We start from the raw sequence: 57671 nt of genomic DNA, 5'->3' as shown, positions 1-57671 counted from the left end.
GTTAGCAGGAACGATAAAAGAATCTCACCAATAATATTACCGTCAATATCGATAACAATATCCTCTAACGTACGATCTGCTAATGCAATATGAGAAAAATTATGAACAATTAATTTTTCTATCAAGCTAATCAGATAGGTGAGAATCGGAATAACGATAGATAAGCCAAAACTTGCAATCACATTTCCAAGGAAATAATCTTTGCGTGTTATACCATGTTCTACATAATAGGGTAAAAAATTTATGGCAATAATACCGATGACGAACATATAAATATTACCTGCTACATAGCTGGCGCTGTAGAATGTATCTAGGTGTTCGCTTAAGAAAATTTTACTAATATTAATGATGAGGTGAATACCGAGTGCCCAAAACGTCCAAGTGAGCTGTACCCAAAATAGATCCAAGGAAACTTTTGGGGAAAGACTAGATCTATGCATGTTCATCATCCTCCTTTGTAAGCTGGATAAATAGATCTTGGAGCGATACGGGACCAATTGTAAGCCCTAATTCTGAAGCAGATAATCGATCGGCTTCATTCATTTCACCGTAAATTGTTACAGATCTTGTGTCTCCTAATTGCTCCTCATTAAGTATTTCTTTGTCTGCAGCAAATCTGTCTACTGCATCCTTGCTTCCGACTACAGTTACACCACGAGAAACGATAGCATCGTAGGGTTCTTGAAGAATTATTCTTCCTTCATGAATAATAATTACCTCATCAAATAAATAATCCATTTCAGACACAAGATGGGTAGACAGAATGATAATTCGTGGGTGCAATTCCTGATCCTTTAATAATTCTTTATAAAATAAATCACGAGCTGGTGCATCCATTCCAAGGTATACTTCATCAAATATTGTGATTGGTGATCGACTAGCTAATCCAACAACGACATTAAATGCGGATTGTTTACCTTTCGATAGTTTGGCCACTGATTTTTTACCTTCTAATTTGAATTTCTTTATTAGTTCCATTGCGTATTCTAAATCAAAATGTGGACGGTAACGACCAATATATTTGACGATACTTGATGGAGAATCTGTTTCACCATTAAAATCCTTATTGTACATAAATGTTACCTCTTGCATAATATGAGCATTTTCAAATGGTACCACATCATTAATTCGTAAATTACCAGAAGTAGCTTCCCGAAATGAGCCAATAATAGATAGGAGTGATGTTTTACCTGCACCATTTCTCCCAAGCAATCCATAGATTTTTGGTTCATTTATTTCAAAATTCAAGTCATGCAGTACTGTGTCATGTCCATAAGCAAGATGAAGATTGGCAGCTTTAATATGCACTATTTTCCACTTCCTTTCACTTTTTTAATATAGGTAAGGATTTCTTCCGTCGTGATTTCTAATTTATTGGCTTCCTGAACAAGTGTAACGATATAATCCTCCATAAAAGATTTGCGTCTTTTTTCAAGCAACTTTTCTCTTGCTCCTTCAGCAACAAACATACCGATACCTCTTTTCTTAAATAGTATTTCCTCATCAACAAGCTGGTTTATTCCTTTAGAAACTGTCGCATGATTGATTTTATAGTAATTAACAAGCTGATTTGTAGAAGGTGCCTGATCATTCGCTTTCAATTGATTATTAATAATCTGATCTTCAATTTGTTCTCGGACTTGTATATAAATTGGTTTATCTTCATCAAAATTACGTTTCATTGGCTGCCTCCTTTGGTTATTCTCTGTTATGGTTGTATACTCATGTGTATAACCATAACAGGAGGAATATATACTGTCAATAAATTTTTGAAAAAAAGGGCGAAGGGGTATAATGATATAAGAGTCTTACTTTTTCATGGAGAAAGGAAAAGCAGGAATATACACTGGAGGTGATTGGAATGGTGAAGAAAATTTCGTTAATGGATGCTTTCATAATTGAAACACTGCGAAAAAATGGTGTATCTAATCAGGAAATTATTCAGCATGTAGAAAGAAAAGATGTGGCGCGCTTTCGTACTTATCATGCAAGCTTTGATTTTAATGAATTGATTCAGCTTGAAGAAAGATTAGGGACAGCAGAATTCCAAAAGGTTTTAAGTGAAGGCTATTCGATTAAATTCGTCACATACAATGGTCTGAAAAACTTACTATTTCTGAAATTTGACAAAATCGAAGATCGTGATTATGAGCTAGGGGATGATGGATTTAGTCAGTTGAGGCTGGATGAGGATCAGGGGGAGCAGCTTGAAAAAATGCTTTCAGGAAATTGGAAGATTGAATTTATGGGAAAAGAAAAAAATTGTGTATTCATGGATGTTTATCTTACAAATAGTCTAATTGGAAATGTGTAAAGTAAAAGAAGGGACGGACATCCTGCCGTCCCATTATTTGATCATGAAACAATTTCTTTCTGTGCAGCAGTAATCAGCTTTGCTTGAATTAATCGTTGTCTTACCACGATACCAATCAGGCTTGCTAGATATGCTTTGATGAAACCGACTATTAGAAATGGATACACTCCGGCTGCTAATGCTGCATTCCAGCCTAAATCTAAAACAATTTTTAATTGGATTGTACCAAATAGTAGTGTAACAAACATTCCTGCAATATTAGCGATCAAAGCTATACGAACCGTAAAACCGGTTTTTTCTAAAATTACCCCGGTGATATAGGCGGCTGAAATGAACCCGAAAATGTAACCACCTGACGGACCTGCTAATACTTGTGGTCCACCGCTAAAGCCTGCAAAAACAGGAAGTCCGACAGCTCCAATGGCTGCATAGCATATCATTGCTAAAGAGCCCTGGCGACTGCCTAAAACGGTAGCAGCAATTCCAACAGCTAAGGTTTGTCCACTTATCGGAATAAGTGGGAGCGGGATTTCGAGTTGCGCTAAAATTGCTGTTATCGCTGCAAAGATTGAACAATTAAGTAGAACCCTAAGTCTCTTGCTTTTTTCATTCATCATGCAAATCTCCTTACTAAAGTTATTATAATTGCTGAAAAATTTTCTTATTATTTTGGATTATAAAATGAAGGAAACTACATTGTCAACCTTTTATTATTTTGGGTGACGAATGAAAATAATTCTTTAAAAGGATTCTATTAGAACATGACAAAGGATAAAACAATTATAATTATTCTTTCCCTTGCGAACAGAAGAGAAAGTATGCGTTAATTAAGGTGTCGGACCGATAGACTCTTGTGAAAGGAGGCTGATTATATTGATCACAAATACAGAGGTGATTTCCGCATAGCGGAAATACCTGCCAGGGGCCGTATCTACGGCCCCATTTATTTGGAGTGTTCATTCAGAAAATTAGCATCTTTCCATAATTGGGAAGATCGTTTATACTTTTCAATAAGCAGTAAGGCATTAGAATTTAAAAATCAAGGAAAGGAGTAGGTATGAGATGAGCAATTTAATGTTTGATTCTAGAATAGATGTAGACGTAGACGTTAACAAGGAGGACGTAAATCGTGCAGTACAAAAATGCAAAAGAGGTCCTTCCCCCTAGTTTGCTAAAAGAGATGCAGAAATATATTCAAGGCGATTTGATTTATATCCCAAAAGCAAAAAGTGAGCGGGCAGGCTGGGGAGAAGTGAGCGGGTCGAGAGCGTTAATCGCTGAACGGAATGAGGAGATTTTTCAATTATACATTAATGGAAAATCATTGGAAGAATTAGAGCGGAAGTTTCATTTATCAATTGACAGTATACGAAAGATTATTTATAAAATGCGTAACAATCATGTATAACTGCATATCATTATATATTGTTAGAAAAGCGTGAAGTTTCGAAAGGGACTTCACGCTTTTTCGGGTGGAAAAAACAATGAGAACAAAAAAGTTGTACAAAACAATTATAATGATTCTTTCACTTGTTCATATAGGTCTTTCCGTGAGTTAATAAGTATACAGCAATTGATTTTTAAGAAAGGAGGTAACAGAGATGTTCACTAAGTTAAATGAGGTGGCTTGCGTTTAAGCGAGTCCCATACACCTGCGAAAGCTTCCTTTGTGAGAAGTGTGCTCAGACTTAAGTTGCAGAGGTTCTAAAGCGTTGGTGGTAAATAATTGTTACCGAATTTCAGGCCCTGAGCCGACGACCAGAAGTCTTCCCAGTTGTATGATTAATAAAAAACAACATTAAAGGGAGGAAGCAATCGTGCAGACGGACATTGCTATTTATAAAAGTATTGTATATGATCGAATGGAAAAAATAAAAAATGAAACATATGGAAAAAGAGTCCTTAATAAAAGCTATCAAATAGATTGGAAAATAAGTGTTGCTATGCTTTTAAACGCATTTGGATAAATGGGAAGACTGGTTAACAGTGAATGGAAAAGAAATTCGATATTGGAGAAATGTAACATTCAATTGTAATGCTGGAATGCCACAGCGATATAGATGAGCATGCCGTGGCATTCTTTAATTTACATAGAGAGAGAGCATAAGATAAAATTAAGTCTGTTTTTTAAATCAATAATCATAATATACCATATTTTTTAATTTTGTTATAAAGGGTCATACGGGAGATACCCAATTTCTTGGCGGTCAGCGCTTTGTTTCCATTCGTCTTCTTTAGCATTTTTGCAATGCGATCCTTCTCCATCGCCGCTTTTTCTTGTGGCAATAAATGACTTGTCTCCGGAACAATCCGGTTTTGTTGTAATGCAGGATTTGGAAAGTAATCTAATACATCCTGCTTCACAATAAATGGTTTTTCGGAAAGAATTACAATCCGTTCGATAAAATTTCTAAGTTCGCGAACATTTCCTGGCCAGTTATATTCGAGTAAAATGTGTATAGCATCCTGTTTCATTTCTGGCGTTGGCACTTGATGCTGGATAGCGAATTGTTTCAAAAATAATCGGACTAACCCTGGGATGTCATCAATACGTTCTCGGAGAGGGGGCATTGTAAGCTGAATGACGTTTAACCGATAAAATAAATCCGAACGAAATTCCTTATCTTCCATAAGCTGTATTAAATTTTGATTTGTGGCTGCAACAAATCGTACATCAACTTTTCTGCCGGTAGAATCGCCAATTCGATAAATCCGGTTCTCCTGCAGTACTCGCAGGAGCTTTACTTGCATGTCTAATGGGAGTTCACCAACCTCATCAAGAAACAATGTACCACCATCAGCCATTTCAATTTTCCCTGCTTTTCCATTCTTCTCAGCCCCAGTAAATGAACCGCCTTCATATCCTAGTAGCTCACTTTCAAATAATGCACTGGGAATAGCTCCACAATTTACCGGAACAAATGGTCCATTCTTTCGATTGCTTGCTTCATGAATGGCTCGAGCACATATCTCTTTTCCTGTTCCACTTTCGCCAAGTATAAGAGTTGTGGCAGTTGTTTTCGCTGCTTTTCTAGCAATTTGGATCGTCTGTTGAAGAGAGAGACTCTTTCCCTTTAATTTTGAAAATGGTGTTTCCTCGTGATTCATGTTCACACGCTGTCTAAGCTCATTTAGTTCTGCAGCAGTTGTTTCTAAATTGTTATTTAACTTAACGATTTGCGTGACATCTCTTTCAATGGAAGCAGCACCGACAAGTTCTTGATTTTCATTGTAGACAGGAGCGGCATTTATGACAACATGCTTATCTTCACGTGGTTGATGATACGTATTTTTTACAGGTTCTCTTGATGCAAGAACCTGTAATACAATCAGATCATCACTGTGAAAATAGTTGGTAATAGGTTGATGGAGGATAGCAGATTGATCGATATTATACGTTTGGACAGCGGCTGCATTCCAAAAAAGAACCTGCTGATTAGTATCCACAATTGTTATTGCGTCGTCTTCTAATGAAAGGATTGTATCAAGATAAAACTTTTCATGAAACATCGTATCACCTCATACAATTTCTACTGTAAAGAATATTGTATATATTGTTTACATTTGTGTAAACAGAGTGTACAAAGGTGCATGGCCGTTTTTATACATGTTTCAACAAAAATAAAAAAACAAACCCTTTCATTGTAAGCGATTGCTATGAAGGGTCAGTAATAAATAAAAAAATTGGCATGAATTTTGCTAGTTATAGGTGAGGCAAGAAATATTATTACAATTCTAGCTAACTACTATTTATTTTGAGGGAGGTTTATTTAATGGTTTTGCCATTTAAACATGAGCCATTTACAGATTTTAAAGATGATAAAAACCGTCAGGAATTTGAAGGGGTATTAGAGCAGGTCAAGGGTGAGTTAGGAAAAGAATACCCACTCATAATTGATGGAGAGAAAGTTTTTACAGAAGATAAGCTTGTGTCAATTAACCCTGGTAACAAAGAACAACTTATCGGGAAAGTTTCAAAGGCAACAAAGGACCACGTTGAACAAGCGATGGAAAGTGCACAGCGGGCGTTTAAGTCCTGGAAAACATGGACAGTACAGGAACGGGCTGATTTATTATTCAGAGCAGCAGCAATTGTACGCAGACGGAAGCATGAATTTTCCGCATGGCTGGTTCTGGATGCTGGAAAGCCGTGGGATCAGGCGGATGGAGATACTGCAGAAGGAATAGATTTCTTGGAGTATTATGGTCGTCAAATGATTGAGCTTGGAAAAGGAAAGCCTTTAGCTGATCGACCAAATGAACATAATGCATATTTTTATCAACCTATGGGGCCTGGAGTTGTTATCCCGCCATGGAACTTTGCTTTTGCAATTGTATGTGGAACGGTAGCAGCGCCGATTGTGGCAGGAAATACAGTGTTGCTAAAACCATCGGAAAACACACCGGTCATTGCTTATAAACTAGTAGAAGTGTTAGAGGAAGCCGGATTGCCTAAAGGAGTCCTGAATTTTGTGCCAGGTGACCCAGCTGAAATAGGAGACTATCTTGTAGACCATAAAGATACCCATTTTATTAATTTTACTGGGTCACGTGCAACTGGAACACGAATTTATGAACGTGCAGCGAAAGTACAGGAGGGACAGCAATTTCTCAAGCGTGTTATTGCGGAAATGGGTGGAAAAGACACAATTGTTGTGGATAAAGATGCAGATTTGAAATTGGCTGCTGATGCGATTGTTAACTCTGCATTTGGATTTTCCGGACAGAAATGCTCTGCTTGCTCAAGAGCTGTCATTCACCAGGATGTATATGATGAAGTACTTGAAAAATCGATAGAGTTGACGAAAAAGCTGACTGTTGGAAACCCATCTGAAGAAAATGTCTATATGGGTGCCGTTGTGAACCAAAAGCAGTTTAATAAAATTAAAGATTACATTGAAATTGGAAAGACGGAGGGTGAACTTGCATACGGTGGAGAAACTGATGATTCCAAAGGTTTCTTTATTTACCCAACAATTTTCAAAGATGTGGACCCGAAAGCTAGAATCATGCAGGAGGAAATTTTCGGACCGGTTGTGGCTTTTGCCAAAGCGGCTGATTTTGATGAGTTGCTGGAAATTGCGAATAACACAGAATATGGCTTAACTGGTGCAGTTATTTCAAATAATCGTGAGCATTTGAACCGAGCACGTTATGAGTTTCATGTTGGAAATCTTTATTTCAATCGTGGCTGCACTGCGGCCATTGTTGGATATCAGCCGTTTGGAGGATTCAAGATGTCGGGTACGGATTCTAAAGCAGGAGGGCCGGATTATCTGCAGCACTTCTTAGAAGCTAAAATTGTATCGGAAGCATTTTAATGGACGGGTGTGCGGCAGGCTGAAGCAGCTTGTCGCAAATTTTTACGCAAGGAAGGCAAGGCTGGAAATAATATGATTTATTATAAAAAGGAGCTACAGTGATGGGCAATCTAACAAGAGAGTTTTTTATTGGTTTATCAAATAATAAGGTATTAAATGCAAACGCCAAAAAATGGGGTTTTCGCCTTGGAGCGGAAAAATTTGTTGCAGGAATTGATATTGTTGGTGTAGTGGAGACAGTAAGGCAATTAAATACCCGCGGAATCTCCTGCACGTTAGATAATTTGGGAGAATTTATCTTGGACCGAAGTGAGGCTTTAGTTGCTAAGGATGAAATTATTCAAATGCTCGAGACAATTCATGAGGAAAGTCTGGATTGTCATGTATCCTTGAAGCTGACCCAGCTTGGTCTTGATATTGACAAAGAATTTTGTATTGAGACTATGAGTGAGATTTTGGAAAAAGCTGCAGCCTATAATATTTTCATCAATATTGACATGGAAAAATATATACATTATGAAAAAACGCTTGAAATTCTAGATGTATTACGGAAGAAATACCCTCTTGTTGGCACTGTAATTCAGACCTATTTATACCGAGCAGAAGAAGACCTGAAGCAGTTGGAGCACGTGCGTATTCGAATGGTAAAGGGTGCGTACAAAGAAAGTGAAGCAGTAGCTTTTCAAACAAAAGAGGATATTGACGAAAATTTTATAAAGCTTGCAAAACAACGCTTGCTTGGAAGTGCGTTTACGTCGATTGCTACACATGATCATCGCATCATCAATGAAATGAAAGCGTTTGTAAATGAGAATAATATAAGTAAAGATAAATTTGAGTTCCAAATGCTTTATGGATTTCGAACAGAAATGCATGATGAGCTGGTGAAAGAGGGTTATAAGTTTTGTACGTATATTCCTTTTGGGACAGACTGGTTCGGCTATTTTATGCGTCGTTTAGCAGAACGACCGCAAAATCTGAATCTCGTCATGAGAGATGTATTCTATACGAAGGAAAATAAATTAAAAAAATCTCCAATTATTACTGGTGCAGCTGCCTTCTCACTATTTGTTTTATGGAGAAAAAAACGAAGTAAAAAACTAGTATAATATCTTTGGCGTTTACTGAATAGCAGTGGATGATTCGACTACTTGCATACGTACAGCAGTGTGCAGTGAGAATGATGAAGGAATATTACTTTATATGTAATTATATAAAATAGTTGGTTTAAAACGCATTTTTGTGCGATAATTCTAAAAAACGCAATAAAACTAGTGAAGTTGCGTGAAAATGCAACACACAGGAAAAAATATTCAAAGGGGGATTACATGACGGATTATACGTATCAGTTGCTTGCGATTATTCTTTATTTAGTTGCAATGATAGCAATTGGAGTATATGCATACAAGAGAACAACAAATCTAGATGACTACATGCTTGGGGGAAGGAATCTGAATGCGGCGGTATCAGCTCTGAGTGCTGGCGCTTCAGACATGTCACAATGGCTATTGATGGGACTGCCGGGTGCTATTTACCTTTCAGGGCTTGTAGAAGGTTGGATAGCAATTGGATTACTGCTCGGTGCTTGGTTAAACTGGATTTTCGTAGCACCACGTCTTCGTGTCTACACACAAGTATCCAACAATTCGATTACCATCCCGAGCTTTTTTGATAATCGATTGAAAGACAACTCAAAAGTATTGCGAATCGTATCTGGTATTATTATTTTAGTTTACTTTACATTTTACGTTTCATCTGGAATGGTAGCAGGTGGGGTCTTCTTTGAAAGCTCCTTTGGTTATGACTATCATACAGGCTTACTAGTTGTTGCTGGTGTAACAATTGTCTATACATTTATTGGTGGTTTCCTTGCGGTGAGCTTTACGGATGTGGTACAAGGAACGATGATGTTTCTGGCACTTATTCTTGTTCCGATTTTTGGTGTTATGCTAACAGGTGGGATTGGTGATACGATAAGTACGATTCAAGAATTTAACCCAACATTGCTTAGTTTCTTTGCTACGGCAACAGCTACTGGAATTATATCTTCCCTTGCATGGGGATTAGGTTATTTCGGACAGCCGCATATTATCGTAAGATTTATGGCAATTCAATCGGTAAAGGAAACGAAAAAAGCAAGACGAATTGGTATTGGATGGATGTTTCTTTCTTTAGTTGGTGCAGCAGCTACCGCTCTAGTGGGTGTTGCATATTTTCAGCAAAATCCTGATATTACATTAACAAACCATGAAGCAGTTTTTATCCAATTAGGTCAAATTATTTTCCATCCGTTTATTGCGGGAATCATGCTTGCAGCCGTATTGGCCGCGATTATGAGTACGGTATCCTCGCAATTAATCGTAACATCCTCAGCATTGGTTGAAGATATTTATAAGGCTGTATTTAAAATAGATGCTAGTGATAAGCAGCTCGTTAATCTTGGACGATTAGCTGTATTACTTGTTTCTGGTATTGCAATGATCTTTGCTTGGCAGCAAAATGATACGATTCTTGGTCTTGTATCCTTCGCCTGGGCAGGATTTGGTGCTTCCTTTGGGCCAATAATTCTTCTGTCGCTGTATTGGAGAAAAATTACAGGGATCGGTGCGATGTGGGGGATGATTGTTGGTGCGGTTACCGTATTTGTGTGGGGGACTTCTAAACTTTCCAAATACCTATATGAAATTGTCCCAGGCTTCTTATTATGTTTAATAGTTGCTGTAGTTATCAGTCTGCTAACCTATAAGCGGAATGAGGCGGTTGAACGTGAATTTGATGAAACACTTGAAATTATTAAAAGGGAAAGATAGGAATACTAAAGAACGAGTCTTGCTAGCTAGCAAGGATCGTTTCATTCATTTTCAGCTAATAAAAAACACATATATGTGATTTCTATTTAAATGTTTCATAGATTTAAAAGAAGGTAATAGTATGGAATAGAAGACAATTAAAATGTAGGAGGAATGCAAGATGTCAGAAACAAAGGCAATGATAGATGTTATTAATCCTGCGAACGGCGAAAAGATTGAATCCATACCACGTGCTAGAAAGGATGAAGCAATTGCTGCAGTAGACCGTGCTTATCAAGCATTCCAAGAATGGTCAGAGAAAACGGCGGATGAGCGCAGTGAGCTATTAATGAAATGGCATCATCTGATTCAGGAAGAACTGGATGATATTGCGAAAACCATGACACTGGAGCAAGGTAAACCGCTTGAAGAAGCAAAAGGTGAAGTTACGTATGCCAATAATTTTATTTCCTGGTATGCAGAAGAAGGAAAGCGTGTTTATGGAGAGACAATTCCAGCTTCAGCACGTAATAAACGGATTATGGTACATAAGCAGCCTGTAGGAGTAATAGCTGCTATTACGCCATGGAATTTCCCCGCCGCAATGATTACCAGAAAAGTAGCACCCGCTTTAGCTGCAGGCTGTACAGCTGTTGTGAAGCCTGCAAGTGCGACCCCATTAACAGCAATAAAACTTGGGGAGCTAGCGTCAAAAGCTGGCATACCAGAGGGCGTTCTGGAAATTCTTCCTGGGGATTCGGGGGAAATCAGTGATGCTTGGATGGAGGACTCGCGTGTACGCAAGGTTTCGTTTACTGGATCTACCGAGGTTGGAAAGGTTCTGATGCGTAAATCAGCTGACACCGTCAAGAAGATATCCCTTGAATTAGGAGGCCATGCACCGCTGATTGTGATGGATGATGCAGATCTCGATAAAGCAACGGAAGGGGCAGTACGGTCGAAATTCCGAAATGCAGGCCAAACCTGTGTATGCAGCAATCGGATTTATGTGCATAAGGATGTTGTGGATACATTTACGGATAAATTTAAACAAAAAGTAAGTGAATTAAAGGTTGGTAATGGGCTGGAAAAAGGCGTAGATATTGGCCCGTTAATTGATAAAAATGCATATGAAAAAGTTAATGAACACTTAAAAGATGCGCTTGATCAAGGTGCTGAACTTATTCATGGTGGAGAATCCTATCAAGAATCGGATGGATACTTTGTTGAACCAACTGTACTTAAAGGGGTAACCGAAGAGATGCTGTGCATGAATGAGGAAACATTCGGTCCGTTAGCCCCGATTTCCACGTTTACGACGGAAAGAGAAGTAATTGAGCTGGCCAACAACACACCATACGGTCTTGCCGCCTACCTGTTCACGGAAAGTATATCGAAAGCAGTTCGTATAGGAGAAAAGCTCGAATATGGAATAGTTGGAATTAACGATGGCATGCCTTCTACTGTGCAAGCTCCGTTTGGCGGATTTAAAGAAAGTGGACTTGGCCGTGAAGGTGGTCATCACGGCATAGAAGAATATTTAGAAGTAAAGTATTTCTCGATTGGTATTTAAATTTCAATGATTGGACCTGCAGGAGAATATTTCTTCTAGCGGGTCTTTTCTACTTTCAGGCATTTTTAAAACGTCTATTTTTTAAATTAAAGCTGAATACGCTTTATTTAATAGACAGAAAAATAGCTACCTTTCCGTATTAAATTGTGATAAAGTTTCCAATTAACGTATTGTTTTGTTTTTGTAAGAAAATATACGTACATTGCATAATTAGGGGATACATACGAGGATCAGAAAAGATGAAGACATTAGGAAAAATCAGTAATTTTGCAACAAGTACATTCGCGCTTTGGGTTATTTTTTTCGCAATATTTAGTTACCTATACCCTTCCGGCTTTGCTTGGATTGCCCCTATATCTCATTCCTCCTTGGAATTATCATGTTCGGTATGGGTTTAACATTATCCATAAATGATTTCAAAGGTATTATTAAACAGCCTAAAAGTGTACTTATTGGTGTAGCAGCACAATACACGATCATGCCATTATTAGCATTTGGTTTATCGCATCTCTTTCAGCTGCCCCCAGAGGTAGCAGTTGGTGTAATTCTGGTTGGCTGTTGTCCGGGGGGGACTGCATCCAATTTAATGACCTTCATGGCTAAAGGCAATACCGCATTATCGGTAACGATAACATCTGTATCCACATTACTTGCGCCGATTATGACACCGGCACTTACATTATTACTTGCAAGTCAGTGGCTTCCGGTATCGTTTGGCGATATGTTTATGTCCATTGTGAAGGTCGTATTATTACCGATTGTACTTGGTGTAGTTGTGCGTATATTATTCAGTAGGCAAGTAGATAAAAGTGTGACAGCTCTGCCATTAGTTTCAGTTATTGGTATTGTTGCGGTTGCAGCTGCGGTTGTTGCGGTAAACAAAGAGTCAATCGCTACTACAGGACTGTTAATTTTTGCTATTGTTGTCCTGCATAATTGTTTAGGTCTTCTTATAGGCTACTTCATTGCTAAGTTGTTTAGGTTAAATTTTGCAGATCAAAAAGCAACCTCAATTGAAGTCGGTATGCAAAATTCCGGCCTCGGTGCTGCATTGGCCTTAGCGCATTTTGCGCCAATTGCAGCTGTTCCAAGTGCCATTTTCAGTGTTTGGCATAATATTTCAGGTCCAATTCTAGCAACGTGGTGGGGAAAGCGAAGTATCGAACAAACGAATAATACGAAAGAAACAAAGGAAGCTGGCTGAATAACGCTAGTCAAAAACAGAGCCTGTGTTACAGATTGTGACACAGGCTTTTTCTTTGCACATGCACATATTAAGTATAAAAGCAATTTCATCTGCATAAGTACAAGTAAAACGTTGCCAATAAAGTATAGTAATTTTACCGAAAAGCATTAGTGACAGTTGCGAATATAAAGGGTATACTACTGCTTAGAGAGGTGCAAAGAATGGAATTTAATATTGGGCCCCGTATGGTAAAAACCGGTCTTGCGGTGGCTTTGACATTATTGATTACCGGTTTGACTGGATTAGAATTGGAACTTGTAGCTGCAATTGCAGCAGTATTGGCGATGCAGCCGTCCATTATGCGTTCGTTTAAATATATTAAAGAAGTAGTTATTTCAAACAGCGTTGGAGTGACGTTTGCTTTAGCTGGATTGTTGCTGCTTGGTAATCATCCGATATCTGTTGCAGCAGTAGTCATCATTTCGATTGCGATTAACATACGGCTTGGTTTGAATAAAACGGTTAGTTTAACAGTGCTTAGCATTGTAACGATTTTGCTGGTCAGTGATAATGGGATTAATTTCATTTATATTGCTGAACGTTTATCACTTGTTGCAATTGGTGTATTATCCGCATTTATCGTTAATGTGCTTGTATATCCGCCGGACCACCAGAAAATCTTATTTTCAATGATAAAAAATGCAAGTGAGAAAACGAATTTCCTTCTTCGTGTTATCCCGAATCAAACTATGAGCGTTCCGCAAATGAAGGATGAAGATAAAGAATTGGAAAAGATGATTCAGCGTACAAGGGATTATTATGAAATTATTTCAGATGAAAGAAATAGCTTATTTATAAGGCAGCGTCCAGACTTTTTAAGGACAATTATCTTGTATAAGCATATGATTAAAGTTTTACGGAAAAAGCATACATTGATCCAGCACTTAGAGAATAATTTTAAAAACATCGAAAATATCTCAAGTGGGAAATTTCATTTGATTAAAAAACTGGTTATTGAAATTAACACTTATAGCGAAAATGTTTTATTAATGTATGAAGATAAAATTATTTTGGATAAAGATCTGCAGAAAGAAACGAAAGTAGCAATGCAGGTTACGATTAATAATATCATTGATGCTCTCCAAGGATCCGACTTCGAAAAATGGACATATGTTTTTCCGATTGCAAATAGTATTATTGAATTATTTTACGAGCTTGATAAATTAGAGCGACTCGTTAGAATTAATGAGCATAGGAGAAATAAGGATTAAGCCTTATTGGTAAATGAAAAAATAAAAATGGAATTATAAAAGATGGTGACCAAAAATAAATAGGTCATCGTCTTTTTTTGTATAATAAAGCTTTTATAAAAATTTTCTCCATTGTCACTCGAAATGAAAAAAATACATTATTCAACTTCAGTTTTCGGAATGATTACCGATACTATAATGGGTACAATATTTTTATTGAAGGCGAGAGGGCATTGAATGAGAAAGATATTAAGAATGGACAGTTTAAAAAAGAAGCTATTAACCATATTTCTGTTATTAACGATTGTACCGGTATGGATTACCATAACGGCTATCTGGATAACAACGAACAGTGGGTTTAATAACTTGATAGAAGACCAGCAGCAGACGATGGAGCATATTATTCAATCGGAATTTGATAACGTTGCAGAAGAGCTACAAAATATAACAGAAATTTATTCACAAGACTTGGCATTCGTGCAAGCTTATAATCAGCGGGATCGTGAGACGTTACTAAATCTTGTGAATGGAATCTATTCACGACTATTTTCAGAGCATGGAATTGACAAAATTGAGTATGGTGATACAGATGGAATTGTTTTTCTCCGTGGCCATGATACAACCCAGTATGGGGACGACAAAAGTAATATGGAAGCAATTCAATATGCATTAGATGGTCAGTCGATATCTGGATTTGAATTCGGAAGATCCGGTCTTTCTGTAAGAGCCTTTGCACCAATTTATTACGAACAAGAGGTTATTGGAACGCTGCAGATGGGTGTAGATGATCATTTTTTAGAAGCATTACAAGAAAAATTGAAGGGCGTTACCATCAATTTGTACAATACGGAAGGTACAATTGTGGTATCCTCTGAAGAAGAAAATATTGAAAAAACGATGAACGATGCTTCTATTTTAGCTAATGTCATGAATGGCGAAAAGGTTTCACACCATGATGAGGAGACTTTGGATACCTATTTACCAATGCTAAGTCCAATAGGAAATGAAATAATTGGTGTCATTGGCATCGGACAAGACATATCTGCAATTGGTGCAACAAACAGTCAGCTTTTCTGGATTAGTGTAATTATGGTTATCGGCTTTATTATTATCGCTTTATTTGTATCAATACGCTTCAGCAAAACGATTGCGAATCCGATACGCACGATATCAGAGCTTATGCTAGAGCTATCGAAGGGGAATTTACGAATAGCGATTAAAGATAATCAGCAAAAAGATGAAGTTGGACAATTAACTCGTGCAATGCAAATCATGCGTAACAATTTGCATGATACTTTATCCAAGGTGGCAGAAGCATCTGAAAGTGTTTCAGCTAAAAGTGAAGAAATGACACAATCATCAATTGAGGTAAGAACTGGATCAGAGCAAATTGCAATGACGATGCAGGAGATGGCTGGAGGCACTGAAAAACAGGCAAATAGCGCAAGTGAAATTGCAGGTGCAATGGCCAGCTTTGCTTCCAGTATTCAAGAAACGAATCAACAAGGAGAACAAATTCGAGCTGTTTCCCTCGATATAATAAATATGACAGAGGAAGGCAAACAATTGATGGCATCTTCCGACTCTCAAATGATGAAAATTGATGCAATCGTGCAAGAAGCCACGACAAAAATGGCAATATTAGATAAGGCATCACAAGAAATCACTAAGCTTGTTGAAGTGGTTCAGGATATTGCCAATCAGACAAATTTACTTGCACTCAATGCTGCAATTGAAGCAGCAAGAGCAGGAGAGTCAGGAAAAGGGTTTGCGGTTGTAGCTGATGAAGTAAGAAAGCTGGCGGTACAAGTGTCAGAATCCGTATCCGATATAACAGGGTTTGCAGCAAACATTCAAAGCGAATCAAGCAATGTTGCAAAAGCGTTAACAATGGGATATAAAGAGGTTGAAGCTGGAACGGCACAAATTAAATCAACAGGGGAGACCTTCCATAAAATTAGTGCTTTTGTAACAGATATGGCTGGAAATATTCAGGCAACAGCAGAAAGCTTATCTTTAATAGTGGCAAGCAGTCAGGAAATGAATGCTTCAATCGAAGAAATTGCGTCCGTTTCAGAAGAAGCAGCTGCAGGAGTTGAAGAAGCTGCAGCAACCTCGGAGCAGTCAAGCAGCTCGATGGATGAAATTGCAGCAGGTTCATCACAGCTTGCTAAGCTAGCTGAGGAATTAAATGAACTTGTACAGAAATTTAAATTATAGTTTCGTGACTGAAGTGATTGATTTTCAATTCACAACTGCACAATAGACATGAATAATAATATAAAAGAGACTGAGACATAATTAAAGTGTTTTTGTATAAAAATACTTTTGTCTCAGTCTCTTGCTTTATTATAATAAAAAAGATATTAATCTTTTCAGTTCTGATCAATCCCTTATATAGAAGTGGATTGATTTTTCATTTTCCAATTTATCTTCTAACGTATATTATCTTCCCAAAATAAGCGTAATGAGACAACCACGCATCTCCATACACTATCCGTGAAGGAACTTCTGGGAATCACTCGTATCAATTAACACGCACAAGGAAAGACTAATGAAATACCATAAAGAAAGGAACTTACGCTATGAATCATTATTTAACACATACGGAATTAGAGAACTTACACTATTTGATAGGTGAACATAAAAAAATTGCCCATCAATTAGAAGTGCTTGCACAAAAATCAGAAGATCCGGAAACAAGATCAAAACTGATAATAGATGCACAATCGGCGAAGCTTGCACACGAACAATTGTTATTAACTCTTCGCTAAAGAATTCAGATATAGAGGACTGGAATCTTTTAATACTGCAGGAATTTAGATATGAGAATATGAAAGAAAACCTGTCTCAAATCACAAGACAGGTTTTCTAAATTAACGATCGTTGTTATGGTTTTTGTTACGGTTCTTATTATTGTTTTTGTTATCATTATTATTATCTAGATCTTCAAGAAACTCGTTAGCAAACTCAACGTTATTAACTTCCTGGTTATTGTTATTATTGTCGTTATTGTTGTTTCTGTTGCGGTCATTCTGTCTGTTATTCATGATATTCCTCCTAGATTTTGTTTGTAAAAACGAATCTTTACAGCAAAGAGCAGCTTTTACAATCCCTAGTGTGTACCAATTTTAGAAAAATACACTTGAAAATAAAAAATATTATTTTTTATCATGATTTGTTGGGTCGTCTGGTTTGTCCAATTCGGAACTGAACTCCGTTTGAAAATAGCGCTTTGGCAGGTAAACTACCTTATTCTGGGAGTTTTTAACATTTCTTAGCACTTCTCTTCTCATATATCGGTGAAAAAATACTTCTCCAGCAATGACAGCTGCAGCCGTAGTAAATGATGCTGATCCAATTGGAACAGCTGCGTTAAAGAGCATATTTCCAATAAAAAGCACAACTACCCATGCAAGAAAAAAATCACCTATTAATGCCGTGCTTTTTTCAATCAGAGGTAAAACCAGCACATCACCAAGAAAAGCAAGGCCAGTAAGAAGCACGCTTGTCGTGACAACTCCTGCAAAAGACACATTAAAAAAGAGTCCGAGCACAATGCTTACAATGACAGTTGTTAAAATAAACTTAATGATTAACGGTCCGATATATTTCATAGAATCCGCTTCCTCTCTTTAATAAACATACTTTCTATAGGTTATCCCATTTTTAAACATGTCATTCATTGGAAAATAAACAATTTGTTTCATAAAAAAGATCCCTTCAAATAAGAAGAGATCAATGTGTTTAATTTTCTTTTTTTAATGCCTGGCGAATATAGGAAAGAAATTCAGTTGCTTTTGCTTCAGGTGCTTTTGTAAGAAAACTAACCCCAACAAAAACAATTGTGGAAATTCCAATCCCCCAAAGTCCGGAAGCAAGTCCAAATGGTTTCAATTGGAAAAATTCGAGCAGAATAACGATAATCCCTGCAATTATTACACTGGATAAGACACCCGCAGCACTTCCTTTTTTCCAAAAGAAGGTTCCAATGATTGCTGGTACAGCTACGATTAATCCAGCAGAAGAAGCTACAGATAGAACTGCTATCAAATTCAGTTCCATTTCCGCGAACAAATATGCAAGTACAGCGATAATAGGAATAACAATTTTTCCAACTCGAAGCTGTAATTTGTCACTCGCATTCTGTTTAATATTTCCATATACATCCTTAGCAAAAAGGGAAGATAACGTTAATAAGATTGAATCAATAGTTGAAATAGCCGCTGCCATAATTCCGACCATTACGATAACTCCAAGGATAGGCGGTACTAAGTCCGATGAAAGCACTAAAGGTGTTGCAAGATCTGCGTTTTCTAAATTAGGAAACATAATAGCTGCAGAATATCCCCAGATAATTGCAACAATCGTATAAATAAAACCAAATACAAGAAAGCCCATCAGCATGTTTTTTAAGCTTTTTAAAGAGGATGGCATAAACAGTCGCTGGCTCACCTGCGGATTTGAAAGACTAAAGAAAAACCAAGGTATTGTTAGACCTAAAAATGTAAGAAAACTAAAGAATCCATTACCTGGGACCGTTAACAGTTCAGGCTGAACTGCTTCAATTTTTTCGAAAAATGTGCTAAACCCACCCAATCCATTAATGAGGATTAGGACAACAACTGTAGAGCCTATAATCATAAACAATGCTTGTAGTGAATCCGTCCATGCTACAGAACGTATTCCGGCAATATAAGTGAAAAGAAGTGCCAGGAGCGTCGCTATTAGAACACCAGTTGTATAAGGGAACGCGTTATTTGTAACACCCTGCAGCAAGTAACCTACGCCAGAAAGCTGTACAGCGCTGTATGGTATAAGAAACAAACAGTTTGTAACCGCAACAACGATTGCAACGTATTTATTGTCATAACGATCACCAAGCATCTCTGCTGGTGTCACATAGCCATATTTTTTCCCAACAACCCAAAACCTTGGACCAAAGAAGGCGACTAATGAGACGCCCATCAAGTAAATTAATTCAAAACCGAGCGCTCCGACACCGCCATTATAGGTTAGTCCGGCTAATCCAACGAGCATAAATGCACTGTATGTGGTAGCACTGTAGCTAAGTGCTGATACGAATCCGCCCATCTTTCGGTCGCCAAGGAAATAGCTCTCCATGTTATGCTGTTTGCCTGTTCTTGATAAGATTGCAATTACGAGTGCAAGTAAAACATAAATTGAAATAGTCCACCAAACAAGAGAAGTTGTCATTATTTTTTACCCCAATTCTTTGTCAAGAAATAATTGATGATAATTGTAATAAATGCTAAAACTAACCATATCAAGAAGCTTCCATACCATTTTGTAACATTTGTGAGTAAAGTATAAGGAAGGATAAATGCTAGTAAGATAATAAACAAAATAAGCAATGCCCATGTCAATTCATTCTTTTTCATCAAATACCTCCATTAAATATGTAATATACCTATTTTGTATCTTCTTTTTGATGTCATTCGTAAACTGCAATTTGTAATTATTACGACATGCGTAAAGATGTGAAAATATTCACATTAGGTCAAATGCATGATCATAAAATAGTTTTCCATGCTCATCATTTTTAAATTGCAATGTATAAGCAATATCATAGCAAATGGTTTTAATTTTTGCTATATTTATTTGCAAATTTTCAGGAATTTGATATGGAAGGGGAATAACCAGCAAACGCAGTTCTTTTAAAAGGCAGTTACGTTTGCTGGAAGCATGAGAAGACAATACTATGCCTATAATAAAAGTGGCAAGAGTATTCAGAGGTATTAAAAAAGCAGGTGCCATTTTATGACGCCTACGTTTTATTCTTTCCATTGCTGTTCAATTTGTGAAATTGCGATTTCCAAAATTTCTTCATCAGTCGTATCACTTGTCGTAATAACATTCGTGTTGTAGAGCTTCCCGTCATAGTCAACGGTTAGATTAACTTGAATCATACACAAGGCCTCCTGTCTAAAAAATGAGATTAGTGTCGAATTGACATAATATTATATCAATTGATTTTTATTATACGATAAGTTCATTTGTTTGTATAGATAATTGACCGCAATTTTACAAAAATTTAGCGTGAATTAATGATAACGTTTGCCAGTTTGAGTTTTTTAACAACAGTATGATATAAGAGGAAGGAGAGAACGAAGCTGCATATTAGAGATAGGGGTTTGTTAATTGGCTTGTGTAGAAGGGAGAGAATGTTATTCGTTTCATTACTATTATAGAGAGGAGTCAAAACTAAACATACATGGTATAAAAATATTTAGGAATCAGACAATAAAAGCTACCTTAAAAGTATTAGCACTTCTAAAGTAGCTTTTATCTTACATAGTTTGTTTCGTGTCTATAACTCCACCAGTTTCTACATCAACATAGAATTCATACTGTATATTTTCATCATCGATTGTACGTGTGATTCCGCCACGATAAGCATTGTAAAGTAAGCCGTTTCGCTCAACTTCCTCCGGCTTCATATAAATCCATGATCCACTAATCGGACCTTTTCGTTTAAACATTTCCTTTGCATGATTTAAGGCTTTTTCTGGAGTAATTTTTTGATACTGATTAATTTGTTCTCTTGCCAGATATCCAACTGCAAAACCGATTGCTGCGGCAAGGATTGCTTTTTTTCTGCTCAATACGTTCACCTCTTGAAAAAGATTATTGGACTATTTATGAAGTGCGTGTTGAACACCTCTATATAAGTGCAAGTATACAGGATTATCGAATAAAATGAAAACGATACTGCGTGATAAGTGGAAAGTTTTCGACGGTTTCAGTTATACTGAAATAGGATAATATAATTAGATGGTTAAAAATCGTTTATACCTATTTGGAGGGAATTAAGATGAAACAGGAAACACTTGAGCTATTTAAAAATCTCACAGAGCTGCAAGGTGCGCCGGGAAATGAGCATCTTGTCCGTTCGTTTATGAAAAAAGAATTAGAAAAATATGCAGATGAAATTATCCAGGATAATCTAGGTGGTGTTTTTGGGGTAAAGCATGGGGAAGGGCCACGCGTTATGGTTGCAGGGCATATGGATGAGGTTGGTTTTATGGTGACGCAAATTACAGACAATGGCATGCTTCGTTTTCAGCCGCTTGGAGGCTGGTGGAATCAAGTAATGCTTGCACAGCGTGTCCAAGTAATGACCGATAATGGTCCTGTAATTGGTGTGATCGGTTCAATCCCGCCACATCTTTTAACGGAAGCACAACGTAAAAAGCCGATGGAAATTAAAAATATGCTCATTGATATCGGTGCAGATGACCGAGAGGATGCAGAGAAGATTGGCGTACGTCCAGGGGATTCCATCGTACCAGTCACACCATTTGAACCGATGGCAAACAATAAAAAGATTCTTGCTAAAGCTTGGGACAATCGTTACGGATGTGGGCTTGCCATTGAATTAATGAAGGAATTACAACATGAAACATTGCCAAACCAATTGTTTTCAGGTGCAACTGTACAAGAAGAGGTTGGGTTACGCGGAGCGCAGGTAGCAGCGAATATGATTGGACCAGATATTTATTATGCTCTCGATGCTTCCCCAGCAAATGATGCTTCAGGTGACAAAAAAGCATTTGGCCAATTAGGCAAAGGCGCATTGCTTCGTATTTTTGACCGGACGATGATTACACATCGAGGCATTCGTGAATTTGTGCTTGATACGGCAGAATCGAATAACATCCCGTACCAATATTTCATTTCGCAAGGTGGAACTGATGCCGGACGTGTACATCTGTCTGGGGATGGGGTACCCTCGGCGGTTATTGGGATTTGTTCTCGCTACATTCATACTTCTGCATCCATCATTCATGTAGATGATTATGCAGCAGCGAAGGAATTGTTAGTGAAGCTAGTTAAAACGACAGATCAAAATATGCTTGATGAAATAAGAAAGGCGTAAAGGAGTTTTCGTGATTGTTGTACATACAAGCACGAGGTGAATAATAATGAATATTAAAATTGGTTCAAAAAATCCAACGAAAATTAATGCAGTGACCGAGGTTTTCCCTGATGCTTCGGTAACAGCCTTAAAGGCAAGCTCTGGTGTATCGGAACAGCCTTTTTCAGATGAAGAAACAATGATGGGAGCCGTAAATCGAGCAACCCAATGTGCAGAATCTGCAGAAGGAGTAATTGGAATTGGTCTAGAGGGTGGAGTCATGTATGTCAACGAGCAATTATATTTATGTAATTGGGGAGCGCTTGTAACGCCTGAGGGTCAAATATTTACAGCCAGTGGTGCACGGATTGCTTTACCGGAAGAGATTGAAGCTGGACTGCGTGATGGTCCAGAATTAGGTGATCTAATGGATCGCTATGCAGAAAAGCAAGCAGTGAGAACCAAAGAAGGTGCAATTGGAATCTTCACAAATGATTTTGTATCGCGACAGGAAATGTTCGCTCATGTTGTGAAGCTGCTACGTGGTCAGTGGGAATATTGGAGAGATAAAAAGTAACCGAAAGCAAGGAGCACTCCTTGCTTTCGGTTTTTTTCGTAGCATAGGAAACTATAAAATTTGTACGCTGTGGATAACTTAGTTACCTAAATGGTCATATCCAGCTCCTGCGCCTAGCGCCTAGCGAGACTTCCCTCACCTCATGACTTGATAAAGAAGACTTGTCGATTGGCTCTGCCAAAGGCTTAGTGTACTTATATATCCATATGGTGAAAACCAACATCGGCTCCGTCTAATCCATAAGTCGCTAACGGGACGCTTCCACTTTTGTTATCCTATTCATAAATATATGCCAATACCTCTAATGCTTGGTCAACCGTTTCTACAGTAACATTCGCTTTATTGGACAGTTCTTTCAATGGATGAATTAAGGATTCTGGACGGATAATAATAGTTGGTTTATTCTTTGCAATTGCAGCGCTTGCGTCCATTGCGGTGTTCCATTGTTTATATTGCTCGCCAAATAAGGCAATCACAACATCTGATTTTTGCATTAATACTTGAGTGCGGAAGTTATTTACACTGGAAGCTGCATCATCTTTATACAATTTTCCAGGCTGTTCTCCTAAAATATCCTCGCCAATATCGTCCGAACGATCATGGTTAGTTTGAGGTGCAACAAATTTTAATGGAAGATTTTTTTCTTTTGCTTTTTGCTGTACCTCATCACGCCAGTCTGTATGAATTTGTCCTGCTAAATATACAGTTAATTCCATTTATATTCCCTCCAATAGATTGATTCTACAATTAATACTAACGAATTTTAGACTGATTGCAAAGAAATAGGTGTCGATATATGATTTCTCAGATTGTATTTGAATCTTTTAAATATAGAATAGCCTAGTCAAGCAAAAAGTTAAAGTTGTTGCCAGACTTTCCCTCACATAACACGATAGGAATAGTGTTCTTTTTTTCTGTCAGCACCCAAGCCTAGTCAACAAGATAATAATATATTATGCGATCCAAGGAAATTTACGCTACCCTGGTTAGCGTCAACAACAAAATGGGAATTTCAGCATTTTTCTTAATAAGTCCTTAACTACTAAAAAAGACAATGATCTATGTCTAAATACTGTTTTGTAACATCCTATATAATCTTTTTTACTTATAGGAAAATAAAAGACCTTTATAGTATTAAAAAAATAAAGTGCTACTTTAGCAATAGGAATAGAAGAGTAAATAATAAAAACTACAGAAAAACACTTGATTTTTTATTTTTACAGGAATAACATATATCTTTAATTGATACTGATAATCATTTTCAATTGTGTTCGTATAACTATCTTACAAACTTTTGTATAGCTAATGACGCGTAGAATGTTACTTAAATAGTTCCGTACTTTGCGTTTTTAAAATTGATGAACAAAAAAATATATGTATTTTTTCTTAAAAAATGCAGGTGTAGTCCGAAATTACCAATTAATAAAAAATGAAGAAATAAAGTTGATTTTCTCATGAATAGCATATATGATTGGTGACAACATTGATAATGATAATCATTATCAATTGATATTTTACCCATAATTATCCATGGAAGGAATGGTGCTATGAAAGTGAGTGAAATCAAAGGGAAAATCGCTGTCGTTACTGGGGCAGCAGGGGGTATGGGACAAATCATCTCCGAGAAGCTTGCTGAGAATGGTGCAGTAATTGCGGCAATCGATACAGATAGTCACGTACTGAAAAAGTGCGTAAAAGAATGGCAGGATAAAGGCTATCAGGCTGCAGATTTTTCAATAGATATCAGTAATTTAGATGTTGTTGAGGAAGTTGTCGCTTCAATTGAATCCGATATCGGCCCTATCGAGATTCTAGTAAATGCAGCTGGTATGCTGCGATTAGGAGAGGTCGATGTGTTAGATAAAGAAGATTGGAATGCAAGTTTTGCTGTTAATGCTGCCGGTGTGTTTCACGTATCGAGCTCCGTTTCCAGACGGATGATACCTCGTAAAAGTGGAGCCATTATTACGGTAAGCTCTAATGCAGCCCATATGCCAAGAATGACAATGGCTGCGTATGGGGCTTCTAAAGCGGCAGCAACGATGTTTACAAAATGTATGGGACTGGAGCTTGCACGATATAACATTCGCTGTAATGTTATTTCTCCCGGATCTACGGAAACAAGCATGTTGAGAAGGCTTTGGAAAGATGAGCAAGGTGCCCAAAAAACGATAGAAGGAGAACCTGAGACATACCGAATTGGGATTCCTCTGGGTAAGCTAGGCAAACCAAAAGATATTGCTGAAACGGTACTATTTTTAGTTTCCGATCATGCATCCCATATAACCATGCACGATATGGTTATCGATGGAGGAGCGACTTTAGGCATATAACATGGAGGAGGTAATCATAAAGTGAGTAAAACAAGTGTTGCAAAACAAAAATCGATGCTAGATGAGTATGTAGCAGGAGATTTCTTCCTAGCATCGCCAAATCAAACGATGATAGGGAAAGGGATATTTTCCGTTATTGAGAAGGCAAAGGAAGCGGAGAACCAGCTTTTTAGTTTGCCATCACGTGTAGAGGCTGCCCTCTATCAGGCGAAGCAGGCTGGACACCCTTATCCTGTTGCTGTGGGAGCAGTACCTTTTGATTACTCGGAAGATTCGGAAATAATCATTCCTGAGAAAGTGGATGTTTCTGAGCCTTTAAATATAGACGAAGAACAGCAGGAATCTTTGTCCGACATGTATCCATATGAAATGCAGCCTATACCAGAACCAGAGGAATATATGAATGGTGTTAACCAGGGGTTGGAAAGGATCGCAACAGGACATATCGACAAGATTGTTGTTTCCAGGGCTTTGCATTTTAGCACAGGGGAGCAGGTTGATGTTAGCCAGCTTTTAAGAAATCTAGCGCTACATAATAAGCAAGGGTATACATTTGCAGTCGATTTAACGGATGAAAAACCGTCAGGCAAACAAAAGGAATCTAAAGGTAAACGTACACTGGTTGGTGCCAGCCCAGAACTGCTTGTATCCAAATGCGGACATACTGTATTTGCAAATCCCCTTGCAGGTTCCCGTCCTCGCAGTGATGATTTAATGGAAGATCAAAGGCGGGCTAAGGAGCTGCTGGATTCGGAAAAAGACTTATATGAGCATGCTGTCGTTGTTGACATGGTGAAGGAAGCACTGGCTCCTTTCTGTGAAACAATCGAAGTGCCAGAGTCACCGTCTTTAGTGAAGACAGAAGCAATGTGGCATCTTTCGACAGAGATACGTGGAACTTTAAAACAGCTAGAAACATCTTCGTTAGAGCTGGCTATTGCACTGCATCCGACACCAGCTGTTTGTGGTTATCCAACAGCATTAGCTCGTGAAGCTATCTATGAGATAGAGCCATTTGACCGAGGTCTCTTTACCGGAATGGTCGGTTGGTGTGATGAAAACGGGGATGGAGAATGGATTGTAACAATTCGCTGTGCTGAAGTAAAGGAACGTTCTATACGGCTGTTTGCTGGTGCGGGAGTGGTAGCTGGTTCAAAAGCAGAAGAAGAATTGAACGAGACTTCAGCTAAGTTCCGAACGATGCTCCAGGCAATTGGTATAAAAGACTGATAGAAGTTTTGCAGGAAACTATAAACGAATGAGCAGGGAGGAAACTATTTTGTTAGATGGATGTCAACCTTGGCCCCATGAAATTGCCGCATTTTACCGTGAAACAGGTTGCTGGCGGGGGGAAACATTTGGGCAGATATTGCGTGATAGAGCGGCTATGTATAGTGAGAAGATTGCTTTAACGTATGGTGAAGAGCATGTGAGCTATAAAACATTAGATGAGAGAGTAGATCAATTAGCTGCAGGTTTTCAGCGGATAGGATTAAAAAAAGAAGACCGTGTTGTCGTTCAATTACCAAATACAATTGCATTTTTTGAGGTTTGTTTTGCATTGTTCAGGCTGGGTGTATTACCAGTGTTTTCACTTCCGTCGCATCGATATAGTGAGATCCAATATTTCTGCGCATTTTCGGAAGCGAAGGCGTATATTATGCCAGATCATTTTAATGGCTATAACTATCTGGAAATGGCTCAGGAAGTACGTGAGAATACACCTTCCTTACAGCATGTTATTACACTTGGTGAATCAGAGGATTTTATGAAATTAACCGATTTATATATCGATGATAATTATATACAGCCTGAAGTATCACCTAGTGACTTTGCATTTCTACAGCTTTCAGGAGGAAGTACAGGACTTTCTAAACTGATACCGAGAACACATGACGAATATATTTACAGCTTACGCAGGAGCAATGAAATATGTGAGCTAAACGAGAAGAGCGTCTATTTGGCTGTTTTGCCGATTGCGCATAATTATCCGTTAAGTTCACCGGGAGTGCTTGGAGCACTTTATGCTGGAGCCAGGATTGTTCTTTCCTCTGGTCCGAGTCCGGATGAAGCCTTTCCACTGATTGAAAAGGAGAAAGTAAGTATTACAGCATTGGTGCCGCCACTAGCAATTATTTGGCTGGAAGCTGTCAAGACACGTTCATACGATTTCTCCAGTCTTCAGGTTATTCAAGTAGGTGGTGCACATTTCAGTTCAGAAACTGCTAGAAGGATACAGCCAGCATTTGATTGCAAATTGCAGCAGGTATACGGGATGGCTGAAGGTTTAGTGAATTATACCAGATTAGATGACCCAGATGAAATTGTCATCCATACCCAAGGGCGCCCGATGTCCTCTTACGATGAAATCCGGATTGTTGACGAAGAAGATCGTGAAGTAGCACAAGGAGAAGCCGGAGAATTGTTAACCCGTGGACCATATACAATTCGGGGATATTATAAAGCAGATCAACATAATGCAAAAGCATTTACTTCCGATGGATTTTACCGTACAGGGGATTTAGTGAGTTTAAATGAAGCAGGATATATCGTTATGGAAGGCCGTGTCAAAGATCAAATTAACCGTGGTGGTGAAAAAATAGCAGCAGAAGAAGTGGAAGATCATCTGATTGCACATCATCATGTATTAGATGTCGCGATTGTCTCCATGCCAGATAAATTTCTTGGTGAGCGGTCTTGTGCATTTATTATCCCTTTTAAGCAAACACCGTCTGCCGCTGAAATAAAGGCGTTTCTGCAAAAGACAGGGATTGCAACTTATAAAATTCCTGATCGAATCGAGATCGTTAATTCCTTTCCGCAAACACCTTTTGGGAAAGTCAGTAAAAAAGCTCTGCGCAAGATGATTACTGAAAAACTAGCAAATATATAAAATCAAAAATTATGAGAGGAAGTGTTTTTAATGGGTATTCCTAAGATTCTATCTTATCCAATGCCGAATGTATCAGATTTTCCAGAAAATAAAGTTTCATGGCAGGTGAACCCAGACCGGGCTGTCTTGCTTATTCATGATATGCAGAATTACTTTTTAAATTTTTATAACAGAGGTCAATCACCGGTAACTGAGCTGGTACATCATATTGAATTATTAAAAGCACAATGTAAAAAACAATCCATTCCAGTTGTTTATACAGCACAGCCTGGCGATCAGAACCCTAAGGATAGGGCACTTTTAACAGACTTCTGGGGTGAAGGGCTTTCGGATGACCCAACGCAGACTAGCATTATTGATGCACTCACACCCGAGAAGAATGATGTGATGCTTACAAAATGGCGTTACAGTGCATTTAAAAGATCAGACTTTCTGGATATTATACAGAAACAAGGGCGTGACCAATTAATTATTTGTGGTGTTTATGCGCATATTGGGTGTCTTCTAACTGCAGCTGAAGCATTTATGTATGATATACAGCCTTTCTTTGTTGCTGATGCAGTTGCAGATTTTTCATTGGATGAGCATAAAATGGCAATCGAATATGCAGTAAAACGATGTGCAGCTATAACTTCTACTGCTGATATGCTGAGAGAATTGCAAGTGAGTGGGCGCGAGAATAAAAAGGAGGAAACACGAATGACAGAATCATTTACTTTTGAATCTATGCGCCAGCAAGTTGCCGAACTTCTGGAATTGGATGCTGAGGAACTTTCAGATACTGATGATCTTTTCGATTTAGGACTTGATTCCATACGGTTAATGAGTTTGGTTGAAACATGGAGACAAAACGGATTAGAAGTTAACTTTATCAGGCTGGCAGAAAAGGGTAACTTATTAGCGTGGTGGAATTTAATAGACAGAGTAAAAGACAAGGTATAAAAAAGGAGGTTTGTAAGTATGCCTAAATCGATGGTAGCGCAGCATACATTGACTGGTGCCCAAGCTGGTATTTGGTATGCACAGCAGCTTGAACCGGAAAATCCAGTTTATAATACGGCTGAATATGTTGAGATTAACGGAAGTCTGCAGCTCGAACACTTTGAAAAAGCATTGCGGCAGGCAATTCAAGAATCGGATTCGATACATACTAGATTTGGAGAGAATGAAGATGGACCATGGCAGGAAGTTCGTGAGCAGAAAGATTTTTCTTTTCACTTTATAGATGTAAGCAAGGAGGAAAATCCGCGACAAACTGCTGAAAGCTGGATGAAGGCCGATTTTGCTGAAGCAATTGATCTGACACATGATTCACTGTTTGAGCAAGCTTTATTTAAGGTGAATTCAGATAAGTATTTCTGGTATCAGCGTATTCACCATATTGCTGCGGATGCATATGGATTTGCACTCATCGCACAGCGAGTTGCACAGATTTATACATCACTTGTATACCAGCATTCTGCTGAAGACAGACTGGGGTCATATCAAGATGTGTTAGAGGAAAATGAGGCATATCTTACTTCAGAGAAATATGTGCATGATCGCGAATTCTGGTTGAACCGTTTTAACGATCAACCTGAAGTAGTAAGCTTTGCAGACACTTCTCCGCGATTATCAAACCAGATTATCTATCAGACAGGCTATGTGCCAATTGATTCAATGGATCAATTGAAACAATTGGCCACAAAAGGAAGTTTGTATGAAGTAATTGTTGCGGCTGTTGCTGTTTATACGCATCGATTAACTAGTGCTGAAGATGTTGTCCTTTGTTTACCGATGATGTGCCGTATGGGCACTTCTTCGGTAAGGGTGCCTGCCATGGTGATGAATTTGCTGCCATTACGTCTTGCGGTGCGTCCTGCTATGACTTTTTCAGAACTAATGCGGCAAGTAAGGCGAGAAATACATGAAGTACGTTTGCATCAGAATTACCGACATGAAACATTACGTCGAGATTTGAAGCTTGTTGGTGCAGAACAACGATTATTCGGTCCGCAAATTAATATGATGCCATTTGATTATGAATTAAATTTTGCTGGAAGTATTGGGAAGACGCATAAGCTTCATACTGGGCCAGTGGATGATCTTTCTCTAAATATTTATAATCAGCGTGATGGTAAAGGGCTGAGAATTGATCTTAACGCGAATGCTGATATTTATACTGAACAGGAAACAGAACTTCATCTCAAACGAATTTTACATGTAATAGAAAGGATTGCAGTGACAAAAGCAGACGTAAACGTTGCGGAAATGGATGTCCTTTTACAAGAGGAAAAAGACAATGTTTTATACAGATGGAATGATACATCGCAAGAGCAAGTGCCCGCAACTGTACAGGAAATGTTCGTAAGACAGGTGATATCAACACCGAAGGCTCAGGCGTTGAAATTTAATGAAAAGACGCTTACGTATTCTGCGTTGAATGAGCAAGTTAATCGGCTTGCCCACTTACTAAAGGAACATGGGCTGGGACCTGAGAAATTTGCTGTATTAGCACTTCCGCGATCAGAAGATATGGTTATTGCCGTGTTAGCTGTTCTAAAAACAGGAGCAGCCTACCTACCGATTGATCCGGATTACCCATCTGATCGAATTGCATATATGCTGCATGATGCAAAGCCTGTGTGTATACTTACACATCAGTCAATAGAGTGTGATTTGCCGGAAAGTGAAGTTCCAAATCTTGTACTGGATGATTTAGCTGTTCAAGAAAGGTTAGCTGCCTATGCTAATACTGAATTTCTATGCGTACCAATAGCACCTCAGCGTCCAGCATATATGATTTATACGTCTGGTTCAACTGGTCGGCCAAAAGGTGTTGTTGTTACTGCTGGCGCCTTGATGAACTTTCTTCTTTCGATGCAAAACAGATTTAAATTAGGGGAAGAGGATCGACTTTTAGCTGTTACAACAATCGCTTTTGACATATCGGCACTGGAAATCTTTCTTCCGCTTATTAGTGGATCAAGCTGTGTTATTGCAGAAAAAGAAGTAGTTAAAGATCCCGCTTCATTAGCGCATATAATTGAAGAAAATAGTATTTCTGTCATGCAGGCAACACCAACTCATTGGCATGCCCTCGTTTCGTCATTCCCGCAAAAAATCCGGGGACTGCGGGTGCTTGTAGGTGGTGAGGCACTTACAGCTAATTTGGCAGAAGCACTTAGTAAAATTAATTGTGAAGTAACAAATCTTTATGGGCCAACAGAAACAACGATATGGTCTACAGCGATGAACGTTGATCCGAAGCAAACAGGAATCCCTTCCATTGGAAATCCTATTGGAAATACACAGGTCTTTGTGCTGGATTCCAGTTTACAGCCCGTCCCCCCAGGAATGAGGGGAGATTTATATATAGCTGGAAGAGGGCTGGCACGGGGATATTTTAATAGACCTGATTTAACTGCGACAAGCTTCATTGCCAACCCATTTGGTTCATCCGGAGATCGAATGTATAGAACTGGCGATGTTGTCCGCTGGAGAGCGGATGGCAGGCTTGAATATATAGGCAGATCAGATCATCAGATTAAAATTAGAGGTTTCAGAATAGAGCTTGGAGAAATTGAAGGATTTCTTGCAAAAGACGCTACTGTTAGTCAAGTAGTAGCTGTCGTTAGGGAGGATCAGCTGGGAGATAAACGGCTGATTGCTTATCTTGTACCAGAGACAGGGGAAGAAATTAATCTAACAGAACTTCGCCAATCTGCTCGAAATAAGCTGCCTGCCCATATGGTCCCTTCCGCATTTGTTATATTAGACGCTTTCCCGCTAACGCCCAATAAGAAAATAGATCGGAAAGCGTTACCGGAACCGGATATTATCAAAGGTGAGCATAGCCGAGAACCAAGAACTCCGCAAGAAGAAATATTATGTGATTTATATAAACAAGTTCTTGGTGTGCTGCATACAGGAATTGATGATAGTTTCTTTGATCTTGGTGGACATTCGCTGCTTGCTGCTCAGTTAGTTAGTAAAATTCGTGAAGTTTTTGAAGTTGAGATTGGTATTGGAAAAATTTTCGAGAGTCCAACTGTTGCTGCTCTTGTTAAGCAGTTGGACAAGGGGAAGCAAGTGAGACCCCCTATTGAGAAGTCAGGAGTACGAGAAATAATTCCGTTATCATTCGCGCAGCGTCGTTTATGGTTCCTTTACCAGCTGGAAGGACCTAGCCCTACTTATAATATCCCAGTTGTCGTTCATTTAAAAGGAAAATTGGATTGCGCTGCATTACAGGATGCTCTGATTGATGTGGTTGAACGACATCAATCATTAAGAACAATTTTCCCCGAACAAGCAGGTGCTGCCCAGCAGCTTATATTAGACAAAGAAGCGACCAAACCTGTATTGCATGTGCATCAAATTGAAAAAGGAAGATTAAATGATCAATTGAATAAAGCTGTAAGATATTGTTTTAACTTGTCAGAGGAGCCGGCATTTCGCGTTGAGCTTTTTGAAGTAGAAACGGATAAGTATGTGCTTGTCCTATTACTGCATCACATTGTGGGTGATGGCTGGTCGCTGACACCTTTAACAGAGGATTTAAAGCAGGCATATATCAGTCGTTGTCAAGGTGAAGCTCCAAACTGGACAGCATTACCTGTCCAGTATACAGACTATGCGCTGTGGCAAGAAGAAATGCTGGATATAAAGCAGGATACCAATTCTTTAGCTGATGAACAGCTTGCATACTGGCAGAAAACATTAGCAGATTTGCCTGAACAGCTGGAATTACCGACAGATTATCCTCGCCCATTGGAGTCAAGTTATCAGGGGGAGACATACCATTTTACAATTCGGCCGAAACTGCATCAGCAGTTGCTGGATATCTCTTCCAAAAACGGAGTCAGCTTATTTATGACATTACAAGCAGGGCTTACAGCATTGCTGACTAGACTAGGAGCGGGAACTGATATACCTTTAGGAAGCCCTGTAGCGGGAAGAAATGATGATGCTCTAACAAATCTTGTTGGTTTATTTATAAACACATTGGTATTGCGTACAGACACATCCGGTAATCCAAGCTTCCGGGAATTGCTGGACAGAGTGAGAAAGGTTAATATCAATGCTTATGAAAATCAAGATTTACCGTTTGAAAGATTAGTAGAGGTACTAAATCCGGTTCGTTCCAGGTCAAAGCATCCGTTATTTCAAATTATGCTCGCATTACAAAATACACCAGATCCAGATCTTGAATTACCTGATTTAGAGACTGATTTATCGATTTATAGTGTAGGAGCAGCTAAGTTCGATTTTACGTTAGAGTTTCGTGAACGTTTTACTGATATTGGGAATGCTGAGGGTTTAGAGGCTTTCCTGGAATATAGCACGGACCTTTTTACGGAAGAAACTATCAGATTGATGGTAAGGCGGCTTATTCAGTTATTAGAATCAGCTGTGAAGGATCAGGAACAACCAATTGGCCGTCTCGAAATATTGGAACAGGAAGAAAAGCAAAAGCTGCTTACACCTGGAAGTATGAATGAAGATATGCAAGAGCTGTCCTTGCCATCGCTATTTGAAAAACAAGCGATGCTTCATCCAGAAAATATTGCACTTGTAATTGAAAACGAAAAAATGAGTTACAGAACACTGAATCAAAAAGCAAACCAGCTTGCCCATCTATTAATGGATGCAGGTGTTGGTCCAGAACATTTTGTCGCACTTGCTCTGCCAAGGTCATTTGAAATGATAATTGGTTTGTTAGGGATACTAAAGGCAGGTGCAGGATATGTGCCACTCGATCCGAATTATCCAAGTGAACGTATCGCCTTTATGCTGGAAGATGTAAAGCCAGTGTTTATTATTACGAATGAAGCATACGCGGATAAACTTCCGGAAACGGATATAACCTCAAGTATTATCTTGGACAAAAAGGAAATAATGGAAGAGTTAAATAAAAAGAAGGATACAAATCCGACAGATCATGAACGAGTGCAGCCGTTGATGCCGCTTCATCCAGCTTATATTATTTATACTTCCGGCTCAACTGGGCTTCCGAAAGGCGTTGTTATTCCACACCAAAATGTTCATCGTTTGCTTACGGCAACTGATCAATGGTTCCAATTTAGAGCCGATGATGTATGGACGCTGTTTCACTCTTATGCATTTGACTTTTCTGTTTGGGAAATGTGGGGTGCTCTATTGTATGGTGGTCGTCTTGTTATTGTACCACACACGATTAGCCGTTCGCCTGCTGATTTTCTGAAGTTACTTGCTCAAGAAGGAGTTACCGTATTAAATCAGACACCTTCTGCATTTTATCAGTTAATGCAAGCTGATCGAGAACAGGAGGTGATTGGTCAGAACCTATCACTCAGGTATGTCATTTTTGGAGGGGAAGCACTCGAATTAAGTCGATTAGAAGAGTGGTATGAAAGACATGCTGATGATGCACCGAAACTAATCAATATGTATGGTATTACAGAAACAACCGTTCATGTTACTTACATGGAACTAAGCAAGAGAACTCTTTCCGCAAAGGCAGCCAGTATTATTGGCCAAGGAATACCTGATCTTGATGTATTTGTACTGGATAATTTTCTTCAGCCGGTTCCATTAGGTGTCGTTGGAGAGTTATATGTATCCGGTCCTGGATTAGCAAGAGGTTATTTTGGGCGTCCTGAATTAACTGCAGGTCGCTTTGTCGCAAACCCCTATGGGGAAAGGGGTGCAAGAATGTACCGCACCGGGGATTTAGCTTGTTGGAAAGATTACGGGGTCCTGGACTATTTAGGCAGAGCCGACCAGCAGGTTAAAATAAGAGGATTCAGAATTGAATTAGGAGAGATTGAACATGTGCTTTCTGAACATCCTCAAGTAGAGCAAGCAACCGTGATAAGCAGGGAAGATCAACCGGGTGATCAACGGCTTATAGCTTATGTTGACTTAGAGAGAAGCGAAAATGGAGAGCGTGTTGATTTACGGCATTGGGTTGCAAAACGTTTGCCTGATTATATGGTTCCATCAGCGTTTGTAGTGATCGACGAATTTCCATTAACACCTAATGGAAAACTCGATTACAAGGCATTACCTCAACCTGACTATGCAGTAGAAATGACTGGACGTGGGCCAAGAACACCACAAGAAGAAGTCCTTTGTAACCTATTTATGGAAGTACTTGAAGTGCCATACGTAGGGATCGATGATGAATTTTTCCATCTTGGTGGTCATTCTCTGCTCGCTGTACAGTTGATGACGCGAATTAAAGAAACGTTCGGTATAGAGCTTAGTATTGGTAATCTCTTTGAATCTCCGACTGTTGCAGGGCTTGCTGAACGATTGGAAATTGGTGATGATCAAAGTGCACTTAACGTGTTGTTACCACTGCGTAGAAGCGGTAGTCTTCCACCGATATTTTGCGTGCATCCTGCAGGAGGGCTTAGTTGGTGCTATGCGGGGCTGATCAAAGCATTAAGGAAGGATTTTCCGATATACGGCTTGCAGGCACGAGGAATTTCGGAGCCAGGCAACTATCCGAAGTCTTTGGATGAAATGGCGGCGGATTATATTGAGCAGATAAAAACTGTTCAGCCTGAAGGTCCTTATCATTTGATTGGATGGTCACTAGGTGGAAATGTTATTCAGACAATGGCAGCAAAACTTCAACAACAAGGAGATAAAGTCGCACTTGTAGCTATGCTGGATGCATATCCAAATCATTTTCTCCCAATAAACAATATGCCTGACGAATCAGAAGCGCAGATTGCTTTACTTGCCTTAGGAGGGTATGATCCCGAAAGTCTTGGGGAGAAGCCATTGGAATTGGAGCATGTAATTGAGTTGCTTAAGAAAGACGGCAGTGCATTAGCAAGTCTTGATGATGCTGTGATTATGAACTTGAAGAAAACATATGTACAATCTGTACAAATTTTAAGCAAATCGGAACCGGAAATATTTGTTGGTGATGTTCTCTTTTTCCGGTCGACTATTATTCCAGAGTGGTTTGACCCGATACATGTCAACTCATGGGAATCATATATCCATGGGGCCCTTGAAGCATATGATATTCATTGCCGTCATAAGGATATGTGTCAGCCCAAGCCTTTGGCAGAAATCGGAAAAATTATTGCTGGAAAGCTAAACAGCATGTATGACTTACCTTAATAGATTCATAGAGGAGAGATAGATGATGAGCAATCCTTTCGAAAATCCGGATGGAATTTATGTAGTCTTAATCAATGAGGAAGGCCAGTATTCACTCTGGCCCGACTTTCTGGATATACCATCAGGATGGGAAAATGTTTACGGAGCAGACAATCGCGAAAAGTGCCTGGATTATATTAAATCACATTGGCATAATCAGATGCCAAATAGTTTGAGAGTATCTGAAAGCATTGGTTCTAGGGCTTAGGAATGAAGCAATATTTTAATGCTAGAGTAGCAGTAGTCATTGTTTATGTACTCGCTATGTTTATGTCTGCACTTGATAGTACAATTGTTAATGTTGCGTTACCGGCAATAGGGGAGGCGTTCGACGTTCCCCCTGCTGCTACAGGGACGATCAATATCGGTTATCTCATTAGCTTAGCGATGTTTCTTCCAGCAGCTGGTTGGTTCGGAGACCGTTTTGGGACGAAACGTGTATTTTTAGCCGCGCTTGCAATATTTACGATTGCGTCGGCATTATGCGGAATAGCTCACAATATGTTTACATTGAACCTGTTTCGAATTTTGCAGGGCATAGGGGCAGGTTTTCTTACCCCTGTTGGTATGGCGATTTTATTTAGAACGTTTACCCATGAAGAACGACCAAAGCTTTCACGTATACTTATTATACCGATTGCGCTTGCACCTGCACTTGGTCCGGTAATTGGCGGGTTGCTTGTAGATGTTCTTTCCTGGCGATGGATATTTTATATAAATATTCCAATTGGCATATTGGCCTTAGTAATAGGGAAGGTATACTTGCAGGAACATCTGGAGGAAGCGGTAGGCAAATTTGATTATAAAGGTTTTTTACTGTCGCTATCAGGTTTTTCGATGTCAATTTATGCACTCACACAAGGTGCGATAAAAGGTTGGACTTCTCCGGAAATTCTAATTACTGGTCTTGTCGGTATTTCTTTAATGATTGCGCTAGTTCTTGTAGAACTTCGTATCGATAAACCGATGATCAATTTAAGCCTCTTAAAAGATCCGATGTTTCGCACAATGAGTCTAATCAGTCTCTGTTCAGCGGCTGGTTTATTGGGGATGCTGTACGTATTTCCGCTCATGTACCAAAACGCATTAAATGTAAGTGCTTTACACACAGGACTAACGACATTTATAGAAGCACTTGGACTAATGGTAGCTTCTCAGATCATGCCTTGGACGTTGGAAAAACTTGGATTGCAGCGTCTGTTAATCTTTTCTCTATTAGGAACCATTATTGTATTTATACTTATTGCACTATCCGCATCATCTAATCCATGGTTGCTGAGAGTATTGATGTTCGGAATAGGGTTTTTCCTAGGCCAGAGCGTAGGAGCTGCACAAATTTCTGCATTTAAACATATTGATTCTGCTTCTATGAGCAGGGCGACGACATTATTTAACATGCAAAACCGACTTGGCTCTGTACTTGGCGTAGCTATTTTGGCAAGTGCACTAGGTGCAACAGATACAGTAGAGGGTGAACATATTGGATTATTGACCTATCAGTATGCATTGTTCGGCGCTGCTATATTTCTAATTATCGCATGGATCATTGCAATGAGATTTAAAGAAACGGAAAATAAGCGTAAGCCACAGTTGCAATCGGAAGATGTGGAAAGGAGAAAAGGGATTGGTTGAAGTTTTTATTTGCCGATTACCCGAAGAAAAAAGCCAATCGGAGTTAACATCATTGCTGACATATGTATCTGACGAGAGCCAAAAGCGAATACTGCAATTCTTTCACCTTGCTGATGCTTACCGGACATTGATTGGTGAACTGTTGATTAAGCATGTACTTTATAAACGGAAAGGGAAGCGAGTGCAGGATATTACTATAGGAAAAAATGCATATGGTAAGCCTTATTTTCCAGATTATCCTTCTATACAATTTAATATTTCTCATTCTGGTGATTTTGTTGTCTGTGCGGTGAACGATCAGCAGGTCGGTATTGATGTAGAAAAGGTAAAGGCATTCGATTTATGTATGGCTAAGCAGCTTTTTACCGAGTTTGAATATTGGGAAATACTTGCTGCAGAGAATAAAAGTCTTGCATGCTATGATTATTGGACAATGAAAGAAAGTTATGTGAAGGCATTAGGAAAAGGGTTGGCTATTCCGCTTCACTCGTTTCGGGTGAAAAAAACAAAGTTAGACCAGTTCGTTATTATAGATATGGATAGAAATGAAGAGGTTAAGGATTTCATGCTAAAACAATTCACAATTGCAACAGGCTACAAGCTTGCTGTATGTGCACATGGTGCAACAGAATATAACTTTTGTCAGTATCCGTATCAGGTAAATTTTAACCATCTATGCAGCGATGTTATATAGAAACCAAAAGTTTTGGAGAAGATTAAACAAAAACTTGAGCAGTGAACCTTTACTGCTCAAGTTTATTTTGTATTAACATATGCAGTCATTCCATTTATTGCTGCTTTTATCGAATATCCAAAAACACCGTGTTTTCTTTATCTCCTCCCCCGTAGAATGTTCTTTCCCTCGAATCAACCTAAAGGGGGCAGTCCGTGCGTCGCTATCTTGATGCCTCGCCTTTGTTCTTTAAAAATAAATCATTTCATAGTATCATGAACAATGGTTAAAACGTACGAGCTAGGAGGAAGCATCGTGAAAAAACGAATCGTTGCACTATCTGCTATAACGTCAGCTATTATGTTGCTTGCAGGGTGTGGACTTAAATCAGAGGAAGAAGCATTGGCAGGTGCAAAAGAAGCGGCAGAAACAGCTTTTTATAGTGAGGCACCGATTGAAACGAATTATGAAATGGAAAATAAATCTATTTATATACCGGATCAGCTGGAAGTGGAGAGTAAGGATGAAAGCAATTTGGTTTTAGTTGATGGGAAACAAACCTATATCGTTTTCTATAATGAGTTAGAGCCTGCTTCAAGTGAAATGAATTTCGAGGCTGCCCAGACTGACCAAGGACTCTTGCTGGAATCATTTCGTGATGATTTGGGCTTTGGCTATTTACGTGTACTGCCTGATGAAGGTGAAGGCTATGAATTGCAAATTGGCATTGGCGGTGTGAAAATTACGACGTATACGAAAAAGTCACGAATAGAAAATGATGCAATTGAGTTAATGAAAATTGCGAAAACAATTGCCATTGAAGAATAGCTCAAAGGAAGCCAAAAAGCACAGCCCTTGATAATTGAATACTATCTAAAACAAAGCTATGATAGAGAAAGAAAAGGAGTTGAATCGAAATGAAACAGTTAGAAACGATTGAGCAATTTAATGAATTAAAAGATAATGAACATGTTATTTTTATGTTTTCTGCTGGCTGGTGCCCGGATTGCCGCGTCATAGAGCCAATCTTACCTGAAATCGAAGAGGATTATTCAGCATATCAATTTGTTGAAGTAAACCGAGACCAGTTTATTGAGCTATGTCAAGAGTACGATATATATGGTATTCCAAGCTTCTTAGCTTTTGTTGACGGTAAAGAAGCTGGACGCTTTGTGAGTAAGGACCGGAAAACCAAAGAAGAGATTGAGCGTTTTATTAATGGATTGCCGGCTTAAACACATAGCACAGGAGGTGACAGGCATATGAAAATGACGAGCTTTAAAATGAAAAATATATTAGAAGAACGATTTGCTAATGAGCATTTCAGAACTTCGTTTAATCGTGATAAAGATACTTTCCGAGTAGAGTGGAAGGAATCAATGCAAGGAATTACGATTGCACTTCCAAATGTCATTGTAAAATACAATCAGCGTGGTGAAGTAGCTATTGATGAGCTGGAGGAGCATGTTAAGGAAGCGCTCCGGATTATGAATGAAGAGCATCAGTTGACTGGAATGGAGAAACAAATCTTCCCGGTTATGCGATCGCCATCCTTCCCGACCGAAACAAAATCTGGCGATAAGCTTGTCTATAAGGACCATACAGCAGAAACCCGTGTTTTCTATGCACTGGATTTAGGGAAATCCTATCGTTTGATTGACGAGAAGCTGCTCGAACAGGAAGGCTGGACAACTGTGAGGATTGATGAAATGGCAACATTTAATTTGCGTTCATTAGGACATGAGTACAAGCATGATCAAGTAGCAGACAATGATTTTTATTTTGTAGCAACACAAGATGGGTATGATGCAAGCAGGATTTTGAATGAAGCATTTTTAGAAGAGATGAAGGCAAATTCGAAAGGGGATTTAACTGTAGCTGTTCCCCATCAAGATGTATTAGTTATAGCTGACATTCAAAATAAAATGGGTTATGATATTTTAGCGCAGATGACGATGAAGTTTTTCGCTGAGGGGCGCATCCCAATTACCTCACTTCCATTTATATATGAAGATAAGAAATTGGAGCCAATCTTTATACTCGCAAAAAATAAACCTGAAAAAAACTAGATTAAAGATCAATTATTAGAAAGGAATGAACATAATGGATGTGTTTTACAATCCAGATGGTATCGGTGACGTATTGCTGATTCCAATCAAAGAAGGTGACCGTTATGAGATCGAGCACCAATCTTTCGGTCCCGTTACGAAAATAACCTCAAAAGAGAGTGAAGTGCTGGGTTACAATATTTTTGAAGCTTCGAAGCATTTAGATTTAACTGAGACAGGAAAGATAAAGCTAACGGAATCATTTTTAGAAGAGATCAAGCAATTATTCGTAAAGAACCAGCTGAATGATCAGCTTGATTTTGACTTAAGCCCTAAATTTGTCGTTGGCTATGTGACAAGTAAAAACAGTCATGAAAATGCGGATAAATTAAGTGTTTGCCAAGTTGATGTTGGCAATGAAACCTTGCAAATTGTTTGCGGTGCACCAAATGTTGACACAGGTCAAAAAGTAGTTGTTGCCAAAGTTGGTGCAACAATGCCCAGTGGTTTGAAAATTAAACCATCTGAATTACGCGGCGTGCCATCACATGGTATGATCTGTTCACAAAAAGAATTAGGTCTTCCAAATGCACCAGCGGAAAAAGGAATTTATGTATTGGATGACTCCTATACAATTGGAGAAGAATTTAAATTTTAGTTTGTGTTTGAAAGGACAACCTCCGTATGATCGGTACTGGTTGTCTTTTTTTAATAAATAAGACATTTGTTCAGAATTTGTTCAGAGACTTGTTGAATGCCATGTTTTCTAATTGAAAATTTTGCAGCGGTATTGCTTGAGACCCATAAAAATAACGATAAACCAGGTAATTCCACTTATGTTTTTCCACATTCATTCCAAAAAAACCTAAAAACTGCTAGAATAGAAAATAATTGACCTGAATGCTAATACTATGGTTTTTAGGGATAAGCAGGAAACCAGTCTGTTTTTCTGTTTGCTAAAGAAAAGAAAGAGTGATAGATATGTTTGATCAATGGAAGAAAAAATTAAAAAATATATTTACTGAAGAAGTAGAAGTGGAAGTTGAAGAAGTTGTGGAAATTAAGGCAAATCATAGTCTTCATAATAAAGAAAGCAAACAAGTTGAAACGAGAATGATGTATCAATATCCAGAGCGAAATTCATTTCGATTCCCTGTAATACCAGATGAACCAACCAAAGAAACAACTAATCGGCCTTCTAAAATAAAAGCTGATCAGGAAAAGACAGCTCCTGCAATAACGAAGGATGATAAGCGAGAAAAGAGGACATACGAAGACCCGATCAGGAAGGATCGAAAGGTATACAAAAAAAATCCAGATGTCCCATTTCAGCCGACAGACGTACCGTCGCCAATTTATGGGTATCAAAAGAGGCAGCAAGAAAATGAAATTGAAAATGTCCCTGCATATAAACGAAAGGATCAAATTCAGGAAGGGAAGCGTAATGAAAGACCTGCATTTATCCCCAAAAATACAGAGGAACATGGGCGGAAATCTGCAGTATCTGCCATAGAAGAAAACAAAAAGGCTGAAACAATTACAAAGGCATCATCTCCTGAATTGGAAGAGACAAGGCCTGTAATTACGGCTGAAAAAGAGGCTGCAGCCACACAGGAACCTGCTGAAAGTGAAGTGAAAATGAAAAATACGTATCCAGGGAAGCAGGAAAGAAGAACAACAGAAAAGGTTAACCCGATTAGCACACAGCAAGTATCGGAAAGAAGAAGTCGAGGCGCGTCTGATCCATTTAATGTCATCATGACTCCAAGAGACAAAAAGCGGCTTTATGATCGGAAACGTAATGAAGCAAGAAAGCAACAAATAACTCCGATTGAAAAAATAGAAACAGAGCAAGAAAAAGAAACTTTACATCAGCAATCAGCAGTGGAGCAGGAAGTTATTGATATCATCAACGAGCAACAGCCTAAGCCTGAACGTGATATTCCTGTTCACTTGCTTAATGATCCGGTGGAAAAAAACAATGATGACAATATCTGGGTAATGGAGCAACAGCAATTGCTGGAACAAACATTAAAATATTTTAATGTACGTGCACGTGTTGTGAAAGCAACACAAGGCCCGTCAGTTACGAGGTTTGAAGTACATCCAGAGCTAGGTGTTAAGGTAAGTAAGATTAAAAATCTTTCAGATGATTTGAAGTTGAACATGTCTGCAAGAGATATACGTATTGAAGCACCGATTCCGGGGAAAAATACGGTTGGAATTGAAGTGCCGAATCCTAAAGCAGAAATGGTAGGCTTGCAGCGCATTTTTGAAACAGAAGAATTTAAGGAAAGTGAATCACCTCTTAGCATTGCGCTCGGTTTAACAATTGAAGGCAATCCGAAGGTGACAAATATTCAAAAAATGCCACATGGTTTGATTGCAGGAGCTACAGGTTCCGGAAAAAGTGTTTGTATTAACACGATTTTAATTAGTCTCATCTACAAAGCAAATCATGAAGATGTGAAATTTTTGCTTATTGATCCAAAAATGGTCGAGCTTGCACCTTATAATGGTATCCCGCATTTAGTTGCACCCGTTATAACAGATGTGAAAGCTGCAACGCAAAGTCTTAAGTGGGCAGTTAATGAAATGGAAGAGCGTTATGAAAAATTCGTTGAGGAAGGTGTGCGAGATATTGAACGCTATAATCAGAAGGTGATCAAACAGGGGCGCCCCAATGCAAAAATGCCGTTTATCGTAATTGTAATTGATGAGCTTGCTGACTTAATGATGATGTCACCTCAGGATGTCGAGGATTCCATTAGCAGAATCGCTCAAAAAGCAAGAGCATGTGGAATACATTTATTATTGGCAACACAGCGTCCATCTGTAGATGTAATCACAGGTCTGATAAAAGCAAATATCCCGACACGGATTGCATTTAGCGTATCGTCGCAGATCGATTCACGTACGATTATTGATTCCAGTGGTGCAGAAAAGCTTCTTGGAAGAGGAGACATGCTATTTGTGGAAAATGGTGCTGGGAAAAGCGTACGTTTGCAAGGACCATTCGTCTCTGACGAGGAAATCGAACGGGTTACAAGCTATGCAAGAAGTATAGCAGAGCCGAATTATCTTTTCGAACAGGAACAATTACTGGAGCAAATAACGCTTGATGAAGATGCAGATGAACTAATGGATGAAGCAATTCAATTCGTTATGAATCATCGAAGTGCCAGCACATCACTCTTGCAGCGTCATTTTAAAATTGGCTACAATCGAGCGGCGCGTTTAATTGATGCACTGGAAGAGCGTGGTATAATTTCGGGGCAAAACGGGAGTAAACCACGAGAAGTATTAGTTAGTCCATCTCAGCTAGACGAAATGTAATTTATTTGTCTAGTTGAGGAATTTTCTATATGATAAAAATACGTGTCCGAAATCGAGGATGAAATGGCCGTGTTGGACTTAGCAGCAGCTGAGCAGAGCATCTTATGGGCCGAAAGTCGGGTCAGCGCAGCTTAACACCGTACTTATTGCCATCCTCAAAAAGAACGAATTGCAACCAATAAGGAGAGCCCTAACATGAAAGAAATTGAACAAAAGCTAGCAGGCAAAATAAAACGTTTAACGAATAAAACTTTTAAATTTGATGAAAGAATCCGTGACGGATGGTTTTCAGCTGTATATTTTTTAAAAACGAAAAAAATTGCAGAGGAAAAATTAGCTAATAATTATGTGACGATGCAGTTTTTTCAGAAGGAGCATGCCGTATTATGTGGAACTGATGAGGTAATTGCATTATTACATACGTTCGCGGATCGTCCTGAAACGCTGGAAATTCACTCGCTTAAAGATGGAGATAAAATCAACCCGTACGAATCGGTTTTAACTATTTCAGGGTCATATCAGCAATTCGGTTATTTAGAAGGAATTATTGATGGAATCCTTGCAAGAAGAACATCTGTCGCGACAAATGTATACAATGTGGTAAAAGCTGCACGAACCTCCGGGGAGCAAAAGCCAGTTGTTTTTATGGGAGATCGTGATGACCACTACACGACACAGGCAGGGGACGGATATGCTGCATTTATCGGTGGGTCCACTGCACAAGCTACCCATGCCATGAATGAATGGTGGGGGAAAGAGGGAATGGGAACAATGCCGCATGCATTGATTCAAATGTTCCGTGGAGATACCGTAGCAGCGGCCAAAGCCTATCACGAACTATTTCCGGAAGACGAATTGGCAGCGCTTGTTGATTATAATAACGATGTGATAACAGATTCATTGAAGGTAGCCAGAGAATTTGGAGATGCACTCAAATCCGTTCGTCTCGATACGTCACGTACATTAGTGGATAAGTACTTTTTAAGAAACCACCATCTAATGGGTACATTTGACCCAAGAGGTGTGAATCCTGAATTGTTATTTGCATTAAGAGAAGCATTGGATGATGATGGCTTCCAGCATGTTAAAATTATGGTTACAGGTGGGTTCACAGAGGAACGGATTACCGAATTTGAAAAAGCTGGAGTGCCTGTCGATATGTATGGTGTCGGAAGGAGCCTGCTCCGGTTAAATATCGGGTTTACAGGAGATTTGGTACTTCTTAATGGAAGTCCGGAAGCAAAGGAAGGACGCAGGTTCAGGCCAAACCCACGATTGGAGAAGGTTGAATACAACGCTCCGAATGCATGATACAGCATTGATTTTGAAAATGAGAGAAAAGTATTTGAATCTAAATCAATTTTTGCTATAATGAATCGGTGTGAATATCCTTTCATACAATTTGCAAATGTAACGTTTGTATGAACAAGTTGGAGGTTCGTTTATGACAACTTACCATTTTATTGGTATTAAAGGAACAGGAATGAGTGCTCTTGCTCAGATCCTTCATGATTCGGGTGAAAAGGTGCAAGGGTCTGACTATGAGAAGAATTTTTTTACGCAAGAAGCACTGGAAAAAAAACAAATTCCAATTCTTGCTTTCTCTGAAAGCAATATTAAAAAAGAGTTTACCGTTATTGCCGGAAATGCATTTTCAGATGAGCATATAGAAATCCAGGAAGCGAAAAGATTAGGCTGTACGTTTTACAGATATCATGAATTTCTGGGAGAATGGCTAAAGCAGTATACAAGCATTGCTATTACAGGTGCCCACGGGAAAACATCAACAACTGGGCTATTAGCTCATGTATTGGATGAAACATTCCCTATCTCTTATTTAATAGGTGATGGTACAGGCAATGGTCATGTTGACAGCCAGTATTTTGTATTTGAAGCATGTGAGTATCGTCGTCATTTCTTAAGCTATGAGCCTGATTATGCGATTATGACAAATATTGATTTTGACCATCCGGATTACTTTACAAGTCTTGATGATGTAGTGGATGCGTTTCAATCAATGGCAGACCGTGTAAAAAAATGTATTATCGCTTGTGGTGATGATGAAGAATTACAAAAGATTCATACGAAGGTTCCAGTTATTTATTATGGGTTTGCCGGTACAAATGACTTTCAAGCTCAGAATATCCAAGAAACGGAAAATGGTACCCAGTTTGATGTTTTTGTAAGAAATACGTACTATGATACATTTACGATTCCGATGTACGGAAATCATCATATTTTAAATGCGCTCGCAGTCATCGCGATATGCCATTATGAAGGTATTCAAGCAGCGGATATTCAGAATCTGACTACATTCAAAGGTGTTAAGCGTCGCTTTAGCGAAAAGAAAATTGCAGATCAAGTAATTATTGATGATTATGCGCATCACCCAAGAGAAATTATGGCGACAATTGAGTCTGCGAGAAAGAAATACCCGAATAAGCAAATTGCAGCTGTTTTCCAGCCACATACGTTTACAAGAACGAAAACATTTCTACAAGAGTTTGCTGATAGCCTAAATGAAGCAGATTGTGTTTATCTATGTGATATCTTTGGTTCAGCACGAGAGGAATCTGGTCAGCTGACAATTGATGATTTACAGCAATTAATTCCTGATAGCAAAATTTTAGAATTAAGTCATACGGAAGTCTTACAGCAGTATAAAGACAGTGTTGTCATTTTTATGGGTGCTGGAGACATTCAGAAGTTCCAAAAAGCGTATGAAAACACATTAACAAATTCAATAAACAATTAATCCGAAAACCATCAATTCCAGTAATTGATGGTTTTTTGCTAAAAAGAACTTGGCAACCAAACAGCCATGTCTGTCTGCGGTTGAATAATAATTGTTCAGATAGACGGAGAAATCTCCACGATGTATTTAGATTTAATGCAATAAAAAAATAGCTTTAGCCTGTTCATGTTTACGAAACAAATTTTATGGGAAAATAAGCTATACAAGTAAGATACATTTTCTTGCGGACAGGCAGGAATTCTATCATATTTGTCGAAATTGTTAAGAGAAAGGGTTATACTATAAGGGCAAAGGAATGAGAGGCAAACGCACTTTATTGTACATAATACAGTGTATTTCTTCGCTCATACATAGGTTTATCCTTTCTCATTTAGGGTATTATTTAAAAAACTGTATGATGAAAAGAAATGCTCTTGCTAAGACCCTCACACACAATTCGATACATAAAAGGAGCTGATTTTAGAAATGGAAGTTATATTATATATTGCCGCACTGCTTGCAGTTATTGCATTTATTGTGCTGGTAGTATATGTAGTAATCACGTTAAAAGCAACAAAAGAAACCCTGAACAACGTATCTAATACAATGCAAGGACTTGAAAAGCAAATACAAGGTGTAACAACTGAAACAACGCAGCTTTTAAATAAAACAAATCGTTTAGCTGACGATATCAATCATAAATCTGCAAAGTTAGATGGGCTATTTGAAGGTGCAAGAGGCATTGGCGATACAGTTAAAGATTTTAATCAAACATTGAGGCAACTTTCCAGTACAATATCCCGATACTCTAAGGAGGATCAGGAAAAAGCTGCTCAGGCAGTCAAATGGGGAGCTTCCATACTGGAATATTGGAATAAAAGAAAAAGAAAATAATTAAATTTAGGAGGAATCAGGATGCCAGAAAATAATATTAATACCAAAGATTTTATTATTGGATCACTTGTGGGAGCTATTATTGGTGCATCAACAGCATTACTATTCGCACCAAAGTCAGGAAGAGAGCTGCGAAGCGATATCAATCAGGGTGCTACACAAGTAAAGGGTCGTGCTAGTGAGTTCAAGGATGCTGCACAGGAAAAAGGTATGGTGCTGAAAGATAAAGCATTCGCAACAAGTGCTGAGCTGACAAAGAAAGCTGTGGATACGACATCACAATTTTCTAAAAATGTTGCTCAAAAATCTCAAGAATTTAAAGAGAACGTTACACAAAAATCGCAGGAATTAAAAGAAACTGCTGCTCAAAAAGCAAACGAAGTAAAAAAAGATGCTGCCAAAAAGGCAGGAGAAGTAAAAGCGGATGCTGAACAAAAGACTGAAGCAGTAAAAACAGATGCAGCAGATAAGAAAAAGGAAGTTAAAAAAACGGCAAAAACAGCAACAAAATAAGTTGAAAAAGACTGTCACAGTCTGATATGCTCCCCTTAAGGTAGAGAGATTAAAAATAAAACATCTGTCTAACTTAAGGGGAGTTTTTATGTCCAATAAATATTATTCGATTGAGTTTAAGTATGAAGTGATTAAGGAATATAAAAATGAAGAATATTCAATAGGAGAATTAGGTGCAAGATACGGAGTTCCGGATGTCTATTGTTTCGGGACCCCTCTATTGTTGCTACAATAGAATAGAGGTGGTATGTATGTTATCAGTCCGATGTTATTGGAAAGAGTATCCGAACCGTTTGACTCGGAGTGTTATATCACCGAACTCAAATTGGATGGAATTCGTCTCATACTCTCCAAATTTAACAATAAAATTCGTCACTATACGAGACACAACAACGAAGTAACAGCCCTAATTGCAGAAATATTCGAAGTTCTGGAACTACCAGATGGTACCGTTTTGGATGGAGAATTGATTGTTCCTGGCGCGAATGGTGTACCTGATTTCGAAGCAATGATGGAGCGGTTCAAGAGCAAAAAGAGCAAGCATCCCATTCAATTCTGCGTATTCGATATCCTTTATTATGCCGGTGAAAGGATTACGTCCTTCCCGCTTATCGAACGCAAAGAACGTCTGAATAAGCTGGAATTCCATTCGGAAAAGACAGTGCAGGTTCAATGGGCCGAAGGAATGGCATACCGTATTTCCATTTAGTAAAGGAACAAGACCTGGAAAGGATTGCCCTGAAGCGAAAGGATTCGAGGTATCACGTCAATAAACGCTCCGATCAATGGTTGAAGGTCATCAAATATAAATATATCGACGTGATGATAACGGCATGGTGAAGAAGGACCGTTCTTTTCTATTAAGCTTAATCGATGACGGACAACCCATTGGATTAATGGAATTTGTGCCTGTCCATGGTAGAAAAAAGATTCATAGAGAAGTGGAAAGACACGGCGTGAAGGAAACGGATAAAATCATACGTTTTAATCAAGGCATTCCATGTAATGTGAAATTCCGTAACTGGACACGCAATCATAAATTAAGAATACCGTCCTTCCATCAATTCATTTCTTAGAATTGGGGAAAGAGTATTAAAAAAAGGAGTTGGGAATCGAATCCAAGCTCCTTTTGCCTTTAAGGGGTACCGTCAGGAAAATGCAGATTAACAACGATAAGCCTATTTTCAAGACGATTACCCCGATTTTAACAACGTTTAGACAGTTTTAGTGGTCTTAGAGTATGTAGCGCGACCTTTTCTTGGAAGAGTATGAGCTCACCATATAAATTTGATTATTTAATTATTTCGGATTGCAACGAGACGTGAACATTTCCCAGTCAGAAACAATCGGTCTACCTACCTCTAAATCCCAGCTTCCTGCTACTGCACCAAAAACATCATAATCCCAATGGCATTTATATTGGTTCCATAAACTTCCGTTGTCGTTTCGGATACCACTATAATTTCTTCCTAATTCACTCCAAGCAGCCTCCATTGTTGGTCCCCAAAGTCTGACGGACCACTTTGGTTCCATTGAATATGTGTAATAACCGCCACGTGTAGAAGTCCATACATCATTAAAGTATTCATCAAGATTTCCGCTAAGTGCAATTTCGACTTTTCCCATAGTGTTATCGCTTAAAAGACGCGAAACTACATCATTTCGCTCCTCTTCTGGAAAGGATTCAACATAAGATTCCAGTCTCACTCCAACTTCATCAATCCAATCACGGTTATCTTCCATGTATTGATCTCTTTCCTCAGAAGGTACAGCGTCAACTGTTTCGATTGCGTCCTTTAAATACTTAAATTCATCCGTTTTAGTTGCTGCGGATACTGGATTAAAATTACCGAATACCATAAGGGTAGTTAATGCAATGAAAGCCGCCGTTTTCAGTTTGTTTTTCATTCTAATTTCTCCTCGCATTCTACTAAAATTCTACTTAAAAGTAGTTTTAGTTCATTAATATAAGAAATGCTTCAATGCTTTATTGCTTTATTGCCCGTCAGTATCACTCCCCTCCGTCTATCACAACTGAGCCCATTAGTAAAACTACCTAAGTACCACCCCTGTCTCTTTCCATTCTAGTAAACTACCCCTTAAAACCAAATAGGATAATATAACTGTTTTATGTAAATTTTTTGTAAATTAGTTATATTTGTTAGTAGTGAATTGCTATTAGAAGCGTAATTCACGGCTTTCAGTGATTATTTCGTTCTTTAAAATCAGGTTTTGACAAATGTATCACACTTCGCTATAATCATTTATATCATAGTACGCTATAAGGAAGGTGGTGTTTGATTGGATAAAAGAATACGTAGGTTTTATATGCCAATGACAGAAACCAGCTTTTATATCCTGTTTGCTTTGCAAAATGAAATGCATGGTTATAGCATCATGAAACACGTGAAAACCCTCACAAAAGGTGAAATAGATCTAGGGGCAGGGACGGTATATACCAGTTTGTCCAAAATGGAGAAAGATGGGCTAATTGTTCTTGTGAAAACAGAGAGTAATCGAAAATTTTATAAAATCACTGATTTAGGACGTGAAATATTAGATATTGAAATCCTGCGTATTGAAAGATTATATAAAAACACAAGAGCATAGGGAGGGGTGTAATAATGATTGAAAAGAAAACAATCAGAAGGAGTTTTTATATATCCGATTTTGAGGAGGAGCAAGACTTTTTATCCACTCAACACAACGCTGGATGGAGATTGACCGATACAAGAGGCAAGAAATATTTTTTTGAAAAATGCGATAAAGAAGCTGCTATATATCAGATAGACTTTAATCCGAAAGAACAGCGTAAAAGTGAATATGTACAATTATTTACTGATTTTGGATGGGAATTCGTGGCTGAAAAAGACGGCAGATTTTATTTTTCAAAACCTGCTTTACAGGGGAGCGAAGAAAAAATATTCAGTGATCGTGAAACGAAACTCGCTATGTGCAGAAAGATTATCAAGCGTAAGCTGGTTCAACTTATCCCTCTAACAGTCATTTCGATTATCATTTCATGTGTATTAGCATTAAATATGTTTCTTTATAGCTTCTTCCCATTAGGTATCATTTTCATTGTATCGCTGATATGGCTTGGCGGATTAGTACTGACTCTTTACTCAACAAAATATTTATCAGGATTTTTCAAACTCAAGAAAATAATTGAAAATATGAATTAGAAAGGGGACATGATTATGTATGGTTTGTTAAATATTGGAAGCCTTGTGCTGGGTTTGATTGCATGGATATTACCTATTGCAAGTCTGGCAAAGCGTAATAAAGATAATAACAAAACTTGGGTTTTATTTTCGATAGCAAGTATTAGTGCTTGTGTAATCTCGCTATGTTTTCAAATTTTATATAACGATTACTTAGTCAGGATAGAGGATTGGTCGGCTCTTATGGACACTTCTAAAGGTGTGGTTCGTCTTTCTTTCCTGCTTTCTATAGTTACTATTGTACTTAATGTAATTAGTGCAATTGTATATAACAAAAGAAGTAAATGATAACTACTCATTCAACCTTCTTCAGCTATAATGGTCGTTAATGGAAGTAATCAAAGCCTAATTTCTTACCCGAGAGATTAGGCTTGTTTTATATCTGGATTTCCTTATCGTTGTTAATTCGCATTTTCCTGCCGCTACCCCTTAAATTAAAACAGTATAATGGTCATAGAGAATTAAAAGATACGGCAAAGGGAAGGAAAAGTTCTATGACTAAAGGGAGAAAAACTAACTGGAAAGAACGGATTAAGATTGTACAAGATACATTGGCGAATGATAAGAATTATCAACAAACTGCGGAGATCCGTAAAGTATCCTATCAACAAGTTTATCAATGGGTGCGTAAATATGAAGCTAATGGATGGGATGCATGAAAGGATAAACGAGGACGTTCCAAAAGTGAAGAAGAATTATCTCCAGAAGAAAAGATGAAGCTAGAGATGCGTCGAATAGAAAAAGAAAATGAACGATTACGTGCAGAAAATGCATTCCTAAAAAAGTTAGAGAAGATTGAAGGAGGCAAAAATAAATCAAGTAAGATTTGAAGATAAATATATCGCAATAAAAGAAATTCATATGGAGGAAAATCTATCTATCTTCCTTCTTTGTGAAATCACAGAAATTGCACGCACTGCTTATTATAAATGGTTGAATCGCAAACCATCTAAACGGGAAATTCAAAATAAAGAAATTATAAAAGAAAAGGTCACCTTACATGAAAAAGTGGAAGGTATTTATGGATACCGTCGAATGAAGCTAAACTTGGACAAGAAATTTGAAAATAAATATGGGCATAAAATCAATCACAAACGAATTTATAGTTTAATGAAAATCGCTAAATTACAATGTGTCATACGTAGAAAGAAGAAACCTTATAGACGATCTGTCCCTCAACAGCAGAAGAACTAAACGAAACATGGGTAACTGATGTCACTGAATTTAAGTATGGCACTTCTAAAAAAGCGTATTTAAATGCCATACGTGATTTATATGATGGATCTATTGTTAGTTATATTTTTGGACATCGAAATAATAATTGGTTAGTTTTCAAAACATTAGAAGTTTCATTATACGATGAAGAACATCCACTTATTCATTGTGATCGAGGATTTCAATATACTTCTCATGGATTTAAACGCAGGGTAAACGAAGCTGGGATGGTACACAGTATGTCTAGTGTCGGTAAATGTATTGATAACGGACCAATGGAATCGTTTTGGGGAACGCTTAAATGTGAAAAGTATTATTTACATAAATACGAAACATTTGACGAACTGAAAAGAGCAATAGACTAGTACATTCATTTCTATAATTATGAAAGATATCAAGACAAATTAAACGGCCACAGCCCTATAGAATATAGAGCTATGGCCGCCTAAAACATTTTATTATTTCCACTGTCTACTTGACAGGGGGGAGTTCAAACTGTGACAGCCCTTTTTTATTAGTCTCCCCAACTAATTTCGAGTCTATCTCCAGAGATAATCTTATCATCAAAGGAGGAGGGCTTATTATTCTTCAACAATTTAAACTTTCCATTTGCTTGTGACAAATCGACATGTACATAACGAAAAACATCCTGAAAAATAAAAGGCTCCAGTTTCCTTTCTTCCATCTTCAACACATCCTGGTGCTGAATTGGGTCCTCAAAACGTAATGAACCCTCTTTACGCGTGATTTTAACAAGTGGCTGTGTCATTATAACCTTTTCTCCATTAAACGTAACAGTAATCTTATTAGAGGCTTTTTTATCAAGCTGCAGAACCAGATCATATACAGTTGGTTGCTTTGCGGGCATTACCTCTATTCTGTCGCTCTTTTTTAAAATATTATCTAAGGCTGCTTCTTCATTGTTAACTAAGATTTTGGTTGTTCCAGCTGATACCGTGATGGGCTGATTGTTCATTAGTATCGTGAATGGTTTTGCAATAAGATTCGTTTTCAAATTTCGCTCATGTAAAAATGTGCGAATTGTTTTAGTCTGCTTCCAAGTGATTATGTCACCATCCCTAATGACATAATTTGAATTTCTGACAATGCCATTTACATAAATATCTGTTTCGAGCTTATATGGCTGCTTATTATAGAAAACAGTCATTGACGGTGCTTCACCAACAAGCTCCATTAATGTTGTCTGTATAGGCAACCCATCAGCACCAGCAACAAATTTAATTTCATCACTATCCTGGATAAAGTCATCAACATTTGCAGGATTATCATTTAAAAAAATTTGCGGTGCTTCCCCAAAGCTGCCTGGCAGTGTGACAAATTTTCCATTTACCGTGACAATTGTGGCTAATCCTGGTTTTCCATAAAGCTTATTTAATTTAATTCCGGCTTGTACCAGACAATCTCCAATAGTAAGCTGCTTCATTTCAAATAGACGAATGACCTGCTTATTGACCGTTACACTAACATAATGGACAGGGTTTTCTTTCGCAGCTATTGCAATTCCAATTGGTGTAACAAAATCAGGACCTGTTGGAATATTATCATGATGTAAATGTGGGATTGCATTGATTCCACGAATTGCAACGCGGTTATGGGGGAGATCCAGTTTATCTGCGAGCACAGTTGTTAAGTTTGGTGTTAAGCTTCCACCACCAACTAGCATAACAGCGCGTGGAACCTTTGCATTTAACTGAACAATCTCAGCGGCTATTGACTCTGCAAGACTATCGACAGTCTTTGCAATGTCTTGAGCAAGTGCTTCCTCAGTGATGACAGATTCAAAACCTAATATATCTTCAACTGTAAATCCCCCATCATTTACGATTGCACGTTTGGTTTTCTCGGCTTCCGGAAAATCAAGCAAATAATGATCACTTATTGCTTCAGTTATTTCATCCCCAGCCACCGGAACCATTCCGTACGCTACGACAGTTCCTCTATCTGTGATTGCAATATCGCTTGTACCGGCACCAATATCGACAAGCGCAACATTTAATCTGCGCATTGACTCTGGTATTAATACGTGGATGGCTGCTATTGGCTCAAGTGTTAGTGCCTCCATATCCAAATCTGCACGCTTGAGAGCCGCTAGCAAAGATTCAACGACCACTTTGGGAAGAAACGTAGCAATTATCTCAACTGCAGCTTCTTTTCCGCTTTGGTCAATTAATGAGCCGATTTGTGTTTGATCCAGCTTATAATTTAAAACAGAATACCCAACACAGTAATAGTTGCTATAATCATTATTTTTCTCTTGCTTGGCAAGTGTTTGCTGTGCATTCTGTACAGCGGTAAGCTCTATGTGCTTAATCACTTCAGTATCTGTAATTGGTTGGTGGTGCAATGTAATAGAAGCACTTGCTACCACTGTTTTTAATGATCTTCCTGCAGCTGCAACACATGTTTTCGTAAATATGGTATCAGCTTTTTCTTCAAGCTTTTCTTTTACCTCCTGAATTACTTGAGCAACCGCTACTACATTATGTATTTGCCCATCACGCATCGAACGTTCTGTATGTTCTTTTGTATAATAATCAATAACAGTGAATGAATTATCAAGACTCTCCAAAATAATGCCGGTAACGGAACGAGTGCCAATATCGAGGGCAAAAATAGTTTCTCCCATCGCTTAAACACCTTCCTTTTAATAGATTAATAGTTATGTGCCAAAAGACTCTGTTCGAGAATGCTTTGAGTGAATCTTTTGTGTAACGGATAAGTAAAAAATCCTAATTAATAGAATAAGTAAAAAGATATCTATTATATTATAAACTTATTGGTGACAAATGAAAGAATTTTAGCTATAATTGTCTCTAATTATTAAAAAATGACTTCAGGGGGATTTGAAATGAGTAATGAAATGGAACAGCTTAGAGTTCAGATGGATGAAGTGAATTTAGAAATTTTGGAATTAATAAACCGTCGTGCAGAGATTGTTCAGCAGATTGGTCAGCTGAAAACAAAGCAAAGTATCAAACGATTTGATCCAGTGCGTGAGAGAGAAATGTTGGATAAAATTAAGGATAATAATAATGGTCCATTCCAAAATTCAACACTGGAGCATATTTTTAAAGAAATTTTTAAAGCGAGTTTGGAATTGCAAGAAGATGATCATAGTAAAGCATTACTCGTTTCACGGAAAAAGAAACCTGAAAATACAGTGATTGAAATTAAAGGTGCCAAAATAGGGAATGGAAATACCAGCTATGTATTTGGGCCATGTGCTGTTGAAAGCTATGAACAAGTAGCAGCAGTTGCAGAGTCTGTGAAAAGCAAAGGCTTGAAATTACTGCGTGGTGGAGCGTTTAAACCTAGAACTTCTCCATACGATTTCCAAGGACTCGGTGTAGAAGGGCTGCAGATTTTAAAACGTGTTGCCGACGAATATGATCTGGCAGTGATAAGTGAAATCGTAAATCCTGCACATATTGAAGAAGCTGTTGACTACATTGATGTCATTCAAATTGGGGCAAGAAACATGCAAAACTTTGAATTGCTAAAGGCAGCAGGAGATGCGAATAAACCTGTACTATTAAAGCGTGGCTTATCCGCAACGATTTCTGAATTCATTAATGCAGCAGAATATATTAACTCGCGTGGAAACGGCAATATTATCTTATGTGAACGCGGTATTCGCACATATGAAAAAGCAACACGAAACACACTTGATATTTCAGCAGTTCCAATCTTAAAACAGGAAACGCACCTTCCGGTTATGGTAGATGTTACACATTCTACTGGAAGACGTGATTTACTTCTTCCAACTGCAAAAGCAGCACTTGCTATTGGAGCTGACGGTGTGATGGCTGAAGTCCATCCAGATCCTGCAGTGGCATTATCTGACTCTGCACAGCAAATGGATATCCCAACGTTCGATCAATTCTTTGAAGAGATCAAAGGTATCGAGAATCGTTTGAAATAAATAGTGTTAAGAGAAAGGCTGAATAATTGCAGCCTTTCTTTTTTTTGACTAATAATTTTCTATCTTTACGTTTCACGGACGGCTAAAGAATGTTATGCTATTAAAGGCAAAAATTCATATATAGTTGTACATACCGTTTATTTTTTTCAGTTTCTGTGTTAATAGAAGTATGCTAGCATTGTTTTTTGTTAAACCTAATAGTGGCTAAGCTCGCATTTGTGTACATTTTTAGACAATTTCCCTGATTTCAAGATTTTTTTTGTAATTTTTTTCATCCTAGAGTATTATATAAAGAATAGAAGTCGATTTGTAATATTAGGAGGTAGACTTAGATGAACATAACAATATATGATGTAGCTCGTGAGGCAAATGTCTCGATGGCTACTGTTTCTCGTGTTGTTAACGGAAATCCAAATGTAAAACCAACAACACGTAAAAAAGTATTAGCAACGATTGAGCGATTAGGCTATCGTCCGAATGCTGTTGCTAGAGGATTAGCAAGTAAAAAAACAACTACCGTAGGAGCAATTATTCCAGATATCTCGAATATTTTCTTTTCCGAGCTCGCTCGAGGAATTGAAGATATTGCAACAATGTATAAATATAATATCATTCTGAGTAGTTCGGATCAGAATAAAGATAAAGAACTGCAGCTTATTAATACGATGCTGGAAAAGCAAGTGGACGGGATTTTATTTATGGGCGGAAGCATTGATGAGGATCATATCCAGCAATTTAAAACATCTTCTGTACCGGTCGTGCTTGCAGCTACGCATGACCCGGCAGACGAAATTCCTGCAGTGAATATAGATTATGAACTTGCAGCATATGAAGCGACTAAACACTTAATCGATAATGGACATAAGCATCCGGCTTTAGTTGCAAGTAATCTGGACTTCGGTGTTAACAAATTAAAATATAATGGATATCTCCGTGCATTACAGGAAGCATCGATTGAATTAAATGAAGCGTTGATTTACAAAGGAGCTTATGCTTATCAAACAGGACTAGAAGCAGTAGAATACTTCGCAAATCTGGATGAAAAGCCAACTGCTATATTTGTAACCTATGATGAGCTTGCACTTGGTGTTATCCATGGTGCACAGGACCGCGGATTGAATGTGCCAGATGATGTAGAAGTATTTGGCTTTGATAACACAAGACTTGCAACAATGGTTCGACCTACATTGACTACAGTTGTC

51 protein-coding genes and 2 pseudogenes (2 of these 53 only partly in view) are annotated in these 57671 nt (G+C 38.3%); 39 read left to right on the top strand and 14 right to left on the bottom strand.

Annotated features, from left to right (window positions below):
- The 3 genes in view from NSQ77_RS01650 to NSQ77_RS01640 are tightly spaced (each overlapping or abutting the next) and all read right to left on the bottom strand, a layout consistent with a single transcriptional unit that may run on beyond the window.
- Nucleotides 1–440, bottom strand: partial view of a hypothetical protein gene (locus NSQ77_RS01650; RefSeq protein ID WP_339228472.1) — the 5' portion only. The gene continues 331 nt to the left of window position 1, outside the view; only the first 440 of its 771 coding nucleotides appear in the window; its start codon is at nucleotides 438–440; its stop codon lies beyond the left edge, outside the window.
- Nucleotides 433–1308: an ABC transporter ATP-binding protein gene (locus NSQ77_RS01645; protein WP_339228471.1), complete on the bottom strand. Its 876-nt coding sequence runs from the start codon at nucleotides 1306–1308 to the stop codon at nucleotides 433–435. Before NSQ77_RS01645 ends, NSQ77_RS01650 begins: the two co-directional genes overlap by 8 nt.
- Nucleotides 1308–1682 (bottom strand): GntR family transcriptional regulator, encoded by a 375-nt coding sequence (locus NSQ77_RS01640; RefSeq protein ID WP_339228470.1) that lies wholly within the window; start codon nucleotides 1680–1682, stop codon nucleotides 1308–1310. The genes NSQ77_RS01645 and NSQ77_RS01640 overlap by 1 nt, the downstream gene beginning before the upstream one ends.
- 179 nt (nucleotides 1683–1861) lie before the next feature.
- Here NSQ77_RS01640 and NSQ77_RS01635 point away from each other — a divergent pair, with 179 nt between their 5' ends.
- On the top strand, nucleotides 1862–2314 hold the full coding sequence (locus tag NSQ77_RS01635) for a hypothetical protein (protein WP_339228469.1): 453 nt from the start codon (nucleotides 1862–1864) through the stop codon (nucleotides 2312–2314).
- 41 nt (nucleotides 2315–2355) lie between these two features.
- On the opposite strand, the gene NSQ77_RS01630 is transcribed toward NSQ77_RS01635, so the two are convergent.
- Nucleotides 2356–2928 (bottom strand): biotin transporter BioY, encoded by a 573-nt coding sequence (locus NSQ77_RS01630; protein ID WP_339228468.1) that lies wholly within the window; start codon nucleotides 2926–2928, stop codon nucleotides 2356–2358.
- Nucleotides 2929–3443: 515 nt separating this feature from the next.
- Between NSQ77_RS01630 and NSQ77_RS01625 the strand changes: the two genes are divergently transcribed.
- Both NSQ77_RS01625 and NSQ77_RS01620 read left to right on the top strand, forming a co-directional pair.
- Nucleotides 3444–3722 (top strand): CD3324 family protein, encoded by a 279-nt coding sequence (locus tag NSQ77_RS01625; protein ID WP_339228467.1) that lies wholly within the window; start codon nucleotides 3444–3446, stop codon nucleotides 3720–3722.
- A 409-nt stretch (nucleotides 3723–4131) separates the two neighbouring features.
- Nucleotides 4132–4281: a hypothetical protein gene (locus NSQ77_RS01620; RefSeq protein ID WP_339228466.1), complete on the top strand. Its 150-nt coding sequence runs from the start codon at nucleotides 4132–4134 to the stop codon at nucleotides 4279–4281.
- Between the two features lie 172 nt (nucleotides 4282–4453).
- On the opposite strand, the gene NSQ77_RS01615 is transcribed toward NSQ77_RS01620, so the two are convergent.
- Nucleotides 4454–5824, bottom strand: coding sequence for a sigma 54-interacting transcriptional regulator (locus NSQ77_RS01615; protein WP_339228465.1), 1371 nt, complete (start codon nucleotides 5822–5824; stop codon nucleotides 4454–4456).
- A 263-nt stretch (nucleotides 5825–6087) separates the two neighbouring features.
- Here NSQ77_RS01615 and pruA point away from each other — a divergent pair, with 263 nt between their 5' ends.
- From pruA to NSQ77_RS01575, 8 genes and pseudogenes are all read left to right on the top strand, one after another.
- Nucleotides 6088–7635 (top strand): L-glutamate gamma-semialdehyde dehydrogenase, encoded by a 1548-nt coding sequence (gene pruA / locus NSQ77_RS01610; protein ID WP_339228464.1) that lies wholly within the window; start codon nucleotides 6088–6090, stop codon nucleotides 7633–7635.
- Nucleotides 7636–7736: 101 nt separating this feature from the next.
- Complete coding sequence (locus tag NSQ77_RS01605; RefSeq protein WP_339228463.1) at nucleotides 7737–8744, top strand: proline dehydrogenase family protein; 1008 nt, start codon at nucleotides 7737–7739, stop codon at nucleotides 8742–8744.
- 219 nt (nucleotides 8745–8963) lie between these two features.
- Nucleotides 8964–10445 carry a sodium/proline symporter PutP gene (gene putP, locus NSQ77_RS01600; RefSeq protein WP_339228462.1) on the top strand — a complete coding sequence of 494 codons (1482 nt, stop codon included), beginning with the start codon at nucleotides 8964–8966 and terminating at the stop codon, nucleotides 10443–10445.
- Between the two features lie 160 nt (nucleotides 10446–10605).
- Nucleotides 10606–11997 (top strand): NAD-dependent succinate-semialdehyde dehydrogenase, encoded by a 1392-nt coding sequence (locus NSQ77_RS01595; protein WP_339228461.1) that lies wholly within the window; start codon nucleotides 10606–10608, stop codon nucleotides 11995–11997.
- A gap of 239 nt (nucleotides 11998–12236) precedes the next feature.
- A pseudogene (locus NSQ77_RS01590) lies at nucleotides 12237–13201 on the top strand (bile acid:sodium symporter family protein).
- Nucleotides 13202–13404: 203 nt separating this feature from the next.
- Entirely contained in the window at nucleotides 13405–14454 is a 1050-nt protein-coding gene (locus NSQ77_RS01585) for an aromatic acid exporter family protein (RefSeq protein ID WP_339228459.1), read from the top strand.
- A 216-nt stretch (nucleotides 14455–14670) separates the two neighbouring features.
- Complete coding sequence (locus NSQ77_RS01580; RefSeq protein WP_339228458.1) at nucleotides 14671–16653, top strand: methyl-accepting chemotaxis protein; 1983 nt, start codon at nucleotides 14671–14673, stop codon at nucleotides 16651–16653.
- A 365-nt stretch (nucleotides 16654–17018) separates the two neighbouring features.
- The gene (locus tag NSQ77_RS01575; RefSeq protein ID WP_339228457.1) at nucleotides 17019–17207 is read left to right on the top strand and encodes a hypothetical protein; all 189 of its coding nucleotides are present in this window, start codon (nucleotides 17019–17021) and stop codon (nucleotides 17205–17207) included.
- Nucleotides 17208–17594: 387 nt separating this feature from the next.
- On the opposite strand, the gene NSQ77_RS01570 is transcribed toward NSQ77_RS01575, so the two are convergent.
- The 6 genes from NSQ77_RS01570 to NSQ77_RS01545 form a co-directional block, all read right to left on the bottom strand.
- Nucleotides 17595–18050 (bottom strand): YndM family protein, encoded by a 456-nt coding sequence (locus NSQ77_RS01570; RefSeq protein WP_339228456.1) that lies wholly within the window; start codon nucleotides 18048–18050, stop codon nucleotides 17595–17597.
- Between the two features lie 130 nt (nucleotides 18051–18180).
- Complete coding sequence (locus NSQ77_RS01565; RefSeq protein ID WP_339228455.1) at nucleotides 18181–19650, bottom strand: sodium:solute symporter family protein; 1470 nt, start codon at nucleotides 19648–19650, stop codon at nucleotides 18181–18183.
- Nucleotides 19650–19835 carry a hypothetical protein gene (locus NSQ77_RS01560; RefSeq protein ID WP_339228454.1) on the bottom strand — a complete coding sequence of 62 codons (186 nt, stop codon included), beginning with the start codon at nucleotides 19833–19835 and terminating at the stop codon, nucleotides 19650–19652. Before NSQ77_RS01560 ends, NSQ77_RS01565 begins: the two co-directional genes overlap by 1 nt.
- Before the next feature lie 109 nt (nucleotides 19836–19944).
- Nucleotides 19945–20211: a hypothetical protein gene (locus NSQ77_RS01555; RefSeq protein WP_339228453.1), complete on the bottom strand. Its 267-nt coding sequence runs from the start codon at nucleotides 20209–20211 to the stop codon at nucleotides 19945–19947.
- 17 nt (nucleotides 20212–20228) lie between these two features.
- Nucleotides 20229–20363, bottom strand: coding sequence for a BA3454 family stress response protein (locus NSQ77_RS01550; protein WP_339228452.1), 135 nt, complete (start codon nucleotides 20361–20363; stop codon nucleotides 20229–20231).
- Between the two features lie 381 nt (nucleotides 20364–20744).
- Complete coding sequence (locus NSQ77_RS01545; protein WP_339228451.1) at nucleotides 20745–21059, bottom strand: PepSY domain-containing protein; 315 nt, start codon at nucleotides 21057–21059, stop codon at nucleotides 20745–20747.
- Between the two features lie 209 nt (nucleotides 21060–21268).
- On the opposite strand from NSQ77_RS01545, the gene NSQ77_RS01540 reads away from it, so the two are divergent.
- Entirely contained in the window at nucleotides 21269–22333 is a 1065-nt protein-coding gene (locus tag NSQ77_RS01540; RefSeq protein WP_339228450.1) for a M42 family metallopeptidase, read from the top strand.
- Nucleotides 22334–22379: 46 nt separating this feature from the next.
- Entirely contained in the window at nucleotides 22380–22889 is a 510-nt protein-coding gene (locus NSQ77_RS01535) for a DUF84 family protein (protein WP_339228449.1), read from the top strand.
- Nucleotides 22890–23164: 275 nt separating this feature from the next.
- Here NSQ77_RS01535 and NSQ77_RS01530 read toward each other — a convergent pair whose 3' ends face one another.
- Entirely contained in the window at nucleotides 23165–23605 is a 441-nt protein-coding gene (locus NSQ77_RS01530) for a YtoQ family protein (RefSeq protein WP_339228448.1), read from the bottom strand.
- 831 nt (nucleotides 23606–24436) lie between these two features.
- Here NSQ77_RS01530 and NSQ77_RS01525 point away from each other — a divergent pair.
- From NSQ77_RS01525 to NSQ77_RS01435, 19 genes and pseudogenes are all read left to right on the top strand, one after another.
- Nucleotides 24437–25222: a 2,3-dihydro-2,3-dihydroxybenzoate dehydrogenase gene (locus NSQ77_RS01525; protein ID WP_339228447.1), complete on the top strand. Its 786-nt coding sequence runs from the start codon at nucleotides 24437–24439 to the stop codon at nucleotides 25220–25222.
- A gap of 21 nt (nucleotides 25223–25243) precedes the next feature.
- Complete coding sequence (gene dhbC / locus NSQ77_RS01520) at nucleotides 25244–26452, top strand: isochorismate synthase DhbC (RefSeq protein ID WP_339228446.1); 1209 nt, start codon at nucleotides 25244–25246, stop codon at nucleotides 26450–26452.
- Nucleotides 26453–26501: 49 nt separating this feature from the next.
- Nucleotides 26502–28115, top strand: coding sequence for a (2,3-dihydroxybenzoyl)adenylate synthase (locus NSQ77_RS01515; RefSeq protein ID WP_339228445.1), 1614 nt, complete (start codon nucleotides 26502–26504; stop codon nucleotides 28113–28115).
- 30 nt (nucleotides 28116–28145) lie between these two features.
- A complete protein-coding gene (locus NSQ77_RS01510) occupies nucleotides 28146–29057 on the top strand; it encodes an isochorismatase family protein (RefSeq protein WP_339228444.1) in 912 nt (303 codons plus the stop codon).
- 18 nt (nucleotides 29058–29075) lie between these two features.
- Nucleotides 29076–36218, top strand: coding sequence for an amino acid adenylation domain-containing protein (locus tag NSQ77_RS01505; protein WP_339228443.1), 7143 nt, complete (start codon nucleotides 29076–29078; stop codon nucleotides 36216–36218).
- 25 nt (nucleotides 36219–36243) lie between these two features.
- Nucleotides 36244–36465: an MbtH family protein gene (locus tag NSQ77_RS01500; protein WP_245347693.1), complete on the top strand. Its 222-nt coding sequence runs from the start codon at nucleotides 36244–36246 to the stop codon at nucleotides 36463–36465.
- Nucleotides 36466–36467: 2 nt separating this feature from the next.
- Nucleotides 36468–37889: an MDR family MFS transporter gene (locus tag NSQ77_RS01495; RefSeq protein ID WP_339228442.1), complete on the top strand. Its 1422-nt coding sequence runs from the start codon at nucleotides 36468–36470 to the stop codon at nucleotides 37887–37889.
- Entirely contained in the window at nucleotides 37882–38583 is a 702-nt protein-coding gene (locus NSQ77_RS01490; RefSeq protein ID WP_339228441.1) for a 4'-phosphopantetheinyl transferase superfamily protein, read from the top strand. Before NSQ77_RS01495 ends, NSQ77_RS01490 begins: the two co-directional genes overlap by 8 nt.
- 294 nt (nucleotides 38584–38877) lie before the next feature.
- Nucleotides 38878–39390 carry a hypothetical protein gene (locus NSQ77_RS01485; RefSeq protein WP_339228440.1) on the top strand — a complete coding sequence of 171 codons (513 nt, stop codon included), beginning with the start codon at nucleotides 38878–38880 and terminating at the stop codon, nucleotides 39388–39390.
- A gap of 89 nt (nucleotides 39391–39479) precedes the next feature.
- Complete coding sequence (locus NSQ77_RS01480; protein WP_339228439.1) at nucleotides 39480–39797, top strand: thioredoxin family protein; 318 nt, start codon at nucleotides 39480–39482, stop codon at nucleotides 39795–39797.
- Between the two features lie 27 nt (nucleotides 39798–39824).
- Nucleotides 39825–40631 carry a DUF1444 domain-containing protein gene (locus NSQ77_RS01475; RefSeq protein ID WP_339228438.1) on the top strand — a complete coding sequence of 269 codons (807 nt, stop codon included), beginning with the start codon at nucleotides 39825–39827 and terminating at the stop codon, nucleotides 40629–40631.
- Between the two features lie 34 nt (nucleotides 40632–40665).
- Nucleotides 40666–41268 carry a YtpR family tRNA-binding protein gene (gene ytpR / locus NSQ77_RS01470; RefSeq protein WP_339228437.1) on the top strand — a complete coding sequence of 201 codons (603 nt, stop codon included), beginning with the start codon at nucleotides 40666–40668 and terminating at the stop codon, nucleotides 41266–41268.
- Between the two features lie 323 nt (nucleotides 41269–41591).
- Nucleotides 41592–43946 (top strand): DNA translocase FtsK, encoded by a 2355-nt coding sequence (locus NSQ77_RS01465; RefSeq protein WP_339228436.1) that lies wholly within the window; start codon nucleotides 41592–41594, stop codon nucleotides 43944–43946.
- Between the two features lie 195 nt (nucleotides 43947–44141).
- Nucleotides 44142–45257 carry a nicotinate phosphoribosyltransferase gene (locus NSQ77_RS01460; RefSeq protein WP_339228435.1) on the top strand — a complete coding sequence of 372 codons (1116 nt, stop codon included), beginning with the start codon at nucleotides 44142–44144 and terminating at the stop codon, nucleotides 45255–45257.
- Between the two features lie 133 nt (nucleotides 45258–45390).
- Entirely contained in the window at nucleotides 45391–46701 is a 1311-nt protein-coding gene (gene murC, locus NSQ77_RS01455; protein WP_339228434.1) for a UDP-N-acetylmuramate--L-alanine ligase, read from the top strand.
- A 465-nt stretch (nucleotides 46702–47166) separates the two neighbouring features.
- On the top strand, nucleotides 47167–47574 hold the full coding sequence (locus NSQ77_RS01450) for a DUF948 domain-containing protein (RefSeq protein ID WP_339228433.1): 408 nt from the start codon (nucleotides 47167–47169) through the stop codon (nucleotides 47572–47574).
- Nucleotides 47575–47595: 21 nt separating this feature from the next.
- On the top strand, nucleotides 47596–48087 hold the full coding sequence (locus tag NSQ77_RS01445) for a YtxH domain-containing protein (protein WP_339228432.1): 492 nt from the start codon (nucleotides 47596–47598) through the stop codon (nucleotides 48085–48087).
- An 88-nt stretch (nucleotides 48088–48175) separates the two neighbouring features.
- The gene (locus NSQ77_RS01440) at nucleotides 48176–48322 is read left to right on the top strand and encodes a hypothetical protein (RefSeq protein WP_339228431.1); all 147 of its coding nucleotides are present in this window, start codon (nucleotides 48176–48178) and stop codon (nucleotides 48320–48322) included.
- A 12-nt stretch (nucleotides 48323–48334) separates the two neighbouring features.
- Nucleotides 48335–49163 (top strand): annotated as a pseudogene (locus tag NSQ77_RS01435) (ATP-dependent DNA ligase).
- A 223-nt stretch (nucleotides 49164–49386) separates the two neighbouring features.
- Here the strand turns inward: NSQ77_RS01435 and NSQ77_RS01430 are convergent.
- The gene (locus NSQ77_RS01430; protein ID WP_339228430.1) at nucleotides 49387–49995 is read right to left on the bottom strand and encodes a DUF2599 domain-containing protein; all 609 of its coding nucleotides are present in this window, start codon (nucleotides 49993–49995) and stop codon (nucleotides 49387–49389) included.
- A 393-nt stretch (nucleotides 49996–50388) separates the two neighbouring features.
- On the opposite strand from NSQ77_RS01430, the gene NSQ77_RS01425 reads away from it, so the two are divergent.
- The 5 genes from NSQ77_RS01425 (at nucleotide 50389) to NSQ77_RS01405 (ending at nucleotide 52505) form a co-directional block, all read left to right on the top strand.
- Nucleotides 50389–50697 (top strand): PadR family transcriptional regulator, encoded by a 309-nt coding sequence (locus NSQ77_RS01425; RefSeq protein WP_339228429.1) that lies wholly within the window; start codon nucleotides 50389–50391, stop codon nucleotides 50695–50697.
- A 14-nt stretch (nucleotides 50698–50711) separates the two neighbouring features.
- The gene (locus tag NSQ77_RS01420; protein WP_339228428.1) at nucleotides 50712–51272 is read left to right on the top strand and encodes a DUF2812 domain-containing protein; all 561 of its coding nucleotides are present in this window, start codon (nucleotides 50712–50714) and stop codon (nucleotides 51270–51272) included.
- Between the two features lie 15 nt (nucleotides 51273–51287).
- Complete coding sequence (locus NSQ77_RS01415; RefSeq protein ID WP_339228427.1) at nucleotides 51288–51599, top strand: hypothetical protein; 312 nt, start codon at nucleotides 51288–51290, stop codon at nucleotides 51597–51599.
- Between the two features lie 206 nt (nucleotides 51600–51805).
- Nucleotides 51806–51970, top strand: coding sequence for a helix-turn-helix domain-containing protein (locus NSQ77_RS01410; protein ID WP_339228426.1), 165 nt, complete (start codon nucleotides 51806–51808; stop codon nucleotides 51968–51970).
- A gap of 136 nt (nucleotides 51971–52106) precedes the next feature.
- Nucleotides 52107–52505, top strand: a complete 399-nt coding sequence (locus NSQ77_RS01405) for an IS3 family transposase (RefSeq protein WP_339228425.1) — start codon at nucleotides 52107–52109, stop codon at nucleotides 52503–52505.
- 535 nt (nucleotides 52506–53040) lie between these two features.
- Here the strand turns inward: NSQ77_RS01405 and NSQ77_RS01400 are convergent.
- Complete coding sequence (locus NSQ77_RS01400) at nucleotides 53041–55173, bottom strand: cell division protein FtsA (RefSeq protein ID WP_339228424.1); 2133 nt, start codon at nucleotides 55171–55173, stop codon at nucleotides 53041–53043.
- 222 nt (nucleotides 55174–55395) lie between these two features.
- Between NSQ77_RS01400 and NSQ77_RS01395 the strand changes: the two genes are divergently transcribed.
- On the top strand, nucleotides 55396–56469 hold the full coding sequence (locus NSQ77_RS01395) for a bifunctional 3-deoxy-7-phosphoheptulonate synthase/chorismate mutase (RefSeq protein ID WP_339228423.1): 1074 nt from the start codon (nucleotides 55396–55398) through the stop codon (nucleotides 56467–56469).
- A 332-nt stretch (nucleotides 56470–56801) separates the two neighbouring features.
- A protein-coding gene (gene ccpA, locus NSQ77_RS01390; RefSeq protein ID WP_339228422.1) for a catabolite control protein A crosses the window boundary here: on the top strand, nucleotides 56802–57671 show its 5' portion. The gene runs 132 nt beyond the window's last position; 870 of the gene's 1002 nt are visible here — the first part of the coding sequence; it begins with the start codon at nucleotides 56802–56804; its stop codon lies beyond the right edge, outside the window.

It is taken from the genome of Oceanobacillus sp. FSL K6-2867 (assembly GCF_037963145.1).
Taxonomy (GTDB): Bacteria; Bacillota; Bacilli; order Bacillales; family Amphibacillaceae; genus Oceanobacillus.
Note: the sequence above shows the minus strand (reverse complement) of the source record. Positions and strands in the feature narration are given on the sequence as shown.

What these genes read in the sequence shown, in the direction of transcription:
- NSQ77_RS01640 (WP_339228470.1), bottom strand. Translation starts at nt 1,682, where the DNA reads ATGAAACGTAATTTTGATGAAGATAAACCAATTTATATACAAGTCCGA.
- NSQ77_RS01635 (WP_339228469.1), top strand. Translation starts at nt 1,862, where the DNA reads ATGGTGAAGAAAATTTCGTTAATGGATGCTTTCATAATTGAAACACTG.
- NSQ77_RS01630 (WP_339228468.1), bottom strand. Translation starts at nt 2,928, where the DNA reads ATGAATGAAAAAAGCAAGAGACTTAGGGTTCTACTTAATTGTTCAATC.
- NSQ77_RS01615 (WP_339228465.1), bottom strand. Translation starts at nt 5,824, where the DNA reads ATGTTTCATGAAAAGTTTTATCTTGATACAATCCTTTCATTAGAAGAC.
- pruA (WP_339228464.1), top strand. Translation starts at nt 6,088, where the DNA reads ATGGTTTTGCCATTTAAACATGAGCCATTTACAGATTTTAAAGATGAT.
- NSQ77_RS01605 (WP_339228463.1), top strand. Translation starts at nt 7,737, where the DNA reads ATGGGCAATCTAACAAGAGAGTTTTTTATTGGTTTATCAAATAATAAG.
- putP (WP_339228462.1), top strand. Translation starts at nt 8,964, where the DNA reads ATGACGGATTATACGTATCAGTTGCTTGCGATTATTCTTTATTTAGTT.
- NSQ77_RS01595 (WP_339228461.1), top strand. Translation starts at nt 10,606, where the DNA reads ATGTCAGAAACAAAGGCAATGATAGATGTTATTAATCCTGCGAACGGC.
- NSQ77_RS01585 (WP_339228459.1), top strand. Translation starts at nt 13,405, where the DNA reads ATGGAATTTAATATTGGGCCCCGTATGGTAAAAACCGGTCTTGCGGTG.
- NSQ77_RS01580 (WP_339228458.1), top strand. Translation starts at nt 14,671, where the DNA reads ATGAGAAAGATATTAAGAATGGACAGTTTAAAAAAGAAGCTATTAACC.
- NSQ77_RS01575 (WP_339228457.1), top strand. Translation starts at nt 17,019, where the DNA reads ATGAATCATTATTTAACACATACGGAATTAGAGAACTTACACTATTTG.
- NSQ77_RS01570 (WP_339228456.1), bottom strand. Translation starts at nt 18,050, where the DNA reads ATGAAATATATCGGACCGTTAATCATTAAGTTTATTTTAACAACTGTC.
- NSQ77_RS01565 (WP_339228455.1), bottom strand. Translation starts at nt 19,650, where the DNA reads ATGACAACTTCTCTTGTTTGGTGGACTATTTCAATTTATGTTTTACTT.
- NSQ77_RS01560 (WP_339228454.1), bottom strand. Translation starts at nt 19,835, where the DNA reads ATGAAAAAGAATGAATTGACATGGGCATTGCTTATTTTGTTTATTATC.
- NSQ77_RS01555 (WP_339228453.1), bottom strand. Translation starts at nt 20,211, where the DNA reads ATGGCACCTGCTTTTTTAATACCTCTGAATACTCTTGCCACTTTTATT.
- NSQ77_RS01550 (WP_339228452.1), bottom strand. Translation starts at nt 20,363, where the DNA reads ATGATTCAAGTTAATCTAACCGTTGACTATGACGGGAAGCTCTACAAC.
- NSQ77_RS01540 (WP_339228450.1), top strand. Translation starts at nt 21,269, where the DNA reads ATGAAACAGGAAACACTTGAGCTATTTAAAAATCTCACAGAGCTGCAA.
- NSQ77_RS01535 (WP_339228449.1), top strand. Translation starts at nt 22,380, where the DNA reads ATGAATATTAAAATTGGTTCAAAAAATCCAACGAAAATTAATGCAGTG.
- NSQ77_RS01530 (WP_339228448.1), bottom strand. Translation starts at nt 23,605, where the DNA reads ATGGAATTAACTGTATATTTAGCAGGACAAATTCATACAGACTGGCGT.
- NSQ77_RS01525 (WP_339228447.1), top strand. Translation starts at nt 24,437, where the DNA reads ATGAAAGTGAGTGAAATCAAAGGGAAAATCGCTGTCGTTACTGGGGCA.
- NSQ77_RS01510 (WP_339228444.1), top strand. Translation starts at nt 28,146, where the DNA reads ATGGGTATTCCTAAGATTCTATCTTATCCAATGCCGAATGTATCAGAT.
- NSQ77_RS01505 (WP_339228443.1), top strand. Translation starts at nt 29,076, where the DNA reads ATGCCTAAATCGATGGTAGCGCAGCATACATTGACTGGTGCCCAAGCT.
- NSQ77_RS01500 (WP_245347693.1), top strand. Translation starts at nt 36,244, where the DNA reads ATGAGCAATCCTTTCGAAAATCCGGATGGAATTTATGTAGTCTTAATC.
- NSQ77_RS01495 (WP_339228442.1), top strand. Translation starts at nt 36,468, where the DNA reads ATGAAGCAATATTTTAATGCTAGAGTAGCAGTAGTCATTGTTTATGTA.
- NSQ77_RS01480 (WP_339228439.1), top strand. Translation starts at nt 39,480, where the DNA reads ATGAAACAGTTAGAAACGATTGAGCAATTTAATGAATTAAAAGATAAT.
- NSQ77_RS01475 (WP_339228438.1), top strand. Translation starts at nt 39,825, where the DNA reads ATGAAAATGACGAGCTTTAAAATGAAAAATATATTAGAAGAACGATTT.
- ytpR (WP_339228437.1), top strand. Translation starts at nt 40,666, where the DNA reads ATGGATGTGTTTTACAATCCAGATGGTATCGGTGACGTATTGCTGATT.
- NSQ77_RS01465 (WP_339228436.1), top strand. Translation starts at nt 41,592, where the DNA reads ATGTTTGATCAATGGAAGAAAAAATTAAAAAATATATTTACTGAAGAA.
- NSQ77_RS01460 (WP_339228435.1), top strand. Translation starts at nt 44,142, where the DNA reads ATGAAAGAAATTGAACAAAAGCTAGCAGGCAAAATAAAACGTTTAACG.
- murC (WP_339228434.1), top strand. Translation starts at nt 45,391, where the DNA reads ATGACAACTTACCATTTTATTGGTATTAAAGGAACAGGAATGAGTGCT.
- NSQ77_RS01450 (WP_339228433.1), top strand. Translation starts at nt 47,167, where the DNA reads ATGGAAGTTATATTATATATTGCCGCACTGCTTGCAGTTATTGCATTT.
- NSQ77_RS01445 (WP_339228432.1), top strand. Translation starts at nt 47,596, where the DNA reads ATGCCAGAAAATAATATTAATACCAAAGATTTTATTATTGGATCACTT.
- NSQ77_RS01440 (WP_339228431.1), top strand. Translation starts at nt 48,176, where the DNA reads ATGTCCAATAAATATTATTCGATTGAGTTTAAGTATGAAGTGATTAAG.
- NSQ77_RS01430 (WP_339228430.1), bottom strand. Translation starts at nt 49,995, where the DNA reads ATGAAAAACAAACTGAAAACGGCGGCTTTCATTGCATTAACTACCCTT.
- NSQ77_RS01420 (WP_339228428.1), top strand. Translation starts at nt 50,712, where the DNA reads ATGATTGAAAAGAAAACAATCAGAAGGAGTTTTTATATATCCGATTTT.
- NSQ77_RS01415 (WP_339228427.1), top strand. Translation starts at nt 51,288, where the DNA reads ATGTATGGTTTGTTAAATATTGGAAGCCTTGTGCTGGGTTTGATTGCA.
- NSQ77_RS01410 (WP_339228426.1), top strand. Translation starts at nt 51,806, where the DNA reads ATGACTAAAGGGAGAAAAACTAACTGGAAAGAACGGATTAAGATTGTA.
- NSQ77_RS01400 (WP_339228424.1), bottom strand. Translation starts at nt 55,173, where the DNA reads ATGGGAGAAACTATTTTTGCCCTCGATATTGGCACTCGTTCCGTTACC.
- NSQ77_RS01395 (WP_339228423.1), top strand. Translation starts at nt 55,396, where the DNA reads ATGAGTAATGAAATGGAACAGCTTAGAGTTCAGATGGATGAAGTGAAT.